Raw genomic sequence first — 47,002 nt, forward strand, 5'->3', positions numbered from 1 at the left:
TGGCGAACAGCGCGATGCCGGTCGTCAGCACGCCGACCCCGATCGAGAAGACCCGCCGGTCGACCCGGGGCAGCAGATTCTGCAGGGACATGGCCGTGGAGTAGACGTTGGCGAACGACTGGTCGGCCTCCCGCAGCACCAGGACGCCGAAGAACAGCGCGCCGAGCGGCACCGCGACGAACGCGTTCCAGACCCGGTCAGGGTCGTTGCCGACCGAAGCGAGGGCGACGATGCCGAGCACCAGGCACGCCACCTGGGCGATCGTGTAGCCGGTGACCACTCCGGTGAACGCCGCCCGGCCGGACCGCGAGTGCCGCGCGTAGTCCGCCGCGACCGGGACCCAGGAGACCGAGAGCGCGATCACGTAGTCCACGGCGGGGGCGAACGCGTTCCAGCTCCCGCCGCCCAGGCTCGGCGCCTCGCGCATCAGTGCCACCGCGAGCCACACCATCGCGACGACCACGGCGGCCGTCACGAAGCGGCGCAGAAGGCGGATGGCACCCAGCGGGCGGATGGTCAGGGCGATCGTCAGCGCGCCGGCGGCCAGCACCCAGACCGCGTACGGCACGGAGTCGCCGAAGACGGCCTGTGCTCCCTTGGCGATCACCCACAGCTCGAAGGCCCCCCAGCCGAGCATCTGGACGATGTTCAGCACGGTGGGCAGGTACGACAGCCGGGCCCCGAACAGCCCGCGCAGCAGCACCATCGCGGGCGCGCCCGTGCGGGCGCCGGGGATGGCCGCCAGGCCCACCATGACGGTGCCGACCAGGCTGCCCACCACGGCGGCCAGCACGGCCGCGACCATGCTCAGCGGCGCGCCGCCCAGCGGGTCGAGAAGGTACAGGGCGCCGGAGAAGCCGAGCAGGCTCACCCCGAGGTTGGCCCAGAAGGCGCCCTGGTCGAGGAATCCGAGGGTCTTCGGAGGGGCCTCGTCGAGGGTCAGGGGGACTTCATCGACGGCGGACGTCATCGCACGCTCCCTACGCCGGCATTACCCGGACAGGTTCCGGCGGTCGGCGGCGCGCCCAGCCCTCGCTGGGAACCGCCCTCTCAGCCCGGTGACGCCCGAGCTCCCGCGCTATGTATTTTGCGCGATTATTACATCCGGCCGTCAGGCGACGTAGGGCTGCCCCCCGTTCTCGGCGACCATGGGACGCCCGGCGGCCGCCCACGAGTGCATGCCGCCGCCGACGTTGACGGCCTCGCGGCCCACGTGGTTGAGCCAGGCGGTGGCCTGGGCGGACCGGCCGCCGACACGGCACACGACGTACACCGGGACTCCGGCGGGGATCTCCTCGACCCGCTGCTGCAGCGTGCCGAGCGGTATGTGGACGGCCGTCGGGGCGTGGCCCGCCTGCCACTCGTCGGGCTCGCGCACGTCGAGCAGGTAGGCGTCGTCGGGCACGGCCCCGGCCTGGATCTCTGGGACGGTCATGCCGACCATTGTCCCCGCTTCGCGAGCCTTCCGCCCGCTAACGGAGGGTTGTCGCGCCGTGACGCCGGGAAGTTTTCCCTTCGCGCACCGGCGAAGCACCGCAAAACACCTCAGAGCCCCGGCGCGGCCGGCCACCTGGCACCACCACTCGCGCGGCGGTAACGGCCCCGGGCGAGCGGGCCCACCGGAGGAGCCGAGGGGCCGCCTCACTTGAGCAGCCGGGACATCCTGCGGTCGGCCAGCGGCTTGCCGCCGGTCTGGCAGGTCGGGCAGTACTGCAGGGAGGAGTCGGCGAAGGAGACCTCCCTGATCGTGTCCCCGCACACCTCGCACGGCTCTCCGGTGCGCCCGTGGACCCGCAGGCCGGACTTCTTCTCGGTCTTGAGGTCCTTGGCGGCCAGACCGCGCGACCGCTCGACGGCCTCGCGCAGGGTGGTGACGATCGCCTCGTGCAGGTCGGCGACCGCCGTGTCGCTCAGCGAGTCGGCGATCTTGAACGGGGACATCTTGGCCGCGTGCAGCACCTCGTCGGAGTAGGCGTTGCCGATGCCCGCGATGATCTTCTGGTCGCGCAGCAGCCCCTTGATCTGCGTGCGGCTGCCGCTCACGATGCCCTTGAGCACGTCGGGGGTGAAGTCAGGCGCCAGCGGGTCGGGGCCGAGGCTCGCGATGCCGGGCACCTCGGCCGGGTCGGTGACGACGTAGACGGCCAGCCGCTTCTGGGTGCCGGCCTCGGTCAACTCGAAGCCCGGCGCCCGGCCGTCGTCGTCGTCGGGGGCGAACCGCAGCCGCACGGCCAGCGGCCCCTTGCCTGGACGCACCGGCCTGGCTCCCGACAGGTCCTCCCGCCAGCGCAGCCAGCCGCCGCGGGCCAGGTGGGTGACGAAGTGCAGCCCGTCGCAGTCGAGGTCCAGGAACTTGCCGTGGCGCGCCACGGCGGTCACCGCCAGGCCGCCGAGCGAGGTGACCGGCGGCCGCACGGTCTTCAGGGCCTGGAAGGCCACCACGTCCACACCGGCGACCACGCGGCCGACGGCCCGCTCGCGCAGGAACTCGGCGAGCGACTCCACCTCGGGAAGCTCGGGCATGCCATCACACTAACCGCTGACCGAGGGTCCGCCCGGTGAGCGGCCGACGGGTGCGCGTGGCCGCTCACCGCGGGCCTACTTGGTGAGCACGTCCTTGGGCACCGGCTTGTCCTCGGCCAGGGAGCCGAACAGCCGCAGCGCGCGCTGGGTGTCCCATTTGACGACCGCGGCGCCGTTGATGGTGGGCAGCGAGCCGATGGGGACGGCGGTGGCGACCGGGTCGCCGCTCATGGCCATCCCGAGCGACAACAGGTCGAAGGTGCCCGTGCCGCCGTCGACGGCGACCGAGTCGGTGGCGGCCATCGCCAGCGGCACCGAGCGGAAGGGGTTGACCAGCACGCCGGGGCTCGCGGCCTTCTTGACCACGGCCGAGAAGAACTGCCGCTGGCGCTGGGTGCGGTCGAAGTCGGGGATCGCGCCCGTCGCCCGGGTACGGACGAAGCCCAGCGCGGTGCCGCCCTCCATGTCCTGGCAGCCCTTCTTCAGGTCGATGCCGGCCTTGGGGTCCTTGATGTTCTGCTTGACGCAGATGTTCACCCCGCCGATCGCGTCGACGATGCCGACGAAGCCGCCGAACCCGATCTCCATGTAGTGGTCGAGGCGGATGCCGGTGACCTTCTCCACGGTCTTGGCCAGCAGCTTGGGGCCGCCGAAGGCGTAGGCGGCGTTCAGCTTGTCGCTGCCGTGCCCGTCGATCGGCACGAACGAGTCGCGGGGCAGGCTGACCAGGGTCGGCCGGCCACTGCCGGCCGGCACGTGCAGGAGCATCATCGTGTCGGTGCGCTTGCCGACCGCCCGGCCGGTGGCGAGCTTCTTGCGCTGGGCGGCCGTCAGCCCGGCCCGGCTGTCGGAGCCGACCAGCAGCCAGTCTTCGCCCGGGGTGGCCGCCGGGCGCCCGGCGTAGTCGGTGAGCGAGTCCACGACGTTGAGCCGGGAGTTGATCCAGAAGAACCCGCCGACGGCGAGCACGATCAGCAGCACCAGCACGACCGCGAGGACGCGGAGCACCAGACGGCCGATGCGCCGGGGAGGACGAGGCGGACCAGGCGGCTGGTCGCCGCCCGAGCCGCTTCCCCCGCCGGGCGGCTGCGTGCCGGGCAGCGGACGCACCGGCGCCTGCCCCGCGCGCGGCTTGCCGTACACGCGCGACGACCTGCCCCGGCCCTCGCCCGAGGGCGCGGTGGGCGGGGCCTCGCCTCCCGCGCCGTACTGCTGCAGGACGGTGGCGTCGTCGTCCGGCCCGCCGGCCGGCGCGCCGCCGCGTCCGCGCTCACCCTCGTGAGCCGGCGCGCCCTGCGGGAAGCGGTGCGCGGGCTGACCGGCGGAGTACCCGCCCGCCGCCTGACCCTCTGCCCGGCCATCCGCCCGGCCCGCGGCCGGCGCGCCGTACGCGCCCTCGCCACCCGCCCCGGCAGGGCGCCGGAGAGCCCGCGTCGGCCCCTCCAGGGTCTCGTCGGATCCCCCCGACCCGCCGTTTCCCGGCCAATCGCCCACTTTCCCGTCCCCGTCCTGTGCCAAGAGCCATCTCTGCATCGAAGCTACGCCGTCGCGGAGGCGGCGGTAGCTCTCTCACCAAGGTTTTCTCCGGTAAAAGTACGCAGAGTCACAGTAAGTCACCAATGTTGGGTCGCGGGAAACATTGCCCGTCCCCCGGCCGTTAGCGTGTACGACGACATCTAGCGAAAGGACAGTCGTGTCCGCTCCGGACCCATGGAGTACCTGCCCGTGCCACGGCACGGGCCTCGTCAAATATCGGACGGCTGAGCTGTGACCATCGTTCTTGGTCTGGCCGCCGTCCTTGTTCTCACCCTGGCGACCGGTTTCTTCGTCGCCCAGGAGTTCGCGTTCGTCACCTCCGACCGGGCGGCGCTCCGGCAGCAGGCCGCCGCGGGCGACGCCGCCGCCGAGCGGGCCCTCAAGGTCACCGGCAGGCTCTCGTTCATGTTGTCGGGCGCCCAGCTCGGCATCACCGTGACCACCTTGCTCGTCGGCTTCATCACCGAGCCCGCGCTCACTCCGCTGATCAGCCCCAGCCTGGCCGCCGCCGGAGTGCCGCAGGCCGCGATCCCCGGCGTCGCCGTGACGCTCGGGCTGGTCATCGCCACCGTCGTGCAGATGGTGCTCGGCGAGCTGGTGCCCAAGAACTACGGCATCTCCCGGCCCGAGCCGGCGGCCAAGTGGCTGGCCCGTCCCACCCTGGCCTACATGGCCGTCGCGGGACCGGTCATCCGCTTCTTCGACACCTCCGCCTCCCGCCTGCTCCGCCTGGCCGGCGTCGAGCCGGTGGAGGAGGTGGAGCGCGGCGCGACCCCGGAGGAGCTGTCGCGCATCATCGCCGAGTCCGAGGCGGCCGGTGAGCTGTCCGGGCGCCTGTCCGACCTGCTGGAGCGCGCCCTGGAGTTCGGCGACCGCACCGCCGAGGACGTCATGGTGCCCCGTCCCCGCGTGGTCTCGCTGCGTGCGGGACGGCCCGCCTCCGACCTGCTGGACGCCGTCAAGTCCTCCGGCCACTCCCGTTATCCCGTCCTCGGCGCCGACGGCGGCGACGTCGTCGGCGTGACCGGCCTGCGCGAACTGCTGCGGGCGCCCTCGGACGACGTGCCCATCGAGCGCATCAGCGTCACGCCGCTGCTCGTGCCCACCACGCTCCCGCTGCCCGCGCTGCGGGAGCGCATGCGCGCCTCCGGCCGCGAGCTGGCGTGCGTCATCGACGAGTACGGCGGGCTCGCCGGCGTCGTCACGATGGAGGACCTGGCCGAGGAGCTCGTCGGCGAGCTGGTCGACGAGAACGACCCCGACCCGGCCGGGGCCGTCGCGCTGGAGGACGGCACCTGGGACGTGCGCGGCACCCTGCGCCTGGACGAGGTCGAGCGCGCGACCGGGCTGCGCCTGCCCGAGAGCGACGACTACGAGACCGTGGCCGGGCTGATCATGTCGCGCCTCGGCCGCCTCGCCGAGCCCGGGGACGAGGTGAGCGTCCCCCTGACCGACGAGCAGGACCTCCTGGAGGCCGGCGAACCGGCCGGCAGGGAGGCGGTGGTCACCGTGCTGGACGTCCAGCGCAGGATCCCCGACCGGGTGCGGCTCGTGCCCCGGGCCGCCGACGCGGCGGTCATGAGCGGTGAGGCCCGGTGAACTCCATCACCGCCCTCCTGCTCGGCGTCGTGCTACTCGTCGGCAACGGCCTGTTCGTCGCGGCCGAGTTCGCCGTGGTGTCCGGCAGCCGGCACCGCCTGGAGGAGGCCGCCGCGGGCGGAGGCCGCCTCACCAAGGCGGCCGGCCGCGCCGCCCTCCGCAACGGGCGGGAGCTCTCGCTCATGCTGGCCGGCGCGCAGCTCGGCATCACGCTGTGCTCGCTGGGCCTGGCCATGGTCACCGAACCCGCGATCGAGCACCTGCTCGAGCCGGTGTTCGGGCTCGTCGGGCTTCCCGAGTCCGCGCGCGTGGGCGTGGCGTACGTCATCGCCCTGGGGATCATCACGTTCCTGCACATGGTCGTGGGGGAGATGGCGCCCAAGTCTTGGGCGCTGACCCGCCCTGAGCGGACGGCCATGGGTCTGGCCCTGCCGTTCCGCGGCTTCACCTGGATCGCCCGGCCGGTGCTCGCGGCGCTCAACGGGCTGTCCAACGGCCTGCTGCGCGCCTTCGGCGTCCGGCCGCGCGACGAGCTCGCCACGACCCGGACGCCGCCTCAGCTGGCCATGCTCGTCGGCGAGTCGGCCCGCATGGGGCTGCTGGACCGGGACGAGCACGACCTGCTCACCAGCGCGCTCCGCGTTCAGTCGCAGACCGTGGAGCGGCTGACGGTGCCCATCGCGCGGGCCACGGCCGTGCCCGCCGGCGCCCCGGAGGCGGTCGTGCGGCGGACGGCGGCGGCGTCCGGCCACCTGCGGCTGCTGGTCAACGGCGGCGCCCCGGAGGACGTGCTCGGCGTGCTGCACGTCCGTGACACGCTCCTGAACCCCGGCACGCCGCCGGAGGAGCTCATGAGCCCCGCTCCGCGCCTTCCGGCGTCGGCGACCATCCCGGAGGCCGTGGAGCGCCTGCAGGACGCCCACGCCCATCTGGGCCTCGTCATGGGCCGGGACGGGCGGGTGGCCGGCATGGTGAGCCTGGGCGACCTGGTCGGCGAACTGCTGAACGCTCGTGCAAGCACCCCGAAAGCGGGCTGAAAGCCAGGACGGCTAGACATCCGTGAGCGGATCGACCACATCGGATGTGAAGAACGGGCCATCGGGCGCCCGGCGGGGCTTCTCTCGCCGGGCGCCGCGCACTACCTTGATCGAAGCCCTTTCATCACAGGGGTGTCTTGCGCCTCCTGCGGGGTAACGCCCATCGGGAGCCGCGGGACCTCGAACCTTCGGGGGTTCCAGGGGTCGACTCCTTGGACGACGCAACCCCGGAGGACCGATGACCACCACCGAACCACCCAGGCGCGCAAAAAAGGCCCCTGGGAAGAAGCATCAGCTTCGACCATGCGGGCCTCGGGGGTTCCAGGGGGTGTCCCCCTGGGCTGACACAAAGGCCCCGAGGGAAGAAGCTCTGCTTCGACCATGCGGGCCTCGGGGGTTCCAGGGGGTGTCCCCCTGGGGTAACACAAAGGCCCCGGGGAAGAAGCCTAGGCTTCGACCATGCGGGGCCCGAGTGGGCGAGGAGGGATTTGAACCCTCACATCCTTTCGGACACACGGACCTGAACCGTGCGCGTCTGCCATTCCGCCACTCGCCCTTGTTGAGTGCGGTCCAAAGGCTAGCACGGATCCGTGCATGCCACCGAACCCGGATACGATCCTCCTAGACGATGGAGGAAGGGAGGTACCCGGTGGGAGTCCTTCAGCGCTTCGAGCGAAGGCTCGAAGGCTTGGTCGAGGGGGCCTTTGCGCGGGCGTTCAAATCTGACCTTCAGCCGGTCGAGGTCGCCAGCGCGGTTCAGCGGGAGATGGACGAACGGGCCGCGATCGTGGCGCAGGGCCGCACGCTTGTGCCGAACGACTTCGTGGTGGAGCTGTCCACGACCGACAGCGAGCGGCTGGAGGTGTACGCCGACAGCATCGGCCACGAGCTCGCCAACCTCGCCAGGGAGTACGCCAAGGAGCAGGGGTACTCGTTCGTGGGACCTGTCCGGGTGCGCTTCGAGACCGCCGACGATCTGGCGGTGGGCCTGTTCCGCATCCGCTCGGGGGTGATCAGGGGGGCGACGGTCGAGCAGGACGAGATCCGGCAGCCCGTCAGTGATCTCCCGGCGAGCAAGCCGGGCGCGTTCGCCGGCCGTCCGCGCCTGCTGGTGTCCACCCAGGACGACCCGCAGGGGCAGCGGTCCTTCGACCTCACGACCCCTGTGACGCTCCTCGGGCGGGGCACCGACTGCGATCTGCGGCTGGTGGACCCAGGCGTCTCCAGGCACCACGCCGAGCTCAGGGTCGAGGGGCCGACAGTGGCCCTCGTCGATCTCGGTTCAACCAACGGCACATTCGTCAACGGCCAGCCGGTTCGCCGGATCGAGCTCCAGGACGGCACCCGCGTGACCTTGGGGCGCACGACTCTGGTGTTCCGGCGCGATTAAGGGTAGACAGACGGTCCATGTCCGAGCTCACTCTGCTGCTGATCCGGCTCGCGTTCCTCGCGGTGCTGTGGTTCTTTGTGATTGCCGCGGTGGGAGTGATCCGGACAGACTTGTTCGGATCACGCTCGACCGCTCCCGCGGCCGCGCGCAAACCCGTCAAGCCCGCTCGCCAACCAGCCAAGCCGAAGAAGGGGGAGCCGAAACAACTGGTCGTTACGGGTGGTCCCCTGCAAGGAACCATCATCAACCTCACGGAGACGCCAATCACTATCGGTCGGGCGAATGACGCCACGCTGGTTCTCAGCGACGATTACGCTTCCAGCCGGCACGCCCGGCTGTTCCCCCAGGACGGTCAGTGGATCGTGGAAGACCTCGGCTCGACCAACGGCACCTATCTCGACCGCTCCAAAGTGACCCGCCCGACTCCGGTGCACCTCGGCCAGCCGATCCGCATCGGTAAAACCGTCATCGAATTGCGCAAATGACAATCGCACTCCGCTACGCCGCCCGCTCGGACGTCGGCCTCCTCCGCGAAGGAAACGAGGACTCGGCGTACGCGAGCCCGCGCCTGCTCGCCGTCGCAGACGGCATGGGCGGGCACGCTCACGGTGAGGTGGCCAGTTCGGTCGCCATCACCGCCATGTCGTCCCTCGACCGGGACGCCTCCGGGGGTGACCTGCTCAGCGCCATCGAGGCCGCGGTGCGCGACGCCAATCGCAAGCTGCACGAGATGGTCGGCCGTGATCCCAGCCTCAAGGGCATGGGCACCACACTCACGGCCATGCTGTGGTCGGGCACCCGCGTCGCCCTCGTCCACGTCGGCGACTCCCGCGCCTACCTGCTCCGCAACGGCGAGCTGTACCAGATCACACACGATCACACCCTGGTGCAGTCGCTCGTGGATGACGGGAGGATCACGCAGGAGGAAGCCGCCAGTCATCCTCAGCGCTCGATCTTGCTGCGCGCCCTCGACGGCAGCGGCGAGGTCGATCCAGATCTGTCGCTTCGCGAAGCGCAGATCAACGACCGCTATCTGCTCTGCTCGGACGGCCTGTCCAGCGTCGTCAGCGCCGAGACCCTGCACCACACCCTGACCACCGTCGACGAGCCGGACCAGGTCGTCCGCCAGCTCATCGACCTCGCCAACCGGGGCGGCGGCCCCGACAACATCACCTGCATCGTCGCCGACGTCGTCGAGATCGAGGAAGGCCAGGTCGTGGCGGGTGACGCCGCGGTCGTGGGCGCCGCCGGGTCCAACCGGCTGCGTTCCCAGCCTCCCGACACGCCGGCGGGGCGCGCGTCCACGATCACCGCTCCCCAGCCTGTGATCGTGGACGACGACCTGGATGACGAACCCGCGGGCGGCCCGGCGGCGAACGCCGTGGCCGCCCCGCGGCGTGTCAAGCGGCGGCGCGCGTGGCCGGTGGCCGTGGTCGTGGTGGGGCTTCTCGCGGTGGTCGTGGGAGGTGGTGGCTATTTCGGGTACCGCTGGACACAGGAGCAGTACTACGTCGGCGCCAAAGGCGACGAGCTAGTCTTGTTTCGCGGGGTTGACACCACCATCGGACCGATCCAACTGAATTCCGTCGCACAGAGCACCGGCCTGTCGGTGTCGTCCATCCCCGAGCCGGAGCGCGAGCAGGTGCGGCGGGGCATCCCCGTGGCCGACCTCCGGTCAGGACAGACGAAGATCAACGACCTCAAGGCCAAGTCCGGCGGCGACCAGAAGTCCACGCAGCCGACGGCTTCCCCGACCCCCACGGAGTCCTCGTAAGTGAGTGCCGTAGACGACGCGGCCGTCCCCATGACCGCGAAACGGCGCGGGGCGCAGCTTGTCATGCTCGCCTTCGCCGTCGCGATCGTCATGGTCGCCTACGCCAACGTCGGTCTGGGTGAGGGCGGCAAGGTTCCCGCCGGCATGCTGGGCTACGGGCTCGGCCTCGGCGGCCTGATGCTGGCCGCCTATTTCGTGCTGGCCAAGTTCGCCCCCTGGGCCGACCCCCTGATTCTTCCGCTGGTGACGCTGGTCAACGGCCTCGGCCTGGTGATGATCTACCGCCTCGAGCTGGCCACGAAGCTCGCCTCGGCCAATACCCAGCTCTTCTGGACCGCGCTCGGCGTCGTGATGTTCTCCGCCACGCTCATCGTGCTGCGCGACCACCGGGCGCTGCAGCGCATGACCTACACCGCGGGCTTCGTGGGCCTCGGGCTGCTCATCCTGCCCATGACCCCTTTTCTGGGCAAGCAGATCAACGGCGCGCGCATCTGGGTCCAGGTCGGCGGCTTCTCCATCCAGCCCGGCGAGTTCGCCAAGCTGGCGCTGGTCGTCTTCTTCGCCGGCTACCTGGTGGCCAAGCGCGACGTGCTGGCGCTGGCCGGCCGCCGTCTGCTCTTCATCGACCTGCCCCGCGCCCGCGACCTCGGCCCGGTGCTCATCACCTGGGTCGTCAGCGTCGGGGTCCTGGTCCTGGAGAAGGACCTCGGCACCTCCCTGCTGCTGTTCGGCGCCTTCATCGCGATGCTCTACGTCGCCACCCAGCGCACGTCGTGGGTGCTCATCGGCGTGCTGCTGTTCGCGGGCGGCGCGTTCGTCGCCGGGCAGCTGTTCAGCCACGTCGGCGACCGCTTCCAGGTCTGGCTGAACCCGGGCGACCCTGAGCTGTTCAACCGCGTGGGCGGCAGCGAGCAGCTCATGCAGGGCCTGTTCGGCATGGGGTCCGGCGGCATCCTCGGCACCGGGCTCGGCCAGGGCCACCCGTACCTGATCCCGCTGTCGTTCTCCGACTTCATCTTCGCCGCCACCGGCGAGGAGCTCGGGCTCACCGGCCTGATGGCGCTGCTCATGGTGTACGCGCTGATCGTCGAGCGCGGCCTGCGCACCTCCATCGCGGCCCGCGACCCGTTCAGCAAGCTGCTGGCGGGGGGTCTGTCGTTCATCCTGGCCTGGCAGGTGTTCATCATCGTCGGGGGCGTGACCAACCTGATCCCGCTGACCGGCCTGGTCACGCCGTTCATGTCGCAGGGCGGGTCGGCCCTGCTGGCGAACTGGATTCTTATCGCGCTTCTGGTACGCATGTCTGACGCGGCACGCCGGCCGCCGCCGCAGGCGATCCAGGACGAGGGGCTGACGCAGGTGTTCCAGCGATGAACGGCACGCTCAAGCGGGCGGCGGTCGCCTGCCTGGCCATGTTCGCCCTGTTGATGATCAACGTGAACTACCTCCAGGCGGTCAAGGCCGACCAGCTCCGCGCGGACAACCGCAACAAGCGCAGCTTCTTCGCCCGCTACGAGAGCGAGCGCGGCATGATCACCGCGGGCGGCGAGACGCTGGCCAAGTCGGTCGACACCGGCGCGGGGAAGGACTTCCGCTTCCAGCGCAAGTACGTCGACGGCCCGGTCTTCGCGCCGGTCATCGGGTTCTTCGCGCCCGAGAGCGAGCGCGGCATCGAGAACGCCGAGAATCAGTACCTCAACGGCAGCCACCCCGACCTGTTCGTCCGCCGCACGGTCGACCTGATCACCAGCAAGCCGACGCGCGGCGCGGCGGTCGACCTGACCCTGGTGCCCAAGGCGCAGCGGGTCGCCTACGAGGGCATGCAGAAGAGCGGCAAGCGCGGCGCGGTGGTGGCGCTGGACCCGAAGACCGGCGCGGTGCTCACCATGGTGTCGGTGCCGAGCTACGACCCCGGCCCGATGGCCGTGCCCGACAAGGCCAAGGCCGCCAGGGTCTACAACAAACTCGAGGCCGACGACAACGAGCCCCTGATCAACCGGGCCACCAGCAAGACCTACGCCCCCGGCTCGACGTTCAAGGTGATCACCTCGGCGGCGTACCTCAGCGAGGACGAGTCGCGCGATGTGAACACGACGGTGGACGCGCCGGACATCCTGCCGCTGCCGGGCACCACCATCGGCCTGCGCAACTACCACGGCGAGTCGTGCGGCGGGCGGGCCACGCTCATCGACGCGCTGACGATCTCGTGCAACACGGCGTTCGGCACGATGGCGCTGGAGATGGGCTACGACAAGCTCCAGGAACAGGCCGCGAAGTTCGGCATCGGCCAGGAGATGAACATCCCGCTGAACGTGGTCAAGAGCGACATCGGCTCCGACGAGGGCAAGGCCGCGCTGGCGCAGACGGCGATCGGGCAGCGCAGCAACCAGATGACGCCGCTGCAGATGGCCATGGTGGCCGCCGGCGTGGCCAACGAGGGCAAGGTCATGAAGCCCTACCTGGTCAACAAGATCCTCAGCCCGGACGGCGACGAGATCGACAAGGCGCGCCCGCAGGAGCTCGACGAGGCGATCAGCCCCGACGTCGCCGACAAGCTGCGCCAGATGATGATCAGCGTGGTGCAGAACGGCACCGGCACCGCCGCCCAGCTTCCGAACATCACCGTGGCCGGCAAGACGGGCACGGCCGAGACCGCGAAGGGCGCCGCCTCGCACGCCTGGTTCATCGCCTTCGCCCCCGCCGAGGACCCGAAGGTCGCGGTCGCGGTCTTCGTCGAGTCCGGCAGCGCCGGCAACGACGCCACCGGCGGCGTCGTCGCGGCGCCGATCGCGCACGACGTGATGCAGGCGGTGCTCGGCCAGTGAGCTTCGCCGACCGGGTGCTGAACGACCGCTACCGGCTGACCGGGCGCATCGCCGCCGGCGGCATGGGCGAGGTCTGGCGCGCCACCGACCGGCTGCTCGCCCGCGACGTCGCGGTGAAGCTGCTGCGCCGGCACGTGGCCGCCGACCCGGAGTTCCGCGAGCGCTTCCGCAACGAGGCGCGCATCACCGCCGCGCTGTCCGATCCCGGCATCGCCCAGATCTTCGACTACGGCGAGCAGGACGACCTGGCCTACCTGGTGATGGAGCTGGTGACCGGCGAGCCGCTGTCGGCGATCCTCGGCCGCAACGGCACGATCAGCCCCGAGGCCACCCTCGACGTCATCGGCCAGACCGCGCGCGCCCTGCACACGGCGCACCAGGCGGGCATCATCCACCGCGACGTCAAGCCGGGCAACCTGCTGGTCACCGAGGCCGGACTCATCAAGGTCACCGACTTCGGCATCGCGCGGGCCCTGGAGGGCTCGCGCATCACCATGACGGGCACCGTGCTCGGCACCGCGCAGTACGTCAGTCCCGAGCAGGCATCCGGCAGCACGCTCACCTCCTCGACCGACCTGTACTCCCTCGGCGTGGTGGCCTACGAGTGCCTGACCGGGCAGCCGCCGTTCACGGGCGGCAACCAGGTCGCGATCGCCCTGCGCCACCTGAACGAGCAGGTGCCCCCTCTGCCGGAGACCGTGCCGCGGCCGGTGCGCGACCTGGTCGCGGCCATGCTGGCCAAGGCCCCCGAGCACCGCCCGCCCACCGCCCGCGAGCTGGCCGACCGGGCGATGGTGCTGCGCGACTCGCTGGTGAAGGCCCATGACTCGCACCTGAGCATGCTGACCGATCCATCCGGCTTCGCCGTGCGCAGGGCCGTCGAGGAGTCCGGCCGGCCGTTCGGGCCGGGCGCCGCGCCCGTCCCACCGGCCGGCGCCGCGTTTCCGGCGACCGGCGCGGTCCTTCCGGGAGCCGGCGCGGTCACTCCGGCGGCCGGCGCGGTGACTCCGGTGGCCGACGGCTTCGGCGGTCTGTACGACGACACCACCGCGAACGTCCCGCCCGCCACGCCCACCCGCATCGGCCGTCCTCCGGCGGGCCCCGGCCCCGGGCCGGGGCATCCCCGGCCGCTTCCGCCGCCGGGGCGCCGCCGCCGGCGCCGGGCGATCGGGCTGTTCGCCGCCGCGGGGTGCGCGGCCGCCGTCGGGTTCGGCGCGCTGGCGACCGGCGGGATCCCCGAGCTGGGGACGGACGGCGGGCCGAGCGCGCCGTCCGATCCGGTGACCGGCGGCCCGGTGTCGTCGTCGCCGACGCGCACGTCAGCGGCATCCGTTCGACCCAAACCGGTGAAGTCTGTCAAGCCGTCGGCGTCACGGTCGGCTACGGTAAGCACGTCGGCCACGCCCACCCGGCCGCGCACGCCGACGCCGACCCCGTCCGCTACTCCGACCCCTACTCCGACGCCCACACCGACCCCCACGCCGAGTGAGACGCCAAGCCCCAGTGCATCCGCAAGCACCACAATCCCCCCGAACGGGGAGACGTAATGCGGTGGGGGGTCGATGATGGACACCGGCAGCCGCACCGCGGGCCGGTACCCAAGATGAACGGCAAGGGACTGTGCAGGAAATGACTCAGCCTCGGCTACTCGGTGGTCGCTATGAGCTCGACGGAGTCGTCGGGCGCGGCGGCATGGCCGAGGTGTATCGCGCCCGGGACATCCGGCTGGACCGAGTTGTCGCGATCAAGACACTCCGTTCTGATCTGGCGAGGGACCACACCTTCCAGGCCCGTTTCCGCCGCGAGGCACAGTCCGCGGCGTCTTTGAACCACCCCTCGGTCGTCGCGGTGTACGACACCGGCGAGGACATGACGGACGCCACCCCCGTGCCGTACATCGTCATGGAGTTCGTCGACGGGCGCACCCTGCGCGACCTGCTGCGGGCGGACCGGCGCCTGCTGCCGGAGCGCGCGGCCGAGCTGGTCGACGGCATCCTGCGCGCGCTGGACTACAGCCACCGCGGCGGCATCGTCCACCGTGACATCAAGCCGGCCAACGTCATGATCACGCTCGCCGGCGACGTCAAGGTGATGGACTTCGGCATCGCCCGCGCCATGGCCGACTCCGCCGCGACCATGACGCAGACCGCGCAGGTCATCGGCACGGCCCAGTACCTCTCGCCCGAGCAGGCCCGCGGTGAGCGCGTGGACGCCCGCAGCGACATCTACTCCACCGGTTGCGTGCTGTACGAGCTGCTCACCGGCCAGCCGCCCTTCACCGGCGACTCCCCCGTGGCCATCGCCTACCAGCACGTGCGCGAAGACCCGATCCCGCCGTCGCAGATCGACCCCGACATCCCCAAGTGGGCCGACGCCATCGTCCTGAAGGCCATGGCCAAGGACCCGGCGCACCGCTACCAGAGCGCCGCCGAGATGCGCGCCGACATCCAGCGGGCCCTGAGCGGCATGCCGGTCGACGCCGCGCACACGATGGCGATCAGCAACAACAACTACACCGGCCAGCAGACCCGCACGCTGCAGGCGCCGGGCGGGCCGGCCACCCAGCGCACGAACGCGGTGCCGCCCTACGAGTACGCCCCGACGCAGGCGGGTGGCGGCGGCGGCCGGTACGAGCGCCGGCGGGCCGCCTCCGGCGGCAACACCGCGCTCAAGACCGCCGCGTGGATCCTCATCCCGCTGCTGGTGATCGGCGCCTTCATCGGCATCGGCTACGCCTTCCTGAGCTCCGACGGCGGCGGGCAGCAGACCGCGAGCGAGGTTTCCATCCCGCTGGTGAAGGGGCAGACCGAGGACGCCGCCAAGGCCAAGCTGGAAGACCAGGGCCTGAAGGTCGAGGTCGTCCAGGAGTTCAGCTCCGACGTCGACAAGGGCACCGTCATCGGCACCGAGCCCGCGGCCGGCGAGAAGGCCGCCAAGGGCGCCACCGTCCAGCTGAAGGTCTCCAAGGGCATCAAGCAGGCGGTCGTGCCGGACGTGGTCGGAACCACGGTGGACGAGGCCACTGAGACGCTCAAGAAGAACAACCTCAACGTGCAGGTGGTCAGCGTCGTCTCCGGCAAGGAGCAGCAGAAGGTCTTCCAGAGCAAGCCGGCCGCGGGCGAGAAGGTCGACGAGGGAAGCATCGTCAAGATCTACGTGCCCAAGGCGCAGACCGAGGTGCCGGATGTCACCGGCCAGACCGCCAAGGAGGCCACGGCCACCCTGCGCGGCGCGGGCTTCAAGGTCAGGACCGTCGAGCAGACCAGCGCGGACGTCCCCCAGGGCAACGTCATCAGCATGAGCCCGAAGCCGGGCTCCAAGCTCACCCCTGGCATGACGATCACGCTGGTGGTGTCCTCGGGGCCGCCGGAGGAGACCTTCCCGACCGACCAGCCCACCGACCAGCCGACCGACCCCAACCAGCAGCCGACCGACCCGAACGAGCAGCCGACCGACGACCCGTTCAGCGACCCGCCGCCGGACAACTTCGGCAACTGACACGCCGTCCGCTCAGCGCGGTGTGAGCCCCTTCCCGGCGTCCGGGGAGGGGCTTTCCCGTGGGCGCGAAGGCGACCGACAGGGGCTAAGGGGCTGCCGGAGATGCGTGGCTGCCCGAGGAGGCGGGGAGGGCGGGCCGGCGGCGGGACGCACTCGGGGCCGGACATGAGAAGAGGGTCTCCGCCGCTCGGGGGCGACGGCGGAGACCCTCATTCGGTAGTCGTCTCAGACCCGCCCGGCGTTACACGATTTGGGCGAGCCAATTTCCGAGAAGTTCGTGCCCGTGCCGGGAGAGGACGGACTCGGGGTGGAACTGCACGCCTTCGACCCGCGCGGTGGCGTGCCGCACGCCCATGATGACGCCGGCGCCGGTGGCGGCAGTGACGGTCAGCGTCTCGGGCAGGGTGCCGGGGACGACGGCGAGCGAGTGGTAGCGGGTCATGGTGACCGGCGAGGGCAGCCCGGCGAACACGCCCTCGCCGTCGTGGACGATCTCGCTCGTGCGGCCGTGCATCAGCTCGGGGGCCCGGGCCACGGCGGCCCCGTAGGCGACGGCGATGGCCTGGTGGCCGAGGCAGACGCCGAGCAGGGGGAGGTCGCGCTCGGCGCAGAAGCCCACCAGGGGCACGCTCACCCCGGCGGCCTCCGGTGTTCCCGGGCCGGGGCTGATGAGCACGCCGTCGAAGCCCTCGGCGTCCTGGAGGCGTACATGGTCGCGTGGCCGGACGTCGCAGTCGGCGCCCAGCTCGCGGAGGTACTGCACGATCGTGTGGACGAAACTGTCGTGATTGTCCACCACGAGCACGCGGCTCATCGGCCTACGGTCGCCCGGTCGACGGGCATGTGCGGCTCCAGGGAAGGGAACACGAAATACCAGAGTACGACCCCCGCCGCACCGGCCAGCACGAGCATCGTCGCCAGCTTGACCCCGGTTCCGCCGGGGATGACCCGCCAGAGCCATCCGTACATCGGCCGCCTCGCTTCCTGGGAAAGATCCGGTGGGAGTGTCGGGCAGGGGCGCCGCCGTCAGGTGCGGCGGTCACGCTTGGCGGACAGGACGCCGTAGACGACCAGCCGCTCCCGGGCGGAGTACTCGGGGTGGCAGGTCGTGAGGGTGATGACGGCCTCGGTGGGACGCGCGCCCGGGCGGTTGGGCACCGGCGCTATGACGTCCACCTGGTCCGGCGTGACGACCTGCTTGCCGGAGACGCGGTAGGTGTAGCGGGCCTCGGGGGCGTCGATGACGATGGCGTCGCCCCGGCGCAGCTCGTCGATGCGGTTGAAGGGGGCGGCGTAGGTCGTGCGGTGGCCGGACAGCACGAAGTTGCCGACCTTGCCGGGGCGGGCCGTGCCCGGATAGTGTCCCGGCCCGCGGCGCAGGTCCTCCTGGCCGACCCCCTCCAGGACGGCGTACTCGTAGTCGCGCCCGAGGCGGGGGATGCGGATCATCGCGACGGCGTCGCCGAGGTGGATCTTGCCGAGCTTGGCCACTTCGGCGGTCTGCCGGAGCTGCTGCTTGAGGATGTGCTGGTACCACTCGGTGTAGGAGCCGGTGCCCCAGAGCAGGTAGGCGCAGAAGAGGAGCATGGCCACGCCGGCGGTCACGCTGAGCTCGCCGCAGGTGCGCAGCAGGGTCCTCATATCCACCGCCAGAAGGCATAATCACGACATATCCGGAGTAGCGGAGGAGGCGTGCGGACCACGCCTGCGCAAGCCAGCGTAGGCAGGGCCTCTCGCGGCGTCCTGGCGACGATCGGCGCTTGACTTACTTTTTGCGCGCGAATCGCCGTTCGCCGCTTACGCCGACTAGGCTTACTGCGGTCTTCACAGGCCAGCGATTACGCTGGCTGCCAGTGCCCGCGACACCGCGCGGGCCCCACCAGGAGAGCTGCCGTGCCCAAGTCCAACACCCGCAAGAAGGCGGTCTACACCCCGCCGCAGAAGTCGCAGCAGGTCAAGGTGAGCCCCCGCTGGCTGGCGCCGACGATGGTCGTCGCGTGGATCATCGGCATCCTGTGGATCGCGGTCTTCTACATCGCCCCGACCACGCCCGGCATCGCCGCACTGGGCAACTGGAACCTGGGCGTCGGTTTCGTCCTGATCATCTTCGGCGTGGTGCTGTCCACCCGCTGGCGTTGAGGCGTGTCCACTCGCCGGCGGCCGAACCGGTCACGACCGGACGCGCACGGCGAGTGACGTTTTCCACAGGTTTTATCCACAACCTGGGGAAGCAAGCCCGGGGCTCCCCCGGGAAGCGTCCCCCGCTCAGGCCCCCAGCGGGGGCATGAGCGCCACCAGGGCGACGCAGGCCGCGAGCACCACCAGCACCGTGCCGAGCTGCACGGCCTTGCGGTTTCCCGAGGGCGCGTAGGCGAACAGCGCGGTCACCAGCGTTCCGGTGACCAGGCCGCCGAGGTGGCCCTGCCAGCTGATGCCCGGGATCACGAAGGTCAGCACCACGTTGATCCCGATCAGCCAGATCACGCCCCTGGCGTCGTAGCCCAGGCGCCGGGCGACGACGAACATCGCGCCGAACAGCCCATAGATCGCCCCGGAGGCGCCGACGGCCGCCGAGCCGAACAGGTAGACGGCGACCGAGCCGCCGAGCGCCGCGAGCAGGTAGACGCTCGCGAAGCGCACTGAGCCGAGCATCCTCTCGAGCTGAGGGCCGATGACGAACAGGGCCCACATGTTGAACAGGATGTGCCAGTAGGACGGCGGGGGTGCGTGCAGGAAGGCCCCGGTGATCAGCCGCCACCACTCGCCCATGGCGACGTCGTAGGACGACATCTCGAAGCGGCCGAGCACCTGGGCCGGGGCGACGACCTCGCCCAGGTAGGCCAGCACGTTGATCGCCAGCAGGGCCCACGTCACGATCGGAGTGGTCACCGGCCTGCCGCCGAAGGGCGCCTCGGCGCGGCGGACCGTGCGGCTGCCCTCGCGCACGCACTCGACGCACTGGTGGCCGACCGCCGCCTCGCGCATGCAGTCGGGGCAGATCGGCCGCTCGCACCGCTGGCACCGCACGTAGGTCTCGCGGTCGGGGTGCCGGTAACAGGTGGGGACCGCGTCAGAGGGACCGGGCTCTGAGTGGTCCTGCGGCCGGTCGGACGGACTGGGGTGGTCTGGCTGAGTGGTCATCGCCTGTTCGCGGCCCCTTCACCTGTGCGCGCCTATCCACAGACTGCCACCCTACGCACGCCGGCGAGCGCGCGGTGCCATGGATCGCCGCATCCAGGTGCGGCCGTGGATCGCCGCATCCGGGTGCGGCCGTGGAGGTGTGCCCCTGGCGGCCTCGCGGCAGAGGCCGCCGGGGCGCGGCCGCCTCAGGACTGGACGCGCTCGATCACGACCTCCTGGATGACGACGTCGGTGAGCGGGCGGTCCTGCCGGGTCGGCGTCTTGACGATGGCGTCCACGACGTCCTGCCCTTCGATCACCTCGCCGAAGATGGTGTGCGCGCCGTTGAGGTGCGGGGTGGGGACGACGGTGATGAAGAACTGCGAGCCGTTGGTGCCCTTGCCGAAGCGCTTGCCGGCGTTGGCCATGGCGAGCAGGTAGGGGCGGTCGAAGCGCAGGTCGGGGTGGATCTCGTCGTCGAAGTCGTAGCCGGGGCCGCCGATGCCCTGGCCGAGCGGGTCGCCGCCCTGGATCATGAAGCCCTGGATGACCCGGTGGAAGATCGTGCCGTCGTACAGCCTGTCGTTGGTCTTCTGCCCGGTCTCGGGGTGGGTCCACTCGCGGGTGCCCTCGGCCAGTTCCACGAAGTTGCGCACGGTCTTGGGCGCGTGGTCGGGGAAGAGGCGGAGCTTGACGTCACCCAGAGTGGTGCGGAGTTTTGCGATGAGATTCTCAGCCACGGGGGCTGCCCCCTTCGATATGTCGGATTACCGTCGGATTTGCGTTGTTTCGTCCACTATGGCGCAATGGCCTACCCCGCATCCTCCCATGCCGCGTCAGGATTGAGCCGCTTTCGATCGGGAAGGTGAGCCTGCGGGGCCCCGAGGACAGGGGAGGTTATCGTGTCCCTGACACTGAGAAGACGCCGTGTGAGCATGGTCATACCGATGGCGGCCACGCGGATGGATCGGATGAAGACCCAGGCCATGCGGACGGCCGACCAGGTCCGTCCGATGGCGCACACCGCCCGCGAGGTCGCCGCGCACCGCATCGAGGACGCCCGCGTCTGGGCGGCGCCCATGCTCGACCGTGCGGCTCATTCGGTCGAGGACGAGATCGCGCCGAAGGTCAGCGCGTTCCTCGCCCGCGCCGCCGAGCGCGTCGATCCGGCGCCGTCGATCAAACGGCGGAGCCGCTGGTCGATGCTCGCCCTGGCGGCCGGCGTGGCGGCCTGCGCGGTGGGCATCGTGCTCTACCGCAACAACAGCCGCCAGTGGGCCGACACCATGAAGGACACCGGAGCCGATGCCAGCAGGTGGCCCGGCGAGAGGGTGGACGACATGGGCGGCGCCGAGGAAGGCGGCATGAGGGCCGACGACACCTCGCGCAAGATGTACTGAACCGAGCGGCGAGGCGCCCTCCGGAGCATCCGGGGGGCGCTTCCTGCCGTCCGGCGGCGGTCACGCGCCGCAGCCGACAGCCTTGATCACGAAATTCCGGCATTTATCAGGCAGGGAGCGGGACTGAACCGGCCTCCGCCGGGCAGCAAGGACGCGTGTCCGACACTGGCAGCTCCGAGCGCGCAGACCTCTCCAGCGTGTTCCCCTCGTTCCCCGCGGAAGGCGCCGAGAGCCCCGGCGCGTCCGACGCGGCGGAGATCCCCGGCGCGTCCGACGCCGCACCCACGGACGCGGGCGTGGCCGGCGACCCCCGCCCCGCGGCGCCCTCCGGTTCCTCCGAGGTGTCCCGCACGGCGGGCGACCCGGCCGGCGACGGCGCGGGAGAACCCCGCAAGGTCGACCCCAAGGAGTACGAGCAGCCGTTCGGCCGGCCCGGCCGTCCGTTGCGGAGCAACCCGTTCATGTTCGGCCTGACCGCCGCCCTGGGCGTGCTCACCGCCTGGCTGCTCGTGCAGTCCATCGCCTCCGCCGGGTCCGCCATCGTGCTGATCATCATCTCGCTGTTCCTGGCGATCGGGCTCAACCCGGCCGTGGAGGCGCTCCAGCGCCGCAACCTGTCGCGCCGCCTGGCGATCACGATCGTGTTCGGCGGGGTCATCGCATTCTTCGTGGCCTTCGGGCTGGCGATCGTGCCCCCGCTCACCGACCAGACCACCGGCTTCATCCAGCACCTGCCGGAGTACGTCCAGCAACTGCAGAACCACCCGGTGATCCGCTCGGTCGACCAGCGCTACCAGGTGCTGGAGAAGCTGCAGCAGTACGTGACCAGCGGCAGTCTGGCGAGCCAGATGTTCGGCGGCCTGCTCGGCGTGGCGAGCGTCGTGATCAGCGCGCTGTTCAGCGGGCTCACGGTGCTGGTGCTGACGCTCTACTTCCTCGGCTCGCTGCACTCGATCAAGGAGACCGGGTACCGGCTGGTCCCTCGTTCCCGGCGGACGCGCGTGCGGCTGCTCGGCGACGAGATCCTCAGGCAGATCGGCGGCTACGTCGCCGGCAACCTGATCATCTCCCTGATCGCCGGCGGGGTGACCTTCGTCTTCCTGTCGGTGCTCAAGGTGCCCTACGCGCTGGCCCTGGCCATCTTCGTGGCCGTGACCGACCTCATTCCCATGGTCGGGGCGGTGGCCGGGGCCGTGGTGGCCTCCGGCGTCGGATTCCTGACCTCGGTGCAGGTCGGCATCGCCTGTGTGATCTTCTTCATCGTGTACCAGCAGATCGAGAACTACGTGATCTCGCCGCCGGTGTTCAAGTCGTCGGTCGCGGTGCCGCCGGTCGCCACGATCATCGGCGCGCTGCTCGGCGGGGCGCTGCTCGGCATCGTCGGCGCGCTGCTCGGCATCCCGCTGGCGGCCGCGGTCCTGCTCCTGGTGAGAGAAGTGGTCTTCCCTCGCCAGGAACGGGTGTGACCGCGGGAGCCCGTGCCCCTTACCGGCGGCCGCCCGCCACGGGACGCCGCCCGACGTACGGGTTGCGGGACGAGCGGCCGGGCTCGCGCAGCGCGTCGCGACGCTCGCCGGGCTGGTCGCCGCGGCGCTTGCGCATCAGCCACCATCCGACGCCGAGGACGACGAGCCCGAACGGCGTGCGGGCCAGCCAGCGGGTCACCACGAGTTTCAGCAGTTTCTTCATGCGTTCTCCTCGGTCCGGTCGTTGCGCCTGCCTCTACCCTCCGGACCGGTGAACATGCTGGTGCGGGGCTCGCGCGGTCACAGCCTCCACTTCTGGTTGCTCCAGCGGTTGCAGTCCCACAGGTGGACGCGGGCGCCGTTGCTCCCGACGCCCTTGAGGTCGGCGTCCAGGCACCGCCCGCCGGCCAGGCTGTAGATGGCGTGGCTGCGCCGGTCGTACAGCCACTGCTGGTTGGCGCCGCCGTTGCAGTCCCACAGTTGCACCCGGGTGCCGTTCCTGACGAGGTTGCCGCGGTCGGCGTCCAGGCAGCGGCCGTTGACCAGGTTCCTGATGGTGTGCGTGGCCGGGTCGTAGCTCCAGGTCTGGTTCGCCCAGCCGTTGCAGCTCCACAGCTGGATGCGGGTGCCGTTGCTGCCGATGCGGCCGAGGTCGGCGTCCAGGCAGCGGCCGTCGGCGCGGTTGTGGATGGGGCCGCTCCCGGCGCCGCCGCCGGCGGTCGCCGAGGCGGCGGTGGCGGCGAGGCAGCCCGCCGCGACGAGGAGCGTGCTTACCGCTGCGAGAAGGTGGCGTCGCATCTCAGGCCCCTCAGATGGTCCACTTCTGGTTGGCCCAGCCGTTGCAGTCCCAGAGCTGGACCTTGGTGCCGTTGCCGCCGATGCCGTTCAGGTCGGCGTCCAGGCACCGCCCGTTGTACATGCTGTAGATCGTGTGGCTGATGGCGTCGTAGATCCACTTCTGGTTGCTCCAGCCGTTGCAGTCCCAGAGCTGGACCTTGGTGCCGTTGCCGCCGATGGTGTTGAGGTCGGCGTCCAGGCAGCGGCCGTTGTACTGGCTGCGGATCGTGTGCGTCCGCACGTCGTAGGTCCACTTCTGGTTGTTCCAGCCGTTGCAGTTCCACAGCTGCACCTTGGTGCCGTTGGGCCCGATGGTGTTCAGATCGGCGTCCAGGCACCGCCAGTTGGCGTGGTTGCGGATGGGGCCGGGCGCCGCGGCCGCGCCCACGGCGGGCGAGGCGCCCGTCGCGGCGGCGAGGACCGCCGCGCAACCGGAGGCGACCGCGAACGTCCGAGCCGCTCTGATGAACTTCCCCCGCATGATGTCCGATCCCTTTCACGTGTACGCGTCGCTACTCTCGGTAGTCGAAGCTACACGCCAAGTGATGACACCGGTGCGGTCGACACGTCGGCGCGTCCCGGGGATCACATGTTGATCATGTGGCCCGCCAGCCCGTGGATCGCCTCCTTCACCGCCTCGCCGAGCGTCGGGTGGGCGTGCACGTTGCGCGCCACCTCGTTGACGGTGAGGTCCCACTGCTGGGCCAGGGTCAGCTCCGGCAGCAGCTCGGTGACCTCGGGGCCGATCAGGTGCGCGCCGAGCAGCTCTCCGTACCGGGCGTCACTGAGGATCTTGACGAACCCCACGGCGTCCCCGAGCCCGTGCGCCTTGCCGTTGGCGGTGAAGGGGAACTTCGCCACCTTGACCTCGAAGCCCTTCTCGCGCGCCTGGGCCTCGGTGAACCCGAAGCTGGCGATCTGCGGCTGGCAGTAGGTGGCGCGCGGGATCATGACGTAGTCGAGCTCCATCGTCTCGGCCTCGGCGATGGTCTCTGCGGCGACGATGCCCATGGACTCGGCCGCGTGCGCCAGCATGAGCTTGGCGGTGACGTCCCCGATGGCGAAGATGTGCGGCACGCTCGTGCGGCACAGCCCGTCGATGTCGATGGCGCCGCGCTCGGTGAGGCGCACGCCGGTGTTCTCCAGCCCGTAGCCCTCGACGCGCGGCTGGAAGCCGATGGCCTGCATCACCTTGTCGGCCTCGAGCGTGCGCCGCTCGCCGCCGCTCGACACCGTGACCTTGACCTTTTCGCCGGACTCGTCGATGTCCTCCACCCGGGTGGAGGTGAGCACCTCGATGCCGAGCCGCTTGTACCTGCGCGCCAGCTCGGCCGAGACCTCCTCGTCCTCCAGGGGCACGATGCGGTCGAGGAACTCGACGATCGTCACCTTGACCCCGTAGTTGCGCAGGACGTAGGCGAACTCGACGCCGATGGCGCCGGCGCCCGCGATGACGATGCTCTCAGGGAGGACGTCACTGAGGATCTGCTCCTCGTAGGTGACGACCCGGTCGCTGACGGAGGTGCCCGGGAGCAGCCGCGTCGTCGCGCCCGTCGCGATGATGCAGTGGTCGAACGTCACGGTCTCGGCGCCGCCGTCCGAACGGGCCACCTGCAGCGTGTGGGGGTCGGTGAAGGTCCCCCGGCCGTCGTACTCGGTGATGCCGTTCTTCTTCATCAGGAAGTGGACGCCCTTGACGCGTCCGTCGGCGACCTTGCGGCTGCGCTTGAACGCCTCGCCGTAGTCGAAGGTGACCTTGCCTTCCACGTGGATGCCGAAGGTCTTGGCCTCCTGGGTGAACAGGTGGGCGAGCTCGGCGTTGCGCAGCAGCGCCTTGGAGGGGATGCAGCCCACGTTGAGGCAGACACCGCCCCAATAGCGTTCTTCGACGACGGCCGCGCTAAGGCCGAGCTGGGCGGCCCGGATGGCCGCGACATACCCACCGGGGCCGGCTCCGACCACCACGACGTCATAATGAGCAGTCATGCACCGGACCATATGTGGTACCGGCGCGTGCTGCCGCACCGGGGTCCATGGGCTCAGAGATCCGACCTGACGGACATGACAGCCCTTGTCCCGATATCCAGGTACTTCTCCGCGCAATTACCAGTCGTGGCTTTCCGCGCGAGAAAGCATCCTTCTTCCGTATGCAACGGACACTAAGCGGGAAACGCCCTTATGAGGATTAAGGGCCAGGTTCCCCGAAATAGCGGTTCGAGCGGCGGGCGCACGGGCCGTCGAGGATGCCGAGTTATAGCAAGATCAAGACGAGCAAGTCCGCTGAAGTCGGGAAATATGGAACCGAAGACCACAACAAGAGATTAAGCACATCGCAAAAGTGGCGGTTATTCGTTTGTCCGACGTCGCCCGAGGAAAACAGACAAGTAGCGAGACTCACTGAGTCACCACAGCATTCACCGCGATGCCGCTGAATGCACCCTTCAAGCACCCGAAGTCGTCCAAGGGGGATACGCAATGCCCAACGCCAAGAAGTTCGTGAGCACGCTGACGATCTGCGCAGCGCTCACCGGGGGCATGCTCGGCCTGGGGGCCGCGACCACGATCACCGGCGCGAACGCGGCGACCACCATCACCAAGGGGGGCGGAGGAGATTACCGGGACTGGTCCCGTCACCGTAACCGCAACTGGAACCGCAACTGGGCGCGCAACTGGAACCGGACCTTCGCCCGCAGCTGGGCGCGCAACTGGGCCCGCCACCTGAATCGCAGCCTCAGCCGCAGCGCCAACGTCAACCGCCAGGCCCAGGCGATCAACATCCGCCTGATCTTCCCGAACTCGACCGGCACGCCGGTCAGCGCCACCGCCACCTCCACGCCGACCACGACCACCTCGACGCTGCCCCAGGTTCCCTGACCGGGCGAGCGCCGGCCGCCCCGCGGACCGTGGCCCCGCCGCCAGGCCACGGTCCGGAAGGGCGTGACGTCCAGGTCATTTCCCGGATATCGGTCCGACAACTTACTGCGTCTTGACAACTAATACTTTCGGCTGAGACCGTGTAGTCATGTTGGATGTAGCGGTCATCGAGGATCCGGCGGCGGCCGAGGTCTCGCTCGATCCGGTGCGGGTCCGTCTGCTGGCCGAGCTGGCCGTCCCCGGGTCGGCCACCACGCTGGCGGCCAAGGTCGGCCTGCCGCGGCAGAAGGTGAACTACCACCTCAAGACCCTTGAGCGGTACGGGCTGGTCGAGCTGGTCGAAGAGCGGCGCAAGGGCAACGTGACCGAGCGCATCATGCGCGCCACCGCGGCGTCCTACGTGATCTCGCCCGTGGCGCTGGCCGCCGTCGCCCCCGACCCGGCGCGCTCGCCCGACCAGATGTCGGCGCGGTGGCTGCTGGCGGTGGCCTCCCGGCTGGTGCGCGACGTCGGGCAGCTGATCACCGGGGCGGCCAAGGCGCGCCAGAAGGTCGCGACCTTCGCCATCGACGGCGAGATCCGCTTCGCCTCGGCCGCCGACCGCGCCGCGTTCGCCCGCGAACTGGCCGAGGCGGTCACCACGCTGGTGGGCAAGTACCACGACGAGGGGGCCGCAGGCGGGCGCGACCACCGGGTCATTGTGGCCGTCCACCCGAGCACCAGACCGGGCACCGGCACGGCGGAGTCCTGAGGGTTCTGAGCGCGGCGGGCGGGGCCGAGACTGTCGGCCCCGCCTGGCATGCTGCGGAGCCATGACTCAGATCCCCGCCGAGAACTTCTCGCCGTCCTGGGGCGACGGCTCCCGCGCAGACCCTCCCCTGGTGGGCGACGAGCGCGAGATCCTCACCTCCTATCTCGACTGGCATCGCCACACCTTCGAGCTCAAGTGCTCCGGGCTCCCGGCCGAGCGGCTGTCCGACAGGAGCGTCCCGCCGTCCGCGATGAGTTTGCACGGTCTGATCCGCCATCTCGCCGCGGTCGAGCGCTGGTGGTTCCGCCTGCAGTTCGCCGGCGAGGACGTCCCGATGCTCTACTACTCCGACGACGATCCCGACCAGGATTTCGGCTCCCTCGACGGCGATCCCGCCGAGGCGCTGGAGGTCTGGCGCGCCGAGTGCGCCCACTCCCGCCGCATCGTCGAGGCGGCCTCCCTGGAGGCGACCGGCACACGCCGCTCGACCGGCGAGCCCGTCTCGCTGCGCCGCATCCTCGTCGACACGATCGCCGAGTACGCCCGGCACAACGGCCACGCCGACCTGCTCCGCGAGCGCATCGACGGAGCCACGGGCTTCTAGGCCGCCTCCGCCCCACGCCCACCGGCCGGCCCCAGGAGCACGCGTCCGACCGGCCGGACGGCTTCGTCTCACCGGCCGGGACGGCTTCGTCTCAATCCCACGGGGGGTCTCACCGGCCGGGGACTGGGCGGCGGTAACCGTGGGTCTCGTGCCGCTTGGCGAAGCCGAGCGAGCGGTACAGCTCGCGTGCGAACACGTCGGTCAGCACGTGAGCGCCGTCGTGAGCGCCGTCGTGAGCGCCGTCGTGAGCGCCGTCGTCCATGTACCGGGCCGTCGTCTCGTACGCGTCCCACAGCATCCAGGACTCCGCGGGCGTGCCCCGCAGCCGGGGCGCGGCGAACACGTCGAAAGCGGCGCCGAAGCGCAGGGTGATCGCGAGCCCGGCGATGTCAGCGCCGTCCCGCCACACCCGCACCAGCTCGCCCACCGGGCGACGGCCACGAAGGTTCTCGTAGATACGGTGCGGCAGCTCGCCGACGTGGTCGTATCCGCAACGTCCGGCCTGGGCGACCCAGTCTGCGAAGGTCTCCAGCAGCCGGGGCAGATCGGCGTCCTCGTAGGGCCGCGCGACCAGGCTCTCGGTCATGACGGCCGGTATATCACCTCGGCGCGCGATGACGGCACGCGCCGAAGACATCTTTGTTCTTGACAACTTTAGTTTTCGGTGGCACCGTAGGAAGTGCGACGGGCGGTGACCGCGGAAACGGGACCACCGCCTCCAACCCGAACGCGCACCCACCCGCATCCGACCGGATGACGTCCATGGAAAGAGTGATCACAATGCAGAAGGTCACGTCGGCAGACGGCACCACCATCGCCTACGACCGCTCTGGCACCGGGCCCGCGGTCATCCTGGTCGGCGGCGGCTTCGCCGAGCGGACCAACCCCCTGTTCGTGGCGGTCGCCGAGGAGCTGTCCTCCCGGTTCACCGTGTTCAACTACGACCGCCGCGGCCGCGGCGACAGCGGTGACACCGAGCCCTACGCCGTGCGGCGCGAGATCGAGGACCTCGACGCCCTCATCGAGGAGGCCGGCGGCTCGGCCCTGGTGTTCGGCGGCTCCTCCGGCGGCGCCCTGGCCCTGGAGGCCGCGCACGCCGGATCCAAGATCAGCAAGCTGGTGGTGTTCGAGCCGCCGTACGTCACCGACGGCAGCCGTGCCGCCCTGCCCAGCGAGAAGGAGATCAGCGACCTGGTGCGCGCCGGCCGCCGCGGCGACGCGGTCGAGCTGTTCATGGTCAAGGGCGCCGACGTCCCCGCCGAGATGATCGGGCAGCTGCGCGAGCAGCCGTTCTGGGCCGGCATGGAGGACGTCGCCCACACCCTGGCCTACGAGGCCGCCATCGTCGGCCCCGGACCGGTGCCCGCCGAGCGCTTCGCCTCCGTCACCGTTCCCACGCTGGTGCTGGTCGGGGCCGAGAGCTCCCCGCGCATGCAGGACGCGGCGCGCGCGGTCGACGCGGTCCTGCCCGACTCGCGGCTGGCCACCCTGGACGGCATGGCGCACGGCCAGCTCGACACCAAGGTCCTCAGCGCCGAACTGGCGGACTTCTACTCGGCATGACCGGCCGTGAGCACGGCGAGGGGGCGGCGTCCGCGCCGCCCCCTCGTCGCGAGCCGGGCGGTGGAAGCGCCGGTCGTCCAGGGATCACCACGCATGACCTGCGTGCCCTCGGCGCCGCCAGGGCTTCACGCACGATCTGCGTACCCTCGGATCATCACGCACGATCTGCGTGCCCTCGGCGGCGTGCGGCCCGCCGGCGGTCGCTCGCCACCGCCGTGCACCTCGCCTGACCGGTGTGGACGGGGAACCGGCCATCCGCGACGGCGAAGGCTACGAAGAGTTCATTCGGCTTTCGGCGACCGTTGTCGTTATTTGACAGCATTTGTCGGTGATCATTACAGGGTCCGTTCGCGCATCCCCCCGCAAGGAGGCCACGTGCACACCCTGCAACGCCCGCGACCTTTCTGGCCGGCACGGCTGACCGTCGTACTCGCCGCCCTCGTCTCCCTGACCGGCCTGGTCGGCATCACCCCCGCCGACGCGTCGGTCTACGGCTCCTGCACCATCTCCCGCTGCGCGGACGCGCGCTCGGCCGACTCGATCTGGGCCTCCAAGGGCTACCCCACCACCAGCGGCTGGTACTCCTGGCCGGACGGCCGCTACAACTACACTGGCGGGCGCTTCTACAACCGCGAGGGGCAGCTCCCCAGCGGCGCGACCTACTACGAGTACGACGTGTACTCCCGCGCGAAGGGCGCCGCCCGTGACGCCTACCGCATCGTCGTCAACCGCAGCACCGGCGTGACCTGGTTCTCGCCCAACCACTACACCGACTTCCACCGGCTCTAGGACTACCCATGACACCCGCCGAACGTCCGCTGCCCCGATGGCTGACGGTGTCCACCGGCCCGGCGCCGGCGGTCGTCGACGGGAGCGCGTGCCGCACCCGCGCCGCCCTCTTCGAGGAGGCGGCGCGGGTCCTGCGCTTCCCCGGCTACTTCGGCCGCAACTGGGACGCCTTCGCCGACTCCCTGCGCGACGCCACCGGCTCCGGGCCGGTCGCCCTGACCGTGGAGCACGCCGAGGACCTGCTCGCCGCCGAACCGCCCGCGCAGCTCGCCACCCTGCTCGACGTCCTGGCCGGGGCCGCCGGCGACGGGCTCACCGTGACCCTGCGCACCGACCCGGCCCACGAGGCCGCGCTGCGCGACCGCCTGTCCGCCGCCCTCACCTGAGCCGCGGCGAGGCGCTGGGACGACCCGCTAGAACAGGGTCAGCGGCTCGGCCGGCAGCGGGTCGGGGAGCGGCTCCAGGGTCGGCACCTGGGCGCGCACGTCGTCGTGGAAGCGGCGGGCGAGCATCAGCGCGTCGGCGTTGTCGGGGGTGTGCACGAACACCGTCGGCGAACGGCCCTCGCGCAGCCATTCCGCCACCGTGGCCACCCACGGCCGCCACCCCTCCACCGTGCGGGCCGCGTCGTCCCGGCCCAGGTAGCGGACGATCGGGCGGTCGGTGAGCGCGGCCGTCCGGCGCGGGACCCGCGGTTTCCTCGTCCACGCCTCCCGTTCGGCGTCGCTGCTCGGAGGGCTCTGGAACAGGACCGTGGTGTCGAAGGGCACCCACTCGGCCCCGGCCCCCGACAGCACCCGTTCGAGCAGCCCCGCCGACCGCGCGTCGTCGAAGAACGCGCGGTGGCGCACCTCGACGGCGTAGCGGTACCCGCCGGGAAGCCCGCGCAGGAAGCCCGCGAGTGCGCCGGTGTCGCCGGGGGCGAAGGACCCGGGCAGCTGGATCCACAGCGCGTGGGCACGCGGCCCGAGAGGCTCGATCGCCGCGAGGAAGGCGCGCAGCTCCTCCTCCGCGCCGGACAGCCGGCGCTCGTGCGTGATCGACTTGGGCAGCTTGACCACGAAGCGGAAGTCGGGGCCGGTCTGCCGCGCCCACGACTCCACGGTGCTCCGCGCCGGCGTCGCGTAGAACGTGGTGTTGCCCTCCACCGCGTCGCACCAGGTCGCGTACGCCCGCAGGCGCTCGCCGGGGGCGAGCGGGTGGGGGAGATATCGTCCCTGCCACGGCGTGTGCGTCCACATCGCGCATCCCACATGAAGCCGCATGCTCCGACGCTACCCCTACGGACCGTCCTCGGCCGCCTGCCTCGGAGGGACGGCCCGGGTAGGATGCGGCGTCATGACCGACGCGCACGCCGTGGTGCGGCAGGTGTCCTCCAAGGTCGTCTACAGCAACCGGTGGATGACGGTGCGCGAGGACGCCATCGAGCATCCCGACGGCTCCCCCGGCCTGTACGGGTACGTCGTCCGGCCCGACTTCGTGCTCGTCGTCCCGCAGGAGGACGACGGCTTCCACCTGGTCGAGGAGTATCGCTACCCGATCGGCCGCCGCTCGTGGAGCTTCCCGCAGGGCTCCGCGCAGGCCACCACCCGCGAGGAGGAGGCCCGCAGGGAGCTGGCGGAGGAGACGGGCCTGCGGGCCGCCGACCTGCGGCACATCGGCCGCCTGGACAACGCCCACGGCATGACCGACCAGGGCCTGCACGTGTACCTGGCCACCGGGCTCACCGAGGGGCAGGCCGAGCGGGAGCACAGCGAGCAGGACATGCGCCAGCGCTGGGTCTCCCGCGCGGAGTTCGAGCACATGATCCTCACCGGCGCCGTCACCGACTCCTCCTCCGTGGCCGCCTACACCCTGCTCCTGCTCCACGAGCGCGCCTGACGGGCCGATCAGCGGACGGCGTGCGGGCGGTAGGCCAGGAAGCCGGCCGCCGGGGAGATGCCGTCGCTCAGCCGCCGGTGGTCGGTGCCGTAGCCACGACGCTGCTGGTAGGCCCAGTACGAGGTGTGCCGGGCGTCCGCCCACCGTTCGAAGATGATCACCTGCCGGCCGGCGGCCGGGCCGGCGGCCCTGATGACCAGGTCGCCGGGCCGCAGCGCGGCCACCGCGACGCGCGTGCTGTAGCGGGCCGAGACCAGCCCCCGCGAGTCGGGGCCGGGGCCGCCGAGCCGCAGCGCCATCGCGGCGTAGCCCGAGCCGTCGGTCCGGTAGCCGCCGTACCGCTTGACCTGGCTGTAGGGCACCCGTTTCACGGTCCCGGGGTTCCAGGTCAGGGCCCTGGCGATGACCTGCGCCGGCGTCAGGCCGGGGACCGGCCACAGCTCCCCGACGATCAGCCGCGCGTCCGCCGCCTGCGGCTGGTACCGCTCCGGGTACTTCGAGACCTGGACGCGCTGGCAGACCTCGCCCACCACCGCCGAGCGCCACGAGCCGTCGGGGTACTTGCGCAGCATCTTGTCCAGGAACGCGCCGGTCGCCCACGCAACGTCCAGCCGCTGGGCGGCGGTGCCCCACGTGGCCCGCTGCTGGAACACGCCCAGGCTGTCGTGGTCGACCTCGCGGTCGATGTTCCGCACGCCCGACTCGACGATGGCCGTGGTGACGGCGATCACCGCGGCCTCACGGGGCAGCCCGCGGGCGCGGACGGCCGCGACGACCGCCCGGGCGCAGGTGACGCGGTAGCCGTCCAGGTACCCGCGCATCTTCATCGTCATCCGGGTGTCGAGCCGCGCGGCCAGGTCCGCGTCCCCCGCCGTCACCGCCGCGCCCCCGCAGGGCGCGGTCGAGACGGCGGCCCGCGTGGTCGAAATGGCGGCTCGCGCGGTCAGGACGGCGGCCCGCGTGGTCGAGACGGCGGCGGCCCGCGCGGGTGTGCCGGGAGCGGTCACCGCCATCGCCGCCGCGAGCAGGACCGCCGTCCCGGCGCCCGCCGCGCGGCCCCCCGCGTGCCGGGACGATCCGGCACGCGGGCGCGTCCTGCGCATCAGGTGTGGCCTGGGCACTAGCGGATCCTCGTGGGACGGTAGGCGTGGAACTGGGAGCCCGCGGTGAGCCCGTCCTTGACCACGCGGTGGTCGGTGCCGTAGCCGGCGCGCTGCTGGTAGGCCCAGTAAGAGGTGTGCGCGGCGTCGGCCCACTTGTCGAAGATGACCACCGCGCGCGCGGTGTTGCCGCCCACCGGATCGATCACCAGGTCGCCTTGGAGCAACTGCGCCATCGCGATGGGACGGCTGTAGACGCTGGAGGCCAGGGCGGTGGTGAGCGGTCCGGGCTTGGGCAGTCCCAGCGTCATCGACACGTAGCCGGAGCCGTCGGTCCGGTAGCCGCCGTACTGCTTGGCCTGGCTGTAGGGCACCCGCTTCACGGTCCCCGGGTTCCAGGACATGGCCCGGGCGATCACCTGCGCGCGGGTGACCGTGGGAGGGGGCGGCGGCGGCGCGTCCTCGCGGATGTTCAGCGGGCGGTAGGGCTTGTACTCGCTTCCCGACGACAGGCCGTAGGTGCGCGTGCGGTAGTCGGTCCCGTAATGGCCGCGCTGTTCGTAGGCGTAGTAGGAGCTGTGCGCCGAGTTGGCCCACTTGTCGAAGATCACCACATGGCGGGTGGTGTTGGAGCCGATCGCGTCGATCACCAGGTCGCCTCTGCGCAGCTCCGACATCTGGATGCGGCGGGTGTAGGCGCTCTTGGCGAGCCCCACGGTGATCGGTCCCGGCTTGGCCAGGCCCAGCGCCATGGAGGCGTAGCCGGAGCAGTCGGTCCGGTAGCCGCCGTGCGTCTTGGTCTGGCTGTAGGGCACCCGCTTGGAGGTGTGGGGATTCCACGTCTTGGCGCGGGCGATCACCTGCGAGCGGGTGATCGGCGCGGCGGCCGCGGCGGCCGCGAGTTCGGGCACCGCGGTGGTGCCGGTGCCCACCACCGCGGCCGGGACGCCGGGGGTGGGGGACGCCGCGTGCGCCGCCGCCGCGGGGGCGAGGCCGCCGCAGGTGACCACGGTGATGAGTGCCAGGTGTCCCGCCGTGATCCTTAAGCTTCGGTCCGAGGGCATGTGCTCTCCTTGTCCCTGCCGTTTGATCGTTCGGTTGGCCGGCCGAGCACACACGCTGACAGGAAATTCCTGAAACGCTTCGTGAAATTGGTGAAGTTGGGACAATAGCCGCCTAGGTGTCGACATGACCTGCGATGACTCAGACCGCTGGGACAAGGTTGGGACGAACCACCGTGGCGAATGGAACCGGAAACCCGAGCCGGAGCCGACGGCTGCGCCCGCTCCCCGACGATCTCCCCGAGCCGACCCGCGTGCTGCTGCGGGAGCTGCGAGCGCTCAAGGAACGGGCGGGACTCGACCTGCGGGCGCTGGAACAGGCCACCCACGCGAGCCGGTCGTCCTGGGGGCGATGGCTCTCCGGGGAGACGTGGATCCCGCTGGACGCCGTGGAGGGGCTCGCCCGGCTGTGCCGTGCGGACGGGCGTCGCTTCCGCGAACTGTGGGAGTCGGCCGACCAGGCGCGACGCTCGGCGGAATGGGACCCGCCCGCCGACGCCGCCACCGACACCGCCCGCGCCACCGACACAGCCACCGACACCGCCCGCGCCACCGACACAGCCACCGACACAGCCACCGCCCTGGACCCGGCTCACCCCGGCCCCCTGAGCAACGGGTCGCCGGACCCGGAGACATCCGCCGGCGCGACCACGGCTCTGGAGACCCGGGTCATCGAGGGTCAGGCCGTCCGGGATGCCGGGCAGGCGCCTGGCGCGGTGGCACCGCGCGGGCCGGCGGAACGACTGAGGCGGCGGTTCCTGGTCGGTGCGGCGGCGGGCCTGGTCGTGGGCATGACCGCCGGCGTGGTGCTCGCCATCTCGGCCCTCGGCGGCGACGCGGGCGGCGAGGCGCGGCCCACGGCCACGCCGAGCACCGCGCGCACCACGGGAGCGGCGGGCGGAACAGTGAGTCCGCCGCCCGTCATCGCCCGGACGGCGATGATCGCCCGTGCGGGCGGCTGGCGCCCGGCCACCGCTCGGCGCGTCCCCTACAGCCAGTTCAAGACATACGAGGGGTACCGGACCGACGGCTCCGGCTACGTCTCCATGGCGCTCGGGCTGCCCCGGCCGGGCCCGAACACCATCAGCCTGGCCTCGCGTGCCTACAGCCGTCCCATCAAGATGGCCGAGCTGCGCCGGGGCGACCTGGTGATCGATCCGGTGGGCGGCAACACCGCGCGCGCGGTGGTCATCTTCGACAAGTGGGCCGACGCCGCGCACACCTCCTACTGGGCCTACCAGCAGCGCGCCGGCTACGGCACCGACCACCGCGTGGTCAAGGACGGGCTCACCGCGGGCTCCCAGTTCCACGCCTACCGTCCGGTCAACCTCCGCGACGACGCCGTCGCCCCCGAGACCGCCGCCTCCCGCACCGCGACCGCGACCGCGATCCCTCTGCCGGACTGAGGAACGAGCGTGTCTAGAGTTGCCCCATGACTCCTCGGGATATTCCGGTGCGCACCCTTGCCGATGCGCCGACCACGCTGGCGGAGCTGACCGGCGACGCGGTGACCCTGGTGGTCAACGTCGCGTCGAAATGCGGTCTCACCCCTCAGTACGCCGGCCTGGTCCGGCTCCAGCAGCGCTTCGGCGAGCGTGGTTTCACGGTCGTCGGCGTTCCCTGCAACCAGTTCGCCGGACAGGAGCCGGGGTCGTCCGAGCAGATCCAGGACTTCTGCGTCACGACCTACGGCGTGGACTTCCCCCTGCTGGAGAAGCTCGACGTCAACGGCGATGACCGCCACCCGCTCTACACGTCCCTGGTGGAGACCCCGGACGCCTCGGGCGACGCGGGCGACGTCCAGTGGAACTTCGAGAAGTTCCTGCTCGACCGCGACGGCGCCGTCGTCGCGCGGTTCCGCCCGCGCGTCGAACCCGAGGACCCATCGGTCATCGAGGCCATCGAGAAGACGATCGGACAGAACTGAGTCCAGGTTCCGGCGGCGGGTGAAACGGACTTCCGACGCCGTATGAACGGAAATGGCCACCCCCGCTCACCGCAGGTGGCCATCGGTCCGGATCCGCGGCACCGCCGCCGGTCGTGCGGGCGGAACCGGACCCGCACGGCCTCTTGGCGGCGCATGGCCGCGTGGGGACAATCGGGTCATGGACCTGCGCATCACCACGCTCGCGGAGCGCCCCGAGTTGGAGCCCCGATTATGGGCGATGCCCGACAGCTGGCCGGTCTTCATGAAGGAGGACCCGGTCGCCAACCTGTTCTACCCGGTGGTCGGCGCCGAGTACGCGGAGTTCGCGCTGGTCGCCGAGGACCGCGACCAGCCGGGCGAGCTCGTGGCGCGCGCCTTCTCGGCGCCCTTCCTGCTCGAAGGCGACGAACTGCCCGACGACGGCTGGGACGGCGTGCTGTGGCGCGCGGCCAGGGCGCGGCGCCGCGGGCGGGCGCCCGACGCGATCTCGGCGCTGGAGATCACGATCAGGCCCGACATGCAGGGGAAGGGCCTGTCGGCGGTCATGCTCGGCGCGCTGCGCGACCAGGCGGCACGCCTCGGCTTCGGCGAACTCTTCGCTCCGGTGCGCCCCAGCGGCAAGCACCTCCAGCCGCGCACCCCGATGGCGGACTACGCCGCCCTGCGCAGAGAGGACGGCCTGCCGGCCGACCCCTGGCTGCGGGTCCACGTGCGGGCCGGCGGCGTCATCGAGAAGGTCGCCCGGCGATCCATGGTGGTGCCGGGCACCTTGGAGGAGTGGCGAGGCTGGACGGGCCTTGCTTTCGACGACTCCGGCGAGGTGGCGGTCCCGGGCGCGCTGGTGCCCGTCCACTGCGACGCCGACCACGGCCACGCCGTCTACGTCGAGCCCAACGTCTGGGTGCGCCACCGGCTCCCCTAGCCGCCGTCATCGGTTCCGGGACGTGAGAGAAGCAGGGCCGGGCGACCCCGGGGAGGGAGGTCACCCGGCCCTGCCGTCGCGGCGGGGATCCCTGACGATCTAGCCCTTGTACTCCGTCTTCAGCTTCTGCTTCTCAGTGAGATCGGGGTCGTTCTTGGGGTCGGTCTTGGGGTCGTTGTTCGGGTCGGCCTGGTCCGGCTTGCCCGTGGGCTTGCCTCCGTGCCTGGGGTCGCGCGGCGGGCCCTTCGGGACGTCCGTGGTGCAGGTCAGCGGAGCGTCGTTGGGCACCAGGACCATCGAGACCGCGACCCGGCTGGTGGATTCGGGCTGGTAGTCCTCGGTCCGCATGCCGATGACCAGCTTGGTCGCCGGGGGCATCGCCGAGGGCGTGAAGATCATGACGGGTTCCCCGTTGGGCTGGCGCCCGTCATGCAGGACCTTCCTGAAGTCCTTGTCCAGGTTCTGCGAATGGTCCGACGGCTCACACCACTTGTTGATCGTGATCTGGGCGGGGATGCCGGCCTGGGCCAGGGTCCGCTCCATGGTCGCCGGGTCCAGTGACTGCCGCTTGGTCATCTTCACGGTGACCGTGCCGTCGGGGTTGCTGTCGACGGAGAACGCGGCCAGGTGCACGTGCACCTGGTTGCCGGACGCGAGTGGCGGCGCGTTCACCTGCGGGTTGTCGAGCACGGGCGTCAGCGCGAGGCCGGCCGCCAGCGCGGCGCCGCCGGCGGCCCCCGCGATCCTGCGGCGGCGGCGCGCCCGGCCCGCCGCCACGACCTTCTGCACCGGCGTGCGCATGTGCACCCCGGCCATCGAGTCCCGTACCGCGTCGAGCACGTCGTTGTCGTTCATCGTTCGCCCTCCTGGCTGTTGACTGGTGCGAGATGACCGCGCATGGCCGCGACGGCGCGCGACAGATGTGCGGTCACGGTTCCTGGAGCGATCCCCAGCGCGCCGGCGGTGGTCTCGGTGTCCAGATCGAGGAACACGCGCAGCGCCACCACCTCCCGCTGCCGCCGTGGCAGGCGCCGTAGCGCCACCAGCAGAGCGGGGTCCACGCCGGCCACGTCCGCCCCCGCGGGATCCACGGCTTCGTGATCGGTCAGCGTGACCTCGTGACGGCGGCGCCGCCACCAGGTGACCCGGGTGTTGAGCGCCACGCGGACGATCCAGGCGTTCGGCGCCGGATGCCTGCTCACCTTGCGCCAGGACGTCCACGCGCGGGTGAACGCCTCGGCGACCAGGTCCTCCGCCAGCTGCCGGTCGCCGGTGGCGGCCAGCACCGCACGAAGGCAGGCATCCCGGTTCTCCCCGTAGAACTGCTCGAAATCCAGATGCTCCACGTCCCCTATACGCACCAGCCCGCCCGGACGCTTACCTGCTTCGCGTCCCGCTCCGACCTGTGCCCTGTGCGGGCACGGGCGCGGCTATCGGGCCGTGCCGAGGTCGCGGGCGGTAGCGTCTCCAGCACCACCAGCATGGCCATCGACACCGAATCGGCGCCCGCGACGTCGTCGGCGGTGTCGCCGCTGGTCAGCAGGGGTTCCGGGAGCCCCACATAGGTCTCGCGCCGGCGCCGGGTCGAGCGCAACCGTTCCATCGCCAGATTCGACACGATGCGCGCCAGGTACGCCTTGGGGTCGGCCACCTGCGAGCGACCGGCGGCCGACCATTTGATCCAGGCGTCCTGCACGGCGTCCTCGGCGCCGAGCAGACGGTAGGCCACCGAGAACGGCAGGTTGCGATGCTCGTCGAACACCTGCTGGTCGGCGTGCAGGTGCGTCATCGCACGCCCCGAGTGCGGGTGAAGCGGCCGCCGCGCGGCCAGGAGGCGCCCGAGGCGGGCATCTTCTTAATGCGCCGCCGCCTTTCTGCTCGTGCCGACCACCCCGAGACGCGAGCCGCCCGCCCGCACGTGACACGCCCCCGATGTGACCTGCGACACAGTGACCGAGCACACAGCCGGTCGCGGCACCGGTCTCGGCTTGACGGCCAACAAGTCGGCCGCAACGTGCGTCCAATCTGGTGTGAAGATGCGCACACCACTTGTCCTGACGGCCGCCCTGCTCGCGGCGGTCGCCGGCTCGGGCGTACAGGCCCAGGCCGCCACGAGGGCCACCACCGTCTCGAAGTCCGCCACCGCCGGCGAGTCCGCCGTCGCGCGGTGCCGTACGACCCAGCTCAAGGCGAGCGTCGGACGGGTCGACGCCGGAGCCGGCCAGCGGTACGCGCCGCTCGTGTTCACCAACACCTCGGCCAAGACGTGCTGGGTCTACGGCTTCGTCGGGCTTGTCATGATCGACGGCAAGGGGGACGCCCTGCGGACCAGGACCCGCAGGGAGAGCGTCACCCCGCACCGGGTCACCCTGCGGCCCGGCGGCCAGGGGCGGGCACGGCTGCACTGGACGGTCATGAAGGTGGGCGCCGAGAAGGCCTGCCAGCCGGCCGCCCGCCTCATGATCATCCCGCCCGACGAGGTCGCCCACCTGGAGATCCCCTTCAAGGCGGACGTCTGCGACGACGGCCGCGTCGACGTCACCCCCTTCCGCTGACCGGACCGCCCACGCCACCCGAGGCCCGGCCGGCGCCCCAGGCGGCGTGGCCGGACGTCGGCGTGGTCCGGGCGGGAGGCCGTCCGGCAGGCCGGACAGGTCTTCCCGTCCGAGGGCGTCGTCCCCTCTGGTTCTTCCTGTTTCCTCCCAGTACCACGCCAACGATTCCGCCGCTTTCCCGTCCGGCATTTTCCGCCCCTGTGGCGCCGCTTTGAATTCCCCGGGGAATCGCCGTCCGGACTTCCGCCGGAGACACGGTTCCCCTGGTGGAAGGCGCCCAGACACCCTCGGAGGCGCGATGCCGTATTCCTCTGACGCATTCGAGGTATCGCGTTCACGCGGCCATCCGCCAAAAGCGATATTTGCCGCCGCCTGGGCGATTTCGCCAGATATCGGGATTAGTGTGGGTGATGTTCAGCGCCGCATCGGCGTGTCCCGAGACCCGGAGCCGGCGCCGGTCATCCCGCCATCCGGGCTCGGCTCTCACCTCAGGGAGTGATCTCTGATGCTCAAACGTCTCCTCTTCGCCGCCGCGCTGGCGGCCTCCACGCTCGTCGCCACCGGCGCCGCCCAGGCGTCCAGTCCAAGCGTCTGCGCATCGGCCGGACACCGCGCCCCCTCCTCCTCCGACCTGTGCAAGTGGAGGGACGACGGCTGCTACTACTGCTACAGCTACAGGACCGCTCGGTGGGACCAGCAGTATTGCGGCGGCGGTGACAGCGGCGACGGGGAGTAGCCGCATCGGCGATCGGCCGTCACGGCGACGGCGGCTCTGCGGAGCATCGCCCGACGGGGCCGCCCACGCATCCACGGACGTGAGCTATGGCGACATATGGCTATAACTGTCCGCATTGCCGCGAGGTCGAGGTCACTTTTCCGATCGGCACCGCACCGGCGGAGGTGTCCTGCCCCGGCTGCGGAGCGGCGTCGGCCCGGGCGTTCTCGGCGCCGACGCTGGTGCGCACCCGGGCCGCCGTGTCGGCTCACATGCGGCGGGCCGAGCGCAGGGCCTCCGAGCCCGAAGTCGTCACCTCCCTGCCGGGGCGCCGCCCCAGAGGCGCGGTGGCCCTGCATCCCGCCGCCGGCCGCCTGCCGCGGCCGTGACCGTCCCGGTCGCGCAGCGCCGAAAGGAGCCCAGCCGTGCCAGAGTTGATCTTCCCGCTCGACTCGGACAAGAGGTTCACCGACCAGGCCAAGATCGGCCACAACCGCTGGCACCCCGAGATCCCGCCGGTGGCGTGGGTCAAGCCCGGCGACGGCTTCCGGGTCCACTGCCGGGAGTGGTTCGACGGCGCCATCCACAACGACGACTCCGCGCAGGACATCCGTGACGCCCCGCTGACGACGGTGCACGCGCTCAGCGGCCCGTTCGGGGTCGAGGGAGCGGAGCCGGGCGACCTGCTGGTCGTGGACATCCTCGACCTCGGCCCCATCCCGCAGGAGGACAGCGGCCCACTGGCCGGTCAGGGCTGGGGCTACACCGGCATCTTCGCGACCGAGAACGGCGGCGGTTTCCTCACCGAGCAGTTCCCCGACGCTTACAAGGCGATCTGGGATTTCTCCGGGCAGACCGCTACATCGCGCCACGTCCCCGCGGTGTCGTTCACCGGCATCGTCCATCCTGGGCTCATGGGCACGGCGCCGTCGGCGGCGCTGCTGTCCAGGTGGAACGCCCGCGAGGGGGCACTGAGAGCCACCGACCCGCGAAGAGTGCCGCCGCTGGCCCTGCCTCCCGAGCCCCGGGACGCCGTCCTCGGCTCGGTGCCCCGGTCCGACTTCGACCGGATCGCGGCCGAGGCCGCCCGCACCGCGCCTCCGAGAGAGAACGGCGGCAACCAGGACATCAAGAACCTGACCAAGGGCTCGCGGGTGTTCTATCCGGTGTTCGTGCCCGGAGCGAACCTGTCGGTCGGCGACCTGCACTTCTCCCAGGGCGATGGCGAGATCACCTTCTGCGGCGCCATCGAGATGGGCGGCTTCGTCGACCTGCGGGTCGAGCTGCTCAAGGACGGCATGCGGACGTACGGGGTCGGCGAGAACACCATCTTCATGCCGGGCCGCACCGCCCCGCAGTACAGCGAGTGGCTCGCGTTCTCCGGGGTGTCGGTCACCCTGGACGGCGAGCAGCGCTATCTGGACTCGCACCTGGCCTACCAGCGGGCCTGCCTGCACGCGATCGACTACCTGACGGCCTTCGGCTACCACCCCGAGCAGGCGTACCTGCTGCTCGGCGCCGCACCGATCGAGGGCCGGCTGTCGGGGGTGGTGGACATCCCCAACTCCTGCGCCACCGTCTACCTGCCCACCGCGATCTTCGACTTCGACGTCCGTCCGGGCGCGTCCGGCCCGGTCCGCACCCCCCGGGGCGCGGCGCCGCACGCCCGCTTCGAGTGAACCCGCGGACGGCGCACCGGCTCACCCGGGCCCTGTCCACCGACGAGCGCGACACAGGCGACGGCCCGCCGCGATCACGGCGGGCCGTCGCGTGAGGTGCCCGGAGGTCAGCCGTCGTTCTCCGACGACGGAATGGCCGCGCCCGGCACCTGGTCCGGCGCGTAGAACTTCGTCTCACCCGGGTAGGGCTTGCTGAAGTCGTGCGCCTCGTACCACGAGAAGTGGTCCATCTGCACCGGGCTGACGGAGTCGGCCCGGGCGGCGGGCCCGCTGAACGGCTGCCGCGACTTCCAGGCCGCCCACTTCGCCGCGACCTCCTTCTGGTCCGCCGGCACCTTCGCCGTCGGCGCGGCCGCGGCGCTCGGGTTCTGCGGCGCTGGGGTGTCCGCACCGCAGGACGGCAGGTTCGCCGCCGACAGACCCAAGGTCAGCGACGTGCGGTTCGGCAGGAAGGTGAAGGGCCTGTAGTCGGGCTTCTTGGTGAAGGCCCGGCTCATCGGGGTGGCGGCGGTGTCCTTCTGGTTCATCGGGTGGATCCCGAGTATCTGCTCGATGGTGCGGATCATGTTGATCTGCGTGTAGTAGTGGCTGTCCACCGTGCCGTGCTGGGCCCACGGGCTGATGATCTGGATCGGGGCGCGGTGGCCGTCGACGTGGTCGGTGCCGGCCTGGGAGTCGTCCTCGACCACGAAGATCGCGGAGTCCTTCCAGTACGGGCTGTGCGAGATGGTGTCCACGATCTTGCCGACCGCCAGGTCGTTGTCGGCGACCTGAGCGGCGCCGTTCACCGGACCGCCGGTGTGGTCGCTGGAGAGCCAGAACATGTTCAGGTTCGCCGGGCCGTTGGCCTCGAAGTCACGCTTCCAGATCTGGTACCGGTAGATGTCCGGGACGCTGGTGTCGAACTTCGGGAAGCCGTGCACCGACACGTCGTTGAGCGACGGGATCGGAGAGGAGGAGTTCAGGGTGTAGGTGGTGTCCTGCCCCGTCGCCTCCATGTTCTTGGTGTCGCAGTACAGGTTCTGCCAGGTCGCGCCGGCCGGCTTGGTGAGGAACTGGTGGAACTCGCCGAAGTTCCGCACGGAGTCGCCCGCCGCCTGCGCGCCGCTCCAGATGAAGCCGGTCCGCTGGTGGCCGAGCGCGTCGTCCTCGGTGTCGTAGCTGCGCAGGTACTCACCGGCCGAGGACTCGGTGTACTCCGGGTTGTCGGCCTGCATCAGCCAGTTGTGGCCCTCGGCGGAGTTGGTGCCGATGTCGTAGGTGTTGTCGTACAGCCCGAACTGCTTGGCCAGCGCGTGCTGGTTCGGCGTCACGTTGTCGCCGTACTGGGCCAGCGCCGGGTCGCCGTTGCCCTGCGGGAGGTCGCCGAGGACCTGGTCGTAGGTCCGGTTCTCCTTGACGATCAGGAAGACGTGCTTGATCGTCGAGGGGTCGCCCAGCCGCTTCGGGACCGCCTCGGCCTTCTGCTTGTTGCCGTGCGCGACCTTCAGGTCGTTCTCACCCCAGCCGTTCTGGGCGAAGACCTTGGCCGTGTACTCGGCGATCCGCCTGTCGTCCGGCAGCGTGAACCGCTGCAGGCTGGAGGTGGTGTCGTGGGTGCCGTGCCCGGCGGCGGTGGTGGGGCGGCGAGCGTCGATGCCACGGGTGTTGGAGACCAGCACCTGGTCGCCGATGGTGGTGATCTCCGCGGGGAAGTAGTCCGTCGGGAGCAGGCCGACGTAGCTGACCGGCTCCTGCGGCGAGGTGTACCGGTAGACGGCGACCGCGTTGGCGCGTCCGAGGGTGACCAGCAGGTGGCCGTCGTCGGTGAGCGTCACCGCGTCGGGCTCGTAGCCGACCTGGGACTCCGGCCACGGCTGGGTGGCGATCGTCTGGACGACCTCGTCGCGGGCCGTGTCGATGACCGACACGTCGTTCGTGGCGGTGTTGGTGACGAACAACGCCCCGTTCTTGGCGTACAGGGCGGTCGGGTGCAGACCGGTCTCGATGCTCGCGACGGCGGCGCTCGGGTCGGCGAGGTCGATGACGCTGACCGTGCCGGTGGTGGCGGCGCCGGTCTTCGGATCGGCCGGCACCTGGGTGCCGTAGGAGTTGATCGTCGTCTCGCCGGGGTTGGCCGGACGTCCCCCCTCGTTGCTCACGTAGAGCTTGTTCCCGACCGCGACCAGGTCACGAGGGGCGTTGCCCACGGCCCAGCTCCGCTGGACGGCCCCGGTCGCCGCGTCCAGGGCGACCACCCGGTTCTGGCCGTTGACGGCGACGTACACCGTCTTGCCGTCGGCGGAGAACACCGGCTCACCCACCAGCGCGCGCTTCGAGCCCTGCGCGGCGATGGTGAGGTTGACGGGGTTGGCGAGGCTGCCGTCCGCGTTCACCGTGAACCTGGTGAACCCGTCGGCCCGGCCCAGCCACAGCTGCGAACCGTCGGGCGAGTACGTGGGGCCTTCCTGGCCCACGTCGTTGCCGCTGATGCGCAGGTTCGCCGCCGCGTTGTTGCCGACGAGCTGCTGCACCTTCCAGTTCTTCAGGTCGACGATGACGAGCGCCATCCCGCCGTCGGTGATGTTGGCAGCCAGGTGGGTGCCGTCCGGGCTGACCGTGGACGACATGATCTTGCCGTTGTCGATGACGAGGCGCTCGCCGATCGGGTCGAGGTACTGGGCGCCGGAGACGACCAGACCCTTGCCGGTGGTCTGGCCGACCTGGTCGGTGCCGAACATCTCAGTGGAGGCATAGGCCATGCCACCGCTGACGACGACGAGGGCGGCGGTGCCCACCGCGAGAAAGCGGCCGGTGCGCCGGCCGGAGAGACCGAAACGGGCCTTCTCCACGCGCTGGCGTTGGACGTGCATGAATCATTCCTTCGGGGTGCCGGCAAGCAGGTCGACGTTCCCGTCGAACTGCCACAGGGGGTTGGGCGCGTCTCCGGCCGGAGTACGCACCTGGAAAAAGCCGTTGACCTCCTTGGGTCCGTCTCCATCGGCGACGTACCGCCCGTCCGCGGTGACGTCGAGCTGGTAGATGGCCGACCCCACGGCGGTCGTGCCGGGGAGGTGCCAGGACACGACACACCGCCAGTCGTTGCCCGGCCCCTCGTCCAGCACCCGGGAGCCGCCCTTGTCGCAGGATGCGGTGGCCCCCAACCGCGCCTCGGTGACATCGGGACGATTGAGCTCCCGCGTCTGCAGCCGGTAGAGGTGGGCGAACGCCGTGGCGAGCGAGTCCTGCAGCTTCGCCTTCCCGATCCCCGAGCCGGTGGCCGGGGTCGCGACGGCCACCACGCCGACGGTCAGGGCCACCAGCGCGGCCAGCGGCAGGACCGCCGCCACCAGGACCTGCCGGCCGGAGCCGTCGTAGGTCAGGTCGGTGAAGTCGCGGCGCAGGAACAGGCGGTAGGCCAGCGCGGTGGCGGTGACCGCCCACACCAGGCTCACCGCGAGGCCCATGAGCAGGGGACCCGTCTGCGCCGGGTCGGTGAACAGCCCGCGCCAGGCGATGAAGGCGTTGCTCGGCAGGGCCAGCCGCACGGCCACCGGCAGCGGGAGCAACTGCGCGAGCTGCAGCGCGAAGGCGAGCAGCGCGGGCACCAGCAGCCCCATCGGAGAGCGGCCCAGGGCCACCGAGCCGAGCAGGCCGACCGCGGCGAACGCCAGCGTCGGCGCCAGCGCGCAGGCCCACGCGAGCAGGACCGTGCCGGCCGCGTCCGCCGGCGCCAGGAGATGGCCGTCCAGGCCGGCGAGCTGCCGGCCGCCCACCGCGGCCAGGCCGCCGGCGATGCCCGACGCGGCCAGTCCGGCCACCAGCAGCAGGATCACGGTGAGGCTGGCCAGGGTCTTGGCCACGAAGATCCGCCGCGGGGAACGCACCGCCACCAGGAGATGGCGCCAGGTGCCCAGCCGGTCCTCGGCGGCGAAGACGTCGCCGGCGACCAGCGCCGTCAGCAGCGGCAGCGCCCAGCTGCACGAGAAGTCCAGCACGACCAGCGCCCCGGCCCAGCCGGTCGCGTTCATCCATCGGCCGAAGACCGTGTCGGCGGGCAGCGTGCTCTGCAGGCTCACCGCGGCCACGAAGGCCGCCGGGCCGATCCAGCAGGCCGCGAGCAGCAGGCGGATCCGCCACTGCGAGAGCAGCTTGACCAGCTCGAACCGGTAGGCGCGCCTCACCGGCGCCGGGTGCGCGCCGGCGCGGGGTGGGGTGAGGGTTGTCGTGGTCATCGCGCGTCCTGCCGTCCGGCGCCGGTCAGGGCCAGGAACGCGGCCTCCAGGGGCGCCACCACGGGTCCGAGCTCACGGAGCGCCACGCCGGCTCCCACCAGCCGGACGACCAGTTCGTCCAGAGCCGTCACCGGCCCGCGGACGACGACGTCGGCGGCGTCCGCCCGTTGGCCGAGGTCGCGGCCGGGCACGACGCGGAGCCCGGGCGCCTGTGCCGCCAGCCGGCGAGCGGCCTCCGGGTCGGAGGTGACCAGCCGGTAGTCCAGCTCGCCGCTCTCGGCGGCGAGCCTGCCCACCGGCCCGGTGAAGACGACGCGGCCGGTGGCGAGGATGGTGACCTCCGAGCACAGCACGGCGAGGTCGTCCATCCGGTGGCTGGACAGGACCACGGCGGCCCCGTCCTCGGCCAGTCCGGTGATGACGCGGTGCACGTGCTGCTTGCCCGCGGGGTCCAGGCCGTTGGCGGGCTCGTCGAGAACGAGCAGTCGTGGCTTGGTGAGCAGCGCGGCGGCCAGTCCGAGCCGCTGGCGCATCCCGAGCGAGAAGCCCCGGACACGGTCGTCGGCGACGTCGGTGAGTCCCACCTGCTCCAGCGCGTCGTCCACACCGGCGGCGCCGCCGGACTCCTGCCGGCGCAGGGACGCCAGGGCCGAGAGGTTCTGCCGAGCCGTGAGCGAGGGATAGAGCCCGGGGCCGTCCACGAATCCCGCGACGCCGTCGGGGACGGCGAGCGTCCGGCCGACCGGCGTGCCCAGGATCTCAAGGCCACCGCTGTCGGCGACCGCCAGGCCCAGCAGCAGACCGAGGAGCGTCGTCTTACCGGCGCCGTTCGGGCCGACCAGACCGTGTACCTGCCCGCTCGCCACGTCCAGGTCGATGCCGTCGAGTGCGATCACCTCACCGAAGGACTTGGTGATCCCGCGCGCCCGGACCGCGGGGCTGCTGTGCATGTCGGTCTCCCTTGGCTTGATCCCCAGCCACCTGAACCTAGAGATCGCGGTTGACCTTGGAGCGGCGCACAGTCAAACGTTGCGTAAACCCCACACAACCCGCCGATATCCCCATAAACCACCGAAACCCGCCTCAATCCGGCGATCTGCGTAATCGCCCTGGTCAAGGCCGCCAACGACCTCCCCGCCATGGCGAGGGGAGGTCGCCGGTCCGGAACGGGACAACACCGGCCGCGCGGCGGTGAACGGCCGCATCGTCACACCGGCCCGGCTCTCGACGGGCTTTCCGTCGCAGTGAACGGCGATTCCGGCTGTCCTGTGTGTCGTTGTGCACGCTCGCGGCCGAGTGTGCATTCGTACGCAGATGGACCCCTTGCCCGGCTCCTAACGTGAGCGTCGTCGCCAGCGAGCA

At 71.0% G+C, this 47,002-nt stretch carries 49 protein-coding genes, 1 tRNA gene and 1 riboswitch (1 of these 51 cut by a window edge); of the genes, 26 read left to right on the forward strand and 24 right to left on the reverse strand.

What is annotated here, in order from left to right:
* The 4 genes from ACWEN6_RS25475 to ACWEN6_RS25490 form a co-directional block, all read right to left on the reverse strand.
* A protein-coding gene (locus tag ACWEN6_RS25475; protein ID WP_452573408.1) for a purine-cytosine permease family protein crosses the window boundary here: on the reverse strand, positions 1-970 show its 5' portion. 383 nt of this gene lie to the left of the window's left edge; 970 of the gene's 1,353 nt are visible here — the first part of the coding sequence; its start codon is at positions 968-970; its stop codon lies beyond the left edge, outside the window.
* Positions 961-1,087: riboswitch (TPP riboswitch) on the reverse strand. (Overlaps the previous gene by 10 nt.)
* 24 nt (positions 1,088-1,111) lie before the next feature.
* Positions 1,112-1,444, reverse strand: coding sequence for a rhodanese-like domain-containing protein (locus tag ACWEN6_RS25480; protein WP_452573410.1), 333 nt, complete (start codon positions 1,442-1,444; stop codon positions 1,112-1,114).
* Between the two features lie 197 nt (positions 1,445-1,641).
* Positions 1,642-2,523 (reverse strand): Fpg/Nei family DNA glycosylase, encoded by an 882-nt coding sequence (locus ACWEN6_RS25485; protein ID WP_452573412.1) that lies wholly within the window; start codon positions 2,521-2,523, stop codon positions 1,642-1,644.
* 75 nt (positions 2,524-2,598) lie between these two features.
* Entirely contained in the window at positions 2,599-4,017 is a 1,419-nt protein-coding gene (locus ACWEN6_RS25490) for an LCP family protein (RefSeq protein ID WP_452573414.1), read from the reverse strand.
* Positions 4,018-4,290: 273 nt separating this feature from the next.
* Between ACWEN6_RS25490 and ACWEN6_RS25495 the strand changes: the two genes are divergently transcribed.
* Positions 4,291-5,658, forward strand: a complete 1,368-nt coding sequence (locus ACWEN6_RS25495; protein WP_452573416.1) for a hemolysin family protein — start codon at positions 4,291-4,293, stop codon at positions 5,656-5,658.
* The gene (locus ACWEN6_RS25500; RefSeq protein WP_452573418.1) at positions 5,655-6,695 is read left to right on the forward strand and encodes a hemolysin family protein; all 1,041 of its coding nucleotides are present in this window, start codon (positions 5,655-5,657) and stop codon (positions 6,693-6,695) included. The genes ACWEN6_RS25495 and ACWEN6_RS25500 overlap by 4 nt, the downstream gene beginning before the upstream one ends.
* A gap of 473 nt (positions 6,696-7,168) precedes the next feature.
* On the opposite strand, the gene ACWEN6_RS25505 is transcribed toward ACWEN6_RS25500, so the two are convergent.
* Positions 7,169-7,251, reverse strand: a tRNA-Leu gene (locus ACWEN6_RS25505).
* A 93-nt stretch (positions 7,252-7,344) separates the two neighbouring features.
* Here ACWEN6_RS25505 and ACWEN6_RS25510 point away from each other — a divergent pair.
* From ACWEN6_RS25510 to pknB, 7 genes are all read left to right on the forward strand, one after another.
* On the forward strand, positions 7,345-8,085 hold the full coding sequence (locus ACWEN6_RS25510; protein ID WP_452573420.1) for an FhaA domain-containing protein: 741 nt from the start codon (positions 7,345-7,347) through the stop codon (positions 8,083-8,085).
* A gap of 17 nt (positions 8,086-8,102) precedes the next feature.
* Positions 8,103-8,570 (forward strand): FHA domain-containing protein FhaB/FipA, encoded by a 468-nt coding sequence (locus tag ACWEN6_RS25515; RefSeq protein ID WP_354844001.1) that lies wholly within the window; start codon positions 8,103-8,105, stop codon positions 8,568-8,570.
* Positions 8,567-9,859, forward strand: coding sequence for a Stp1/IreP family PP2C-type Ser/Thr phosphatase (locus ACWEN6_RS25520; RefSeq protein ID WP_452573422.1), 1,293 nt, complete (start codon positions 8,567-8,569; stop codon positions 9,857-9,859). Before ACWEN6_RS25515 ends, ACWEN6_RS25520 begins: the two co-directional genes overlap by 4 nt.
* A 30-nt stretch (positions 9,860-9,889) precedes the next feature.
* Positions 9,890-11,233 (forward strand): FtsW/RodA/SpoVE family cell cycle protein, encoded by a 1,344-nt coding sequence (locus ACWEN6_RS25525; RefSeq protein WP_354844615.1) that lies wholly within the window; start codon positions 9,890-9,892, stop codon positions 11,231-11,233.
* Positions 11,230-12,684 carry a peptidoglycan D,D-transpeptidase FtsI family protein gene (locus tag ACWEN6_RS25530; protein WP_452573424.1) on the forward strand — a complete coding sequence of 485 codons (1,455 nt, stop codon included), beginning with the start codon at positions 11,230-11,232 and terminating at the stop codon, positions 12,682-12,684. The genes ACWEN6_RS25525 and ACWEN6_RS25530 overlap by 4 nt, the downstream gene beginning before the upstream one ends.
* Entirely contained in the window at positions 12,681-14,231 is a 1,551-nt protein-coding gene (locus ACWEN6_RS25535; RefSeq protein WP_452573426.1) for a serine/threonine-protein kinase, read from the forward strand. The genes ACWEN6_RS25530 and ACWEN6_RS25535 overlap by 4 nt, the downstream gene beginning before the upstream one ends.
* Before the next feature lie 82 nt (positions 14,232-14,313).
* A complete protein-coding gene (gene pknB / locus ACWEN6_RS25540) occupies positions 14,314-16,182 on the forward strand; it encodes a Stk1 family PASTA domain-containing Ser/Thr kinase (RefSeq protein ID WP_452573428.1) in 1,869 nt (622 codons plus the stop codon).
* A gap of 241 nt (positions 16,183-16,423) precedes the next feature.
* On the opposite strand, the gene ACWEN6_RS25545 is transcribed toward pknB, so the two are convergent.
* Genes ACWEN6_RS25545 through ACWEN6_RS25555 form a run of 3 tightly spaced genes read right to left on the reverse strand, consistent with a single transcriptional unit; the run spans position 16,424 to position 17,823 of the window.
* Entirely contained in the window at positions 16,424-16,996 is a 573-nt protein-coding gene (locus tag ACWEN6_RS25545; protein WP_452573430.1) for an anthranilate synthase component II, read from the reverse strand.
* On the reverse strand, positions 16,993-17,151 hold the full coding sequence (locus tag ACWEN6_RS25550) for a hypothetical protein (RefSeq protein ID WP_354843988.1): 159 nt from the start codon (positions 17,149-17,151) through the stop codon (positions 16,993-16,995). Before ACWEN6_RS25550 ends, ACWEN6_RS25545 begins: the two co-directional genes overlap by 4 nt.
* A 57-nt stretch (positions 17,152-17,208) precedes the next feature.
* The gene (locus ACWEN6_RS25555) at positions 17,209-17,823 is read right to left on the reverse strand and encodes a class E sortase (protein WP_452573500.1); all 615 of its coding nucleotides are present in this window, start codon (positions 17,821-17,823) and stop codon (positions 17,209-17,211) included.
* Between the two features lie 252 nt (positions 17,824-18,075).
* Here ACWEN6_RS25555 and ACWEN6_RS25560 point away from each other — a divergent pair, with 252 nt between their 5' ends.
* Complete coding sequence (locus ACWEN6_RS25560; RefSeq protein ID WP_354843986.1) at positions 18,076-18,321, forward strand: cell division protein CrgA; 246 nt, start codon at positions 18,076-18,078, stop codon at positions 18,319-18,321.
* Positions 18,322-18,447: 126 nt separating this feature from the next.
* Here ACWEN6_RS25560 and ACWEN6_RS25565 read toward each other — a convergent pair whose 3' ends face one another.
* Together ACWEN6_RS25565 and ACWEN6_RS25570 are read right to left on the reverse strand one after the other, a co-directional pair.
* Positions 18,448-19,323 (reverse strand): rhomboid family intramembrane serine protease, encoded by an 876-nt coding sequence (locus ACWEN6_RS25565; protein WP_354843983.1) that lies wholly within the window; start codon positions 19,321-19,323, stop codon positions 18,448-18,450.
* A 185-nt stretch (positions 19,324-19,508) separates the two neighbouring features.
* Positions 19,509-20,042 (reverse strand): peptidylprolyl isomerase, encoded by a 534-nt coding sequence (locus ACWEN6_RS25570; protein ID WP_452573432.1) that lies wholly within the window; start codon positions 20,040-20,042, stop codon positions 19,509-19,511.
* A 207-nt stretch (positions 20,043-20,249) separates the two neighbouring features.
* Here ACWEN6_RS25570 and ACWEN6_RS25575 point away from each other — a divergent pair, with 207 nt between their 5' ends.
* Together ACWEN6_RS25575 and ACWEN6_RS25580 are read left to right on the forward strand one after the other, a co-directional pair.
* The gene (locus tag ACWEN6_RS25575; RefSeq protein ID WP_452573434.1) at positions 20,250-20,702 is read left to right on the forward strand and encodes a hypothetical protein; all 453 of its coding nucleotides are present in this window, start codon (positions 20,250-20,252) and stop codon (positions 20,700-20,702) included.
* A gap of 155 nt (positions 20,703-20,857) precedes the next feature.
* Positions 20,858-22,168, forward strand: coding sequence for an AI-2E family transporter (locus ACWEN6_RS25580; RefSeq protein ID WP_452573436.1), 1,311 nt, complete (start codon positions 20,858-20,860; stop codon positions 22,166-22,168).
* Positions 22,169-22,187: 19 nt separating this feature from the next.
* On the opposite strand, the gene ACWEN6_RS25585 is transcribed toward ACWEN6_RS25580, so the two are convergent.
* The 4 genes from ACWEN6_RS25585 to lpdA form a co-directional block, all read right to left on the reverse strand.
* Entirely contained in the window at positions 22,188-22,391 is a 204-nt protein-coding gene (locus tag ACWEN6_RS25585) for a DUF6203 family protein (protein WP_452573438.1), read from the reverse strand.
* A 77-nt stretch (positions 22,392-22,468) separates the two neighbouring features.
* Positions 22,469-22,966, reverse strand: a complete 498-nt coding sequence (locus ACWEN6_RS25590; protein WP_452573440.1) for an RICIN domain-containing protein — start codon at positions 22,964-22,966, stop codon at positions 22,469-22,471.
* Positions 22,967-22,976: 10 nt separating this feature from the next.
* Positions 22,977-23,486 (reverse strand): RICIN domain-containing protein, encoded by a 510-nt coding sequence (locus tag ACWEN6_RS25595; protein ID WP_354924632.1) that lies wholly within the window; start codon positions 23,484-23,486, stop codon positions 22,977-22,979.
* A 104-nt stretch (positions 23,487-23,590) separates the two neighbouring features.
* Positions 23,591-24,991 (reverse strand): dihydrolipoyl dehydrogenase, encoded by a 1,401-nt coding sequence (lpdA, locus tag ACWEN6_RS25600; RefSeq protein ID WP_452573442.1) that lies wholly within the window; start codon positions 24,989-24,991, stop codon positions 23,591-23,593.
* Positions 24,992-25,480: 489 nt separating this feature from the next.
* On the opposite strand from lpdA, the gene ACWEN6_RS25605 reads away from it, so the two are divergent.
* From ACWEN6_RS25605 to ACWEN6_RS25615, 3 genes are all read left to right on the forward strand, one after another.
* The gene (locus tag ACWEN6_RS25605) at positions 25,481-25,879 is read left to right on the forward strand and encodes a hypothetical protein (protein WP_354843959.1); all 399 of its coding nucleotides are present in this window, start codon (positions 25,481-25,483) and stop codon (positions 25,877-25,879) included.
* A 148-nt stretch (positions 25,880-26,027) separates the two neighbouring features.
* Entirely contained in the window at positions 26,028-26,630 is a 603-nt protein-coding gene (locus ACWEN6_RS25610) for an ArsR/SmtB family transcription factor (RefSeq protein WP_452573444.1), read from the forward strand.
* 61 nt (positions 26,631-26,691) lie between these two features.
* Positions 26,692-27,234, forward strand: coding sequence for a DinB family protein (locus tag ACWEN6_RS25615; protein ID WP_452573446.1), 543 nt, complete (start codon positions 26,692-26,694; stop codon positions 27,232-27,234).
* A gap of 109 nt (positions 27,235-27,343) precedes the next feature.
* Here ACWEN6_RS25615 and ACWEN6_RS25620 read toward each other — a convergent pair whose 3' ends face one another.
* Positions 27,344-27,820 carry a hypothetical protein gene (locus tag ACWEN6_RS25620; protein WP_452573448.1) on the reverse strand — a complete coding sequence of 159 codons (477 nt, stop codon included), beginning with the start codon at positions 27,818-27,820 and terminating at the stop codon, positions 27,344-27,346.
* Between the two features lie 194 nt (positions 27,821-28,014).
* On the opposite strand from ACWEN6_RS25620, the gene ACWEN6_RS25625 reads away from it, so the two are divergent.
* The 3 genes from ACWEN6_RS25625 to ACWEN6_RS25635 all read left to right on the forward strand — a co-directional run bounded on the left by ACWEN6_RS25625 (position 28,015) and on the right by ACWEN6_RS25635 (position 29,972).
* The gene (locus ACWEN6_RS25625) at positions 28,015-28,797 is read left to right on the forward strand and encodes an alpha/beta fold hydrolase (RefSeq protein WP_354843951.1); all 783 of its coding nucleotides are present in this window, start codon (positions 28,015-28,017) and stop codon (positions 28,795-28,797) included.
* A 375-nt stretch (positions 28,798-29,172) separates the two neighbouring features.
* Positions 29,173-29,586 (forward strand): ribonuclease domain-containing protein, encoded by a 414-nt coding sequence (locus ACWEN6_RS25630; protein ID WP_452573450.1) that lies wholly within the window; start codon positions 29,173-29,175, stop codon positions 29,584-29,586.
* 8 nt (positions 29,587-29,594) lie between these two features.
* Entirely contained in the window at positions 29,595-29,972 is a 378-nt protein-coding gene (locus tag ACWEN6_RS25635) for a barstar family protein (protein ID WP_354843946.1), read from the forward strand.
* A 27-nt stretch (positions 29,973-29,999) separates the two neighbouring features.
* Here the strand turns inward: ACWEN6_RS25635 and ACWEN6_RS25640 are convergent, their stop codons facing one another.
* Positions 30,000-30,851 carry a DUF72 domain-containing protein gene (locus ACWEN6_RS25640; protein ID WP_452573452.1) on the reverse strand — a complete coding sequence of 284 codons (852 nt, stop codon included), beginning with the start codon at positions 30,849-30,851 and terminating at the stop codon, positions 30,000-30,002.
* Between the two features lie 73 nt (positions 30,852-30,924).
* Here ACWEN6_RS25640 and ACWEN6_RS25645 point away from each other — a divergent pair, with 73 nt between their 5' ends.
* Entirely contained in the window at positions 30,925-31,467 is a 543-nt protein-coding gene (locus ACWEN6_RS25645) for an NUDIX domain-containing protein (protein ID WP_452573454.1), read from the forward strand.
* Positions 31,468-31,475: 8 nt separating this feature from the next.
* On the opposite strand, the gene ACWEN6_RS25650 is transcribed toward ACWEN6_RS25645, so the two are convergent.
* A complete protein-coding gene (locus ACWEN6_RS25650; RefSeq protein ID WP_452573456.1) occupies positions 31,476-32,588 on the reverse strand; it encodes a hypothetical protein in 1,113 nt (370 codons plus the stop codon).
* Positions 32,588-33,631, reverse strand: a complete 1,044-nt coding sequence (locus ACWEN6_RS25655; protein ID WP_452573458.1) for a hypothetical protein — start codon at positions 33,629-33,631, stop codon at positions 32,588-32,590. Before ACWEN6_RS25655 ends, ACWEN6_RS25650 begins: the two co-directional genes overlap by 1 nt.
* Positions 33,632-33,804: 173 nt before the next feature.
* On the opposite strand from ACWEN6_RS25655, the gene ACWEN6_RS25660 reads away from it, so the two are divergent.
* The 3 genes from ACWEN6_RS25660 to ACWEN6_RS25670 all read left to right on the forward strand — a co-directional run bounded on the left by ACWEN6_RS25660 (position 33,805) and on the right by ACWEN6_RS25670 (position 36,477).
* Entirely contained in the window at positions 33,805-35,034 is a 1,230-nt protein-coding gene (locus tag ACWEN6_RS25660; protein WP_452573460.1) for a helix-turn-helix domain-containing protein, read from the forward strand.
* Between the two features lie 26 nt (positions 35,035-35,060).
* The gene (locus ACWEN6_RS25665; protein ID WP_452573462.1) at positions 35,061-35,555 is read left to right on the forward strand and encodes a glutathione peroxidase; all 495 of its coding nucleotides are present in this window, start codon (positions 35,061-35,063) and stop codon (positions 35,553-35,555) included.
* 178 nt (positions 35,556-35,733) lie between these two features.
* A complete protein-coding gene (locus ACWEN6_RS25670) occupies positions 35,734-36,477 on the forward strand; it encodes an N-acetyltransferase (protein ID WP_452573464.1) in 744 nt (247 codons plus the stop codon).
* A 99-nt stretch (positions 36,478-36,576) separates the two neighbouring features.
* Here the strand turns inward: ACWEN6_RS25670 and ACWEN6_RS25675 are convergent, their stop codons facing one another.
* Genes ACWEN6_RS25675 through ACWEN6_RS25685 form a run of 3 tightly spaced genes read right to left on the reverse strand, consistent with a single transcriptional unit; the run spans position 36,577 to position 38,266 of the window.
* Entirely contained in the window at positions 36,577-37,332 is a 756-nt protein-coding gene (locus ACWEN6_RS25675) for a hypothetical protein (RefSeq protein ID WP_452573466.1), read from the reverse strand.
* A complete protein-coding gene (locus ACWEN6_RS25680; RefSeq protein WP_452573468.1) occupies positions 37,329-37,823 on the reverse strand; it encodes a sigma-70 family RNA polymerase sigma factor in 495 nt (164 codons plus the stop codon). Before ACWEN6_RS25680 ends, ACWEN6_RS25675 begins: the two co-directional genes overlap by 4 nt.
* 5 nt (positions 37,824-37,828) lie before the next feature.
* Positions 37,829-38,266 (reverse strand): sigma factor, encoded by a 438-nt coding sequence (locus ACWEN6_RS25685; protein WP_452573470.1) that lies wholly within the window; start codon positions 38,264-38,266, stop codon positions 37,829-37,831.
* Positions 38,267-38,513: 247 nt separating this feature from the next.
* On the opposite strand from ACWEN6_RS25685, the gene ACWEN6_RS25690 reads away from it, so the two are divergent.
* The 4 genes from ACWEN6_RS25690 (at position 38,514) to fmdA (ending at position 41,426) form a co-directional block, all read left to right on the forward strand.
* Complete coding sequence (locus ACWEN6_RS25690; protein WP_452573472.1) at positions 38,514-39,032, forward strand: DUF4232 domain-containing protein; 519 nt, start codon at positions 38,514-38,516, stop codon at positions 39,030-39,032.
* Between the two features lie 505 nt (positions 39,033-39,537).
* Positions 39,538-39,768: a hypothetical protein gene (locus ACWEN6_RS25695; protein ID WP_452573474.1), complete on the forward strand. Its 231-nt coding sequence runs from the start codon at positions 39,538-39,540 to the stop codon at positions 39,766-39,768.
* An 86-nt stretch (positions 39,769-39,854) separates the two neighbouring features.
* The gene (locus tag ACWEN6_RS25700) at positions 39,855-40,136 is read left to right on the forward strand and encodes an FmdB family zinc ribbon protein (protein ID WP_452573476.1); all 282 of its coding nucleotides are present in this window, start codon (positions 39,855-39,857) and stop codon (positions 40,134-40,136) included.
* Positions 40,137-40,172: 36 nt separating this feature from the next.
* On the forward strand, positions 40,173-41,426 hold the full coding sequence (fmdA, locus tag ACWEN6_RS25705) for a formamidase (RefSeq protein WP_452573478.1): 1,254 nt from the start codon (positions 40,173-40,175) through the stop codon (positions 41,424-41,426).
* A 107-nt stretch (positions 41,427-41,533) separates the two neighbouring features.
* On the opposite strand, the gene ACWEN6_RS25710 is transcribed toward fmdA, so the two are convergent.
* The 3 genes from ACWEN6_RS25710 to ACWEN6_RS25720 are packed head-to-tail and all read right to left on the reverse strand — an operon-like array spanning position 41,534 to position 46,590.
* Positions 41,534-44,278: a bifunctional YncE family protein/alkaline phosphatase family protein gene (locus ACWEN6_RS25710; RefSeq protein ID WP_452573480.1), complete on the reverse strand. Its 2,745-nt coding sequence runs from the start codon at positions 44,276-44,278 to the stop codon at positions 41,534-41,536.
* A 3-nt stretch (positions 44,279-44,281) separates the two neighbouring features.
* Complete coding sequence (locus ACWEN6_RS25715; RefSeq protein ID WP_452573482.1) at positions 44,282-45,640, reverse strand: ABC transporter permease; 1,359 nt, start codon at positions 45,638-45,640, stop codon at positions 44,282-44,284.
* Entirely contained in the window at positions 45,637-46,590 is a 954-nt protein-coding gene (locus ACWEN6_RS25720; RefSeq protein ID WP_452573484.1) for an ABC transporter ATP-binding protein, read from the reverse strand. The genes ACWEN6_RS25715 and ACWEN6_RS25720 overlap by 4 nt, the downstream gene beginning before the upstream one ends.
* Between the last annotated feature and the right edge of the window lie 412 nt (positions 46,591-47,002).

The organism is Sphaerisporangium sp. NPDC004334, assembly GCF_053602655.1.

Coding starts and splice junctions, on each gene's coding strand:
- ACWEN6_RS25715 (WP_452573482.1), bottom strand. CDS start 45,640: ATGACCACGACAACCCTCACCCCACCCCGCGCCGGCGCGCACCCGGCG.
- ACWEN6_RS25525 (WP_354844615.1), top strand. CDS start 9,890: ATGACCGCGAAACGGCGCGGGGCGCAGCTTGTCATGCTCGCCTTCGCC.
- ACWEN6_RS25610 (WP_452573444.1), top strand. CDS start 26,028: ATGTTGGATGTAGCGGTCATCGAGGATCCGGCGGCGGCCGAGGTCTCG.
- ACWEN6_RS25700 (WP_452573476.1), top strand. CDS start 39,855: ATGGCGACATATGGCTATAACTGTCCGCATTGCCGCGAGGTCGAGGTC.
- ACWEN6_RS25675 (WP_452573466.1), bottom strand. CDS start 37,332: ATGAACGACAACGACGTGCTCGACGCGGTACGGGACTCGATGGCCGGG.
- ACWEN6_RS25595 (WP_354924632.1), bottom strand. CDS start 23,486: ATGCGGGGGAAGTTCATCAGAGCGGCTCGGACGTTCGCGGTCGCCTCC.
- ACWEN6_RS25605 (WP_354843959.1), top strand. CDS start 25,481: ATGCCCAACGCCAAGAAGTTCGTGAGCACGCTGACGATCTGCGCAGCG.
- ACWEN6_RS25645 (WP_452573454.1), top strand. CDS start 30,925: ATGACCGACGCGCACGCCGTGGTGCGGCAGGTGTCCTCCAAGGTCGTC.
- ACWEN6_RS25670 (WP_452573464.1), top strand. CDS start 35,734: ATGGACCTGCGCATCACCACGCTCGCGGAGCGCCCCGAGTTGGAGCCC.
- ACWEN6_RS25710 (WP_452573480.1), bottom strand. CDS start 44,278: ATGCACGTCCAACGCCAGCGCGTGGAGAAGGCCCGTTTCGGTCTCTCC.
- ACWEN6_RS25695 (WP_452573474.1), top strand. CDS start 39,538: ATGCTCAAACGTCTCCTCTTCGCCGCCGCGCTGGCGGCCTCCACGCTC.
- ACWEN6_RS25530 (WP_452573424.1), top strand. CDS start 11,230: ATGAACGGCACGCTCAAGCGGGCGGCGGTCGCCTGCCTGGCCATGTTC.
- ACWEN6_RS25485 (WP_452573412.1), bottom strand. CDS start 2,523: ATGCCCGAGCTTCCCGAGGTGGAGTCGCTCGCCGAGTTCCTGCGCGAG.
- ACWEN6_RS25635 (WP_354843946.1), top strand. CDS start 29,595: ATGACACCCGCCGAACGTCCGCTGCCCCGATGGCTGACGGTGTCCACC.
- ACWEN6_RS25545 (WP_452573430.1), bottom strand. CDS start 16,996: ATGAGCCGCGTGCTCGTGGTGGACAATCACGACAGTTTCGTCCACACG.
- ACWEN6_RS25690 (WP_452573472.1), top strand. CDS start 38,514: ATGCGCACACCACTTGTCCTGACGGCCGCCCTGCTCGCGGCGGTCGCC.
- ACWEN6_RS25585 (WP_452573438.1), bottom strand. CDS start 22,391: ATGAAGAAACTGCTGAAACTCGTGGTGACCCGCTGGCTGGCCCGCACG.
- pknB (WP_452573428.1), top strand. CDS start 14,314: ATGACTCAGCCTCGGCTACTCGGTGGTCGCTATGAGCTCGACGGAGTC.
- lpdA (WP_452573442.1), bottom strand. CDS start 24,991: ATGACTGCTCATTATGACGTCGTGGTGGTCGGAGCCGGCCCCGGTGGG.
- ACWEN6_RS25550 (WP_354843988.1), bottom strand. CDS start 17,151: ATGTACGGATGGCTCTGGCGGGTCATCCCCGGCGGAACCGGGGTCAAG.
- ACWEN6_RS25665 (WP_452573462.1), top strand. CDS start 35,061: ATGACTCCTCGGGATATTCCGGTGCGCACCCTTGCCGATGCGCCGACC.
- ACWEN6_RS25620 (WP_452573448.1), bottom strand. CDS start 27,820: ATGACCGAGAGCCTGGTCGCGCGGCCCTACGAGGACGCCGATCTGCCC.
- ACWEN6_RS25565 (WP_354843983.1), bottom strand. CDS start 19,323: ATGACCACTCAGCCAGACCACCCCAGTCCGTCCGACCGGCCGCAGGAC.
- ACWEN6_RS25625 (WP_354843951.1), top strand. CDS start 28,015: ATGCAGAAGGTCACGTCGGCAGACGGCACCACCATCGCCTACGACCGC.
- ACWEN6_RS25590 (WP_452573440.1), bottom strand. CDS start 22,966: ATGCGACGCCACCTTCTCGCAGCGGTAAGCACGCTCCTCGTCGCGGCG.
- ACWEN6_RS25575 (WP_452573434.1), top strand. CDS start 20,250: ATGGCGGCCACGCGGATGGATCGGATGAAGACCCAGGCCATGCGGACG.
- ACWEN6_RS25615 (WP_452573446.1), top strand. CDS start 26,692: ATGACTCAGATCCCCGCCGAGAACTTCTCGCCGTCCTGGGGCGACGGC.
- ACWEN6_RS25520 (WP_452573422.1), top strand. CDS start 8,567: ATGACAATCGCACTCCGCTACGCCGCCCGCTCGGACGTCGGCCTCCTC.
- ACWEN6_RS25685 (WP_452573470.1), bottom strand. CDS start 38,266: ATGACGCACCTGCACGCCGACCAGCAGGTGTTCGACGAGCATCGCAAC.
- ACWEN6_RS25720 (WP_452573484.1), bottom strand. CDS start 46,590: ATGCACAGCAGCCCCGCGGTCCGGGCGCGCGGGATCACCAAGTCCTTC.
- ACWEN6_RS25555 (WP_452573500.1), bottom strand. CDS start 17,823: ATGAGGACCCTGCTGCGCACCTGCGGCGAGCTCAGCGTGACCGCCGGC.
- ACWEN6_RS25480 (WP_452573410.1), bottom strand. CDS start 1,444: ATGGTCGGCATGACCGTCCCAGAGATCCAGGCCGGGGCCGTGCCCGAC.
- ACWEN6_RS25515 (WP_354844001.1), top strand. CDS start 8,103: ATGTCCGAGCTCACTCTGCTGCTGATCCGGCTCGCGTTCCTCGCGGTG.
- ACWEN6_RS25655 (WP_452573458.1), bottom strand. CDS start 33,631: ATGCCCTCGGACCGAAGCTTAAGGATCACGGCGGGACACCTGGCACTC.
- ACWEN6_RS25640 (WP_452573452.1), bottom strand. CDS start 30,851: ATGCGGCTTCATGTGGGATGCGCGATGTGGACGCACACGCCGTGGCAG.